Below are 57,671 nucleotides of genomic sequence, written 5' to 3' on the forward strand. Positions count from 1 at the left end.
GGTCGCCATCGCCAAATACGCCCACCGCGGCCGGGAGCGGCTGGGGATGCTGCGCGTCGTCGGCGACACGATCGCGCTGCACCGGCTGCTCTGGCCGGACGAGGTGCGCGAGCCCGCGGGGGTGGCCCCCAAGGAGAAGGTGACCGTGAAGCCGGCGGAGCTGGACCTCGCGGACACCCTGATGGAGACGCTCGGAGAGGTGGATCTGAACGATCTGCGCGACGAGTACCACGAGGCGCTGGAGGAGCTGGTGGCGGCGAAGGTGTCCGGCGCGACGCCCACCGCCGAGCCCGGTGAGCGGCCCGCGGGCGCGCAGGTGGTCGACCTGATGGCGGCGCTGAAGGAGAGCGTCCGCAGCGCGAAGGAGGCGCGGGGCGAGGGGGCCGGGGAGGGCGAGGGCGAGGGCGCATCGGAGGGTGAGGCCGAGGAGGAGGGGGAGGCGACGGTCCACGAGCTGCGCGGCCGCAAGAAGGCACCGGCGAAGAAGGCCGCGTCGGGGAAGGCCGCGTCGGGGAAGAAGGCACCCGCGGCGGAGAAGAAGACGACGGCGGCGACGAAGAGGGGCGGGACGAAGGCGGCGAAGGGGGCCGAGTCGGCGGAGGGGGGCGCGGGGAAGGCTGCCGGGAGGAAGCAGACGGGTACGAAGAAGGCTGCGGCCAAGAAGAGCGCGGCCAAGAAGACCACCGCGAAGAAGCAGACGGGCAAGCGGACCGCCTCCTGATGCGGTCCTGGCACCGCCAGGGCGTAGCGCCTGCGGCGGGCTGTCCCCTACCCGCCCCTTCCCGAACCATGGGGCTCCGCCCCCCTGGACCCCCGACGCCCTTCGGGCGTGTCCTCAAACGCCGGACGGGCTGAAACAGCCTCTCCGGCGCACGCGGAGGGTGGTCCGGGGCGGACGGGCCGGAATCAGCCCCTCCGGCGATTGAGGAGCGGGGTCCGGGGCGGAGCCCCAGTTGTGGGGAGGGGCGGGTAGGGGAACGCCCGCCGCAGGCGCGACCCGGTCAGCGGAACGCGGCCACGTGGTCCTCCACCCACTGGGCGAACGTCAGCCCGGGGCGCCCCGTGATGCGCTCCACCTCGGGCGAAACCGTCTGCGGCCGGTCCACCAACTCCGCGAAGACCCGCAGCAGCGAGTCCGCCATCTCCGGCGTGAGGAACCCGCCGACCATCCTCTCCCGCGCCGCCTCCGGCGGGATCTCCTCGTACCGGAGCGGCCGCCCGATGACCTCACCGATGATGCGCACCTGGTCGGCGAAGCTCAGCGACTCGGGCCCGGTCAGCTCCGGCGCCTTGCCGACCAGGTCGTCGGTGAGCAGGGCACGGGCGGCGACCGCGCCCATGTCGGCCTCGTGGATGAGCGCCATCTGCGCCCCGGCGTACGGGCCGTACACCACGTCCCCGGCCTTGATCTGATCCACCCACTGCATCGCGTTCGCGGCGAAGCCGCCCGGTCGGACGAACGTCCACTCCAGACCCGTGCGCTCGACCTCGTCCTCCAGCGAGCGGTGGCGGGCGCCGATCGGGTTCCGCTGCGGATCGACATCGTCCAGGACGGAGGACGAGGAGAGCATCACGATCCGGCGCACCCCGCTCTCCTTGGCCCGCTCCAGGATCTTCTCGGACCCGACCTGCCAGACCACCGCGGGGTTCAGGAACAGCGCCGTGGCGCCGTCCAGGGGCAGCTCATCGGTGCGGGCCGCCCGCACGCCCTCCGGCAGCCGGGCCGCCTCGGGGTCGCGGGTGAGCGCGAGCACCTCGGCGCCCGCGTCGGCCAGCTGCTTCACCACATGACTGCCGACGTTTCCGGTGGCTCCGGTCACCACGAACATGATCAATCTCCTTGCCTGGTATGCGATCCCTACGTAACCGCAGCCAGGCTCATCCAAACGGATGACATTGTCAAACAATTAGATGAGAGTATGGCCGGAACCCCCGGCTAGCCTGTCCGGGCCGAGGAAGAGGAGATGACGACGATGCAGGGGACGCCCAAGAGGCCCCGCCGCGCCCCCACGCCCGAGGAGCGCAAGCAGTGCCCGGAGCGCTCCCGGCGGCTGCTGCTGGAGGCAGCCATGGACGAGTTCTCCGAGAAGGGGTTCGCGGGCGCGCGCGTCCAGGACATCGCGGACCGTGCGGGCCTCAACAAGCAGCTGATCACCTACTACTTCGGCGGCAAGGAGGGCCTCTACCGGGAGCTGGGCCGTGAGTGGCTGCGGCACGAGGCGACCTTCAACGATCCCGCGGTCCCGTTCGAGGAGCTGGTCACCCGCTACCTCCGGGAGGCGTTCGACGACCCCCGCGGCATCCGGCTGGCCATCTGGCAGGGGCTGACCGGCGAGGTGGCGGACGAGCCGCGCGAGGACCTGTCCGACCTGCGGCGCCGGCAGGCGGCGGGCGAGCTGGCGGACGACCTCGACCCGGCCGCCGTGCTGCTGATGTGCTACGCCGTGGTCTCCGCACCGGCCACCATGCCGCACGCCGTCCGCCAGATCTTCGGCATCGAGCCGGACTCGCCGGAGTTCCGGGAGCGGTGGGAGGAGCAGCTGCGCCGGATCGTCCGCCACCTCGCCGCGTAACCGCACGCCCGCGCCCGCGCCCGCGCCCGCGCCCTACAAGCCTTACGCCCTACGGCCCTCCGTCTTACGCCCTCCGACCCGTCGGCCCTCCGCCCTACCGTCGGCTCACTCGGTCACCCCGTCGATCTGGAACGTCTGCACCGACTTCTCGGCGAACGGAACGCTCAGCCGCTTCCCGGCCAGCGCCGTGTCCCGGCGCGCGGTGTAGAGATCGCCGGTGCCCGAGGTCTGGGTGGACCAGCGCGGCACCAGCCCGCCGGTGCCCCCGGTGACCTGGCCGAAGCGGGACAGATCGAAGGTGAGCGTCTGCGCGGCGCCGGGGTTGACGGCGACGAGCACGAGCCGCCGCGCGCCCGGGTCGTACGCGGCGACCGCGTGGTCCGAGCCGGTCTCCAGGATCCGCATCCCGGGGCGGATGTGGCGGGTGAACTGCGCGAGCACGTAGTACTTGGTCTGCACGGCGCCGGGCTGGGCGGTGTCCGGGTCGTAGTGGATCAGCGCCCAGCCCGCGCTGGGGTCCATGACCTGCCAGTAACACCACGCGGTGGGGTGCAGCCAGCGGAAGTCCAGGCAGAGGTTGGTGGCGAGGGTGAGGCCGGTGCCGTCCTTGTCGCCGGTCTCGGAGTTCCACAGCTTCTTGCCCGCCGCGCGCACATCCGCGTACAGCAGATCGCGGCGGCCGCCCGAGCCCTGGTAGCCGTGGACGTTGACCTGGTCGACCAGGGCGCGGGTGGCGGTGTCGAACGAACTCCAGGTGGTGCGGGCCAGGTCGTAGGCGGTCTCGTCCGACGCCGAGATCCGGGTGCCGGTCAGCCCGCGCGCGTCGAGTTCGGTGCGGAGGTGGCCGAGGACGGTCCGCTGGACCGCCGCGTCGACGTGGCAGCCCTCCTGGGTGCCGTCCGCCTTCCACCACGCCGAGGAGGGCTCGTTGAACGCCTCGACGGTGGCGAAGCGGACGCCCCAGTGGTCCTGGGCGTAGCGGGCGGTGGTGGCGAGGTAGAGCGCGAACTGGCGGTAGTTCCAGGACTGGAGGTTGTTGCCGCCGTCCGCCGCGCCGGACGGGTTGTGGTTGAGACACATCCACCACATGGGCGAGTTGGAGAACAGCTCGCTGACGGCACCCCGCTGGACGGCCTTGGCCAGCGCCGCCCGCTGGACCGCGTCGGCGTTCCAGTGCCAGGCCGCGGAGGCGGGGTCCTCGCTGTTCCAGTCGTGCCAGTAGCCCTCGATCTGCTTGAACCGGGGGATGTTGGGCGAGGCCACCATGGACTCGCCGCCCACACTGGTCCAGGCGCAGCCGCCCAGGTTGTAGCGGGCGATGTTCAGCCCGAGACCGGGCAGCGACCGGCCGCCGTAGCCCACCGACTTGGTGGTGAAGAAGAGATCGGCGAAGTCGTCCCGCTGTCCGAAGAGATTGGCCCACCAGGCGAGCGAGGTGCCCCAGCCCTCCCAGGCCCCGTGGTCGGTGCCGGGGTCGACGCCGATGGTCTCGTCGGCCCAGGCGGTACCGGTCGTGAGGGCAGTGCCGAGCACGGTGGTGCCCGCCGCCGCCAGAAGCGTTCTGCGCCGCATCGTCAGTCCCCTCCGCCGCACCGGCCCCCGTCGCTTACGAAGCGTCGGGGCAGCGGCGGGCGTTGTCGAGAGGTGTGACAGCGCTTTCTACGGGCCGGCCGAGGGCCACACGGTGACGGTCCGCCCGTAATTCGGTTGCCTCCGCCCGCCCCGGTGTCCAGGATGTCCGCGACCTCACGTCCACGAACGGCTACGAGCAGGAGCGACCGATGCGCCGATTCCTCGGAACGACACAGCGCCCCCACCGGACGACCGTCTTCGAGGACCTCAGCATCCATGCCCAGCTCTCCACGGGTCTCACGGACCCTCAACATCGGTGTGCTCGCCCATGTCGACGCCGGTAAGACCAGCCTGACCGAGCGGCTGCTCTACGACGCCGGGGTGATCGACCGGCTCGGCAGCGTCGACACCGGGGACACCCAGACCGACACCGGCGAGATCGAGCGGCAGCGCGGTATCACCGTGCGGACCGCGGTCGCGTCCCTCACCGCCGGGGACACCCAGATCAACCTGATCGACACCCCCGGCCACTCCGACTTCATCGCCGAGGTCGAGCGCGCCCTCGGGGTGCTCGACGGCGCGGTGCTCGTGCTGTCCGCCGTCGAGGGCGTCCAGGCGCAGACCAGGGTGCTGATGAAGACCCTGCGGCGGCTGCGGCTCCCGGTGCTGCTCTTCGTCAACAAGATCGACCGTGCGGGCGCCCGCGACGAGGGGCTGCTCGCCGATATCCGGCGCGCCCTGGCACCGCATCTCGTCCCGCTGACGACCGTAAGGGAGTTGGGCACGCGCAACGCCCGCGCCCGGCCGCGCTCCCTGGCCGATCCGGGGGTGCGCGCCGAGGCGGCCGAGGTGCTGGCCGAGACCGATGACGCGATGCTCGCGCGAGTCGTGGACGGCCCGCTGCCCTCGGCCGAGGAGGTGGCGGCGGCGCTCGCGGCCCGTACGGCGGCCGGGCTGGTGCATCCGGTCTTCTTCGGCTCGGCGCTCAGCGGCGAGGGCGTCGGGGCGCTGGTCGAGGGGGTGGCGCGGCTGGTGCCGCCCGCGCCGGGCGGCGCGGAGCCGCGCGGCACGGTCTTCGCCGTGGAGCGCGGTGGAGGCGGCACAGGCCGCGGAAGCGGCACAGGCGGTGGGGGCGGCGGCGGCACGGGCGGCGGCAGGAGCGGCGGCCATGGTGGCCGTGGCGGCCATGGTGGCCGTACGGCCTATCTGCGGCTGTTCTCCGGCGAGGTGACGCTGCGGCAGCGGGTGACCCTGCACCGCCGCGAGCCCGGCGGCGCCCTTACCGAGCACACCGGGCAGATCACCGCCCTGGAGGTCATCGGCGACGCGGGGGCCGCGCGGGGGCCGCTGACCGCCGGGAACATCGCGAGGGTCAAGGGGCTGCCCGGGGTCCGGGTCGGCGACCGGCTCGGGCCCGTCCACGACGCCCCGTCCGACCGGCGGCACTTCGCCGCGCCCAGCCTCCAGACCCTCGTCCACGCCCGCGAGCCCGGCGCCGCCGCCGCGTCCCGGCTGCACACCGCGCTGCTCGACCTGGCCGACCAGGATCCGCTGATCCACGCGCGGGCGATGCCGGGCGGGGCCACCTCGGTGCTGCTGTACGGCGAGGTGCAAAAGGAGATCATCGCGGCCACGCTGGTCCAGGACTACGGCATCGAGGCGGACTTCGAACCGAGCCGTCCGGTGCTGGTCGAGCGCCCCTCGGGGGCCGGCGAGGCCGTCCGCGAGATCGCCCGGGTCGGCCACACCGGGCCGTGGGCGACCGTCGGGCTGCGCGTGGAGCCCACCGAGCGCGGCGCCGGGGTGGTCTTCGGCTATGAGACCGAACTGGGCGCGCTGCCCCGGGCGTTCCACAACGCGATCGAGGAGACCGTGTACGAGACGCTGTTCCACGGGCCCCGGGGGCGCTCGGTGACGGACTGCCGGGTCGTCCTCGTCCGCTCCGGGTTCATCGGCCCGCTGAGCACCGCGGGCGACTTCCGCGACCTCACCCCGGTGGTGCTCGGGGAGGCCCTGGAGCGCGCGGGGTGGCGGATCTACGAGCCGTACCACGCCTTCGAGCTGGAGCTTCCGGCCGAGGCGCTCGCCGCGGTCACCGCCCAGCTCGCCGCCGCCGAGGCGGACATCGGCGAGAGCGTGGACGGTGCCACGGGGTGGCTGCTGCGGGGCGAGCTCCCGGCCCGCAGGGTGCACGGTTTCGAGCGGATCCTGCCCCGGCTGACGCACGGCGAGGGGGTGTGGTGGTCCCGGCCGTGCGCCGACCGGCCGCTGCGCACCGGGGCGGCGGCCCCGGGCCTCGGCTCCTAGCTTCCAGCCCTGGATTCCAGCAGCTCCCTGGCTCCCAGCAGCTCCTGGCTCCTAGATCCCGGGCGGCCCCACCCGGGTGTAGACGAGGCTGTTGCTGTTGCCGCCGGGCGTGGTGACCTGTACGTTCACCGGCCCGGCGGGCCCGGATGGGGCGATGGCGGTGACCCAGATGTCGGAGACGACGGTAAAGGAGGCGGGCGTGGAGCCGAAGAGCACCGAACTGGTGGTGGTGAGACCGCTGCCGAAGAGCGTGACCGTGGTCCCGGCGTCGAGCGGCCCCTCGGTCGGCGAGAGGCTGCTGAGGACGGGCGTGGAGACATAGGTGTACGGGACGCCGTTGCTGGTGCCGCCCGGCGTCACCACCGTGATCTGCACGGTGCCGCTGCCCGGCGGCGCCACGGCCGTGATCTGCGTGGCCGACACCACCGTGAAGGACGTGGCGTTGACGGCCCCGAACCTGACCGCCGTAGCGCCGAGGAGGTTGGTGCCGGTCAGGGTGACGGTCGTACCGCCGGAGGTGGGGCCCTGGGCGGGTGCGGCGCCGGTGAGGGTGGGGACCCCGACGTAGAAGTACGTGACCCCATTGCTGGTGCCGCCCGGCCCGGTCACGGTGATCTGCACCGGCCCGGTGGCCCCCGGCGGGGCGACCGCCGTGATCTGCGTCGCCGACACCACCGTGAACGACAAGGCGGGCGTCGAGCCGAAAGTGACCGCCGTGACGCCCGTAAGGCCGCTACCGGTGAGCGTCACCGTATTCCCACCACCGACCGGCCCCTGCCCCGGCGAGACGGACGTCAACACCGGCGCCGGCACCGCCACATAGGTGTACGACACCCCATTGCTCGTCCCACCCGGCGTCGTCACAGTGACCTGCACCGTGCCACTGCCCGGCGGCGCCACCGCCGTGATCTGCGTCGCGGACATCACCGTGAAGGACGTGGCGCTGACGGCCCCGAACCTGACCGCCGTAGCACCCGTGAAGCCGCTGCCCGTCAGCGTGACGGTATTGCCGCCACCGGTCGGCCCCTGCCCCGGCGAGACGGACGTGAGCACAGGTGCCGGCACCGCCACATAGGTGTACGACACCCCATTGCTCGTCCCACCCGGCGTCGTCACGGTGACCTGCACCGTGCCACTGCCCGGCGGCGCCACCGCCGTGATCTGCGTCGCGGACATCACCGTGAAGGACGTGGCGTTGACGGCCCCGAACCTGACCGCCGTAGCACCGAGGAGGTTGGTGCCGGTCAGGGTGACGGTCGTACCGCCGGCGGCGGGACCCGTGGCGGGCGAGATGGCGGTGAGCGTGGGGGCGGCGGCATAGCCGAACGCCACCCCGTTGCTCGTCCCGGCCGGTGTCGTCACCGTGATCTGCACGGTGCCGCTGCCGGGCGGCGCCACCGCCGTGATCTGCGTGGCGGAGACCACGGTGTACGACAGTGCGAAGTTCGGGCCGAAGCGGACCGCCGTGGCCTGGGTGAAGTTGCTCCCGGTCAGCGTGACCGGGGTCCCGCCGCCGGGCGAACCGACGGCGGGGCTCACGGAACTGATCACAGGAGGGGACGCCATGGCCGTCGAGGGACCGGTGCCTGTACCTGTGGCTTGAGGGGTACTCAAGGTGGATCTCCTTCTGGCGGGTCGCCCCACGGGGTGATCAGATGCCCGGACCGGCCACGTACTGGAACTGGGTCGGGGCGGTGGCGCTGCCGGCCAGGGTGGTCACCGTGATGTCGGCGGGGCCGGGCTGCCCGTCCGCGGTGGGTGGCGAGACGGCGGACAGGCTGGTGTCGCTGATGACGGTGAACGGCGCCGCGATGCCGCCGAAGGTCACCGACTGGGTGGTGGACAGGTTGGTGCCGGTGATGGTCACCGCCGTACCGCCGGAGGGCGGGCCCGAGGTCGGCGTGAAGCCGGTGACCGTCGGGGTGGCCACATAGGTGTAGGAGAAGCCGTTGTTGCTGCCGCCCGCCGTGGTGACGGTCACCCCGACCGGCCCGGCCGCGGCCCCGGCCGGTACGGCCACGGTGATCTGGCTGTCGGAGACGACCGTCGGTGTCGCGGAGTTGGCGCCGAAGGCCACGGCGCTGGCGGTCGAAAGACCGGTTCCGGTGATGGTGACGGTGTTGCCACCGGCGAGCGGCCCGGAGGTCGTGCTCAGGGAGGACTTGAAGGGCGGGCCGACGTAGTAGAAGTTCAGCGGGTTGCTGGTGCCGCCGGGCGTGGTCACGGTCACCTGCGCCACCCCGCTGCCGGACGGCGTGGTGACCGTCACGGAGGTGGCGTTGTTGGCGGTGATGGTGGCCAGTTTGCTTCCGAAGTGCACGGCCGTGGCACCGCCGAGGTTGGTGCCGGTGATGACGACGGTCTGTCCGCCGGCGGATGACCCCTGGTTGGGTGTGATGGGCATGACGCGTTGCCTCCTGACGTGAGGGCGGGGCGTGGACGGGACCGGGCGGGCTGGACCCGCGCGCGCTCGCGGCGGTCCGGTGCGCGACCGCGGGCTTTGGGGCACCCGCCCGGTCCTCCTCGCGGTACGCCTGGCGCCCGGCTCCGGCGAGGACGCGGCGCCCCCAGCGCCGAAAGAATCGACGGGAGGTTCCACCGCACACTTTCAGTAATCCATCCGACGTAGCCCGCCACAAGAAAGGTGACGCCACGTCACCCGAATGGCCGGGCGCGCGGGACCGGCGGCGCCGCACACCGGACGCGCCGGGCCTGCCATCCCGCCCCCGTACGGCCCTGGCACGCCCCGCTCCGGCCCCGGCCCCGCCCCGATCCGGACCCGGCCCCACCCCGATCCGGACCCGGCGCCGGCCCTTTCCGGACCCGGCGCCGCCCCTCACCCGTTCCCGTGACCCATCGGACGGACGGGTCACTTCCGTACCTCCCGGGCGTATGCTCTTGCCACATGGGGGCGGAAATGGGCATTACCGCCGATGCGACCTCCAGCGGGGGCACATGGCGGGTGAGGATCCGTAGTTCGGGCGGTGACGTCCTGGGCGCCGGAATCCTCCTGGGCAGTGAGACAGTGCTGACGTGCGCCCATGTGATCCCCGACGACGGGCTCCCGGTGCCCGCCACCGAGGTGCTGGTCGAGCTGGTCGAGGTGCACGAGGCCCAGCCCGTCCCCGCGCGCGTCGCCGACGGCTGCTGGGTGCCCCAGCGCTCCGACGGCTGCGGCGATGTGGCGCTGCTGCGGCTGGGTCGGCCGCAGCCCGCCGAACACGCCGCGCCGCTCTACCGGCTGCCGCCGGTGCTCGGCCGGCCGGTGTGGATGGGCGGCTTCCCCGAGGGGCTCGACAACGGCCACTACCTGCGCGCGAAGACCGCCGGACGGGTCGGCCCCCGGGCCGAGTGGGTGGGCCTCGACCCCAAGTCGCCCCGGGACGTGGTCCGTAAGGGCTTCAGCGGCGCCGGGGTGGAGGACGAGGCGACCCGGCATGTCATCGGCATGGTCGTCAGCCGGTACGACGACCCCGTCGGCGTGCCCTCCGCCGAGCGTCTCAGCGTCTCCTACATGATCCCGGTCGAGACGATCGTGCGCCATCTGCCGGTGGTCCACCGCTGGGTGCGCGGGGACCCCGGGGTGGACCGGCCGCTGGTCTCCCCGCTGACCACCGGCGTCCAGGACGTCGGCTTCGCCCAGCGGCTCGCCCTATGGTTACGCCGGGAGCCCCTGACCGGGCGCGCGGGCATCACGGACGTGGAGACCGTGGTCATCGAGGACGACGACCACGCGCGTTACGAGGCGCTCAGCCGCGCCATCACGCTCGCCGACCGCGAGCTGTCGGGCGGCGGCCCCGACGAGGCCGTCTCGGCCGCGCCGCACGGCACCGTACCGCCGCTGGGCAGCGTGGACCTGGCCATCGACGTCACCAAGCGCACCGACACCGAGGTCGCGCTGCGGGTCGCGGACCGGATGGATCTGCGCTCGCCCGGTGACACCTCCCCGCTCAGCCGGGTCCGGGCCAACGCGGTGCCGCTCACCATCGTGGCCGTCGGCGTGGACCGCGCCCGCGACCCGGAGGCGCTGGTCGGCTTCATGAAGCTGCTCGCCGACCGGGGCAGCCGGCTGCTGCTGGTCTTCCGCGACCCCCACTCGAGCGGACTGCGGCTGGCCGAGCGGCTGTTCCGCCCCGACGCGGCCCGGATCGACGCCTGGCTGGACGAGCTCGCCGGGCGGGTGGCCCTCGCCGCCGACCGCGAGCACGAGACGGCCGAGCGCGGGGCGCGCCGCTCGCCCTCGGCGGACGCCGAGGACGCCACGGCCCTGCGGATCAATCTGACCCGGCTGCGCTCCGACCCCGAACTGCGCTCCCACCGCATCGTCGCCAAGCTGGCCGCGTTCGAGCACTCGGTGCGGGCGGTCGCCGAGCGGGCCGAGGAGACGCTGCGGGTGATCGACGCCCAGCAGCCCGCGGTCCAGGAGCTGAAGTGGCAGCTGGTGTCGTACACGGTGATGCTCGGGACCAAGGCCGAGTCCGAGCGGGCCGAGCTGATCCCGCTGCACCGCGCCGCGGTGCGGCTGCTGGCCGAGGTGCCCTGCGATCTGCCGGAGGCCCGCCGCGCGGTCGACCGGTTCGTGGCCGCCGTGCACACACCGCCGGAGGGGGAGGCGCCATGACGGGCTCGACGGATGGGACGGTCTGCAATCGCCAGGACTGCCGCGGCGAGGGCCTGGGCCGGATCAACGCCCGGGGTTTCTGCTCGGAGTGCGGCCGCAGACCCCTGCCCGCCGCCCCTCCGCCCGCTCCCCCGCCCGCCCCGCCCGCCGCCCCTCTGGCGTCCGAGTCCACCGCGACCACGGCCCGCGCCCGCCGCCGCGATGTGGCGCGGAAGTTCACGGTGCGGCCGGCGGGCGAGGGCCTGCTGGACCTGCCCCGCGTCGAACTGCCCTCGCTGCGCGACCTGGTGATGGACGATCCGCATCCGCCGTCGCGCGGCCAGACCTGCGGCTGGGAGGGGTGCGACGAGATCGTGGGCGCGCCCTACGCCGGACAGTCCGCGCTCTCCCGAGGCTACTGCCCGCGCTGCCGCCATCAGTTCGACTTCACCCCGCGGCTGAGCCCCGGCGATCTGCTGGGCGATCAGTACCGGGTGATCGGCTGCGTCGGGTACGGCGGGCTCGGCTGGGTCTATCTCGCCGAGGACACCCAGCTGGACGACCAGCCCGTGGCCATCAAGGGCCTGATCAACAACGAGGACGAGGCGGCCCTGCGGGTGGCGGTCGAGGAGCGCCGCTATCTGACCGTGCTCGACCACCCCGGCATCGTCCGGATCATCAACTACGTCACCCAGCCCGACCCCCGCGACGACGGCGCGCTGACGGGCTACATCGTGATGGAGTTCGTCGGCGGGATGACCCTCGCCCAGATCAAGGACCACATCGCGGACGCGGTGCGGCCGTACGACGGGCCGCGGCTGTTCGAGCACATCCTGGCCTACGGCTGTCTGGTGCTGCGCGCGGTGGGCTATCTGCACGGCGAGAAGCTGCTGTACTGCGATCTCAAGCCGAGCAATGTGATGCACTACGAGGACCGGGTCAAGGTGATCGACCTCGGCGCGGTGCGGCGGCTGGGCCAGCGGGACGGCGGGCCGCCGGTGATCACCGAGGCATTCGCCGCCCCCGAGGTGCTGGCCCGGGGCGCCTCCGCGCTCACCGAGCGCCATGACCTCTTCGGGGTCGGGCGGACGCTCGAGGAGCTCTCGGACAAGGCCGCCCGGCAGGCCCAGCGGCCACCGGGCCTGGGCGCCGAGTCCTACCGCCGGGTGCTGGCCCGCGCCACCGCGGCCGACCCGGACCGGCGGTTCGGGTCGGCCGCGGAGATGTCCGAGCAACTGTGGGGCGTGCTGCGGGAGATCCACTCGCTGCGGCTGAGCCGGGAGCAGCCCGAGCCGTCCACGCTCTTCGCCCCGACCTCGGCGCTGCTGGACTCCTCGCTGGGCCGGATCCCGGACCTGGAGCGCTGGCTGGACGGGGAGCCGCGCCCGCTGCTGGCGTCCGGGCTGCCCCGGCCGGAGCGGGTGCCGCTCGGGCTGCCGGTGCCGTTCCCGGACGCGGCGGATCCCGGCGCGGCGCTGCTGGGCGTCCCGACCGACAGCGGGCCGCGGCGGCTGATCGAGCAGCTGCACGCCTTCCCCCGCCCGTCCGCCGAGATCCGGCTGCGCGTCTGCCGCGCCTATCTGGAGCTGGGCGAACGGGACGCGGCGGCCGATGAGTTGGCGGCCGCCGTGGAGCTGATCGGCTCCGCCGCCCCGTACGACTGGCGGCTGTCCTGGCACCGCGCCCTGCTGCGGCTCGCGGACGGCGCGGTGGCCGACGCCCGGCGCGAGTTCGACGAGGTCTACAGCGCCCTGCCCGGGGAGTACGCGCCCAAGCTGGCGCTCGGCTACTGCGCCGAGCACCTGGGCGACCACGAGGCCGCCAAACGGTTCTACGAGGCGGTGTGGCAGCGCAACCGCTCGCAGGGCAGCGCGGCCTTCGGGCTGGCCCGGCTCCGGCTCGCGGCGGGCGACCGGGGCGGCGCGGTGGAGATCCTCGGCGGGGTGCCGAAGGTCTCCCGCCACTACGACGCCGCGCGGATCGCCATAGTGCGGGTGCTGTCGGGGCGGCTGGGCCACCCCGACGCCCTGCCGACGGCCGAGGACCTGGCGGAGGTGCGCACGCGGCTGCCGCGGCTGTATCTGGACGAGGGGCGCGAGTCGGGCCCGGCCCGGGACCGGCTGACGGCGGAGTCGCTGGAGGTGACGCTGGACTGGGCGGAGCGGCAGCCGGGGGCCGGGGAGCAGATGGGTGGGCCCGCCGGGCACGCCCGTTCACGGCGCTGGATACGGAAGGGGCGCGCCGATCCGGCGGCTGACGCGCCCCGGAGGGGAACCGAACGCCCGTCACTGGTGTATGGGGAGTGGGAGGACGAAAGCGCGCTGCGCGCCGAGCTGGAGCAGACCCTGCGCCGGCTGGCCCGGCAGGCGGACAGCCCCGAGGCGCTCGGGGCGCTGATCGACCGCGCGAATGCCATCAGGCCCATGACCCGCGTCTGACAGGGGGATCAGATGAGCGAGGACCACAGAAGGCAGTACGGACCAGGGGGCGGGGGTGCGGACGGGGGCCCGGCCCTCACCCTGCGGGTGCACCAGAACAAGTACCTGCCCGCCTCCGCGGGCCGCACCGAGATGCACGCCATCGTCAGCGTGCGGGCCCACGGCCTGGGCCCCGCGGCGGCCCGTACCGCCGCGTCGGAGGTCATCGTCATCGACTGCTCGATGTCGATGAGCTGGCCGCCGACGAAGATCGCGGCGGCGCGCCGGGCCACCGCCACCGCGGTCGGCATACTGCGCGACGGCACCCGTTTCGCGATCGTCGAGGGCACCGAACAGGCCCAGGTGGTCTATCCGTTCACCGGCGGCATGGCGGTGGCGGGGCCGGACACCAAGGCCGCCGCCGCCCGGGTGGCGGCCCGGCTGCCCGCGGCCGGGGGCACCGCGATCGGCTCCTGGCTGGATCTCGCCCGGCGGCTGCATGCGCGGCAGCCCGCCGCGATCCGGCACACCCTGCTGCTCACCGACGGCCGTAACGAACACGATCCGCCCGGCTATCTGGACCAGGTGCTGGACGCCTGTGCCCCGCACTTCACCTGTGACGCGCGCGGGATCGGCGACGGTTGGGACGCCACCGAGCTGAAGCGGATCGCGCACCGGCTGCACGGCCGGGCGGACGCGGTCCTGAAGGACTCCGCGCTGGCCGCCGAGTTCGAGGAGATGGTCTCCGCCTCGATGGCCAAGGCGCTGGCCGGGGTGCGGATCCGGATCCGCGCCCGGGCGGGCGGCCGGGTCGGCTTCGTCAAGCAGGTGCACCCCACCCGGGCGGACCTCACCGACGAGGGCGTCCGCCCCGATGAGCGCACCTGGGAGTGGACCACCAGCGCGTGGGGCGACGAGACCCGCGAGTACCAGGTGTCCGTGTTCGCCGATCCGCGGCGCGATCCGCTGGGCGAGGACGTGGAGCTGGCCGCCGTGGAGCTGGCGGTGGAGGGCGACACCGCGCTGTCGCTGCCCGAGCCGGAGTCGGTGCTGGTCCAGTGGACGGACGATGTGCTGCTGTCATCCCGTATCGACCCTCGGCTGGCCCACTACGACGCCGACTCCGAGCTGGGGCACGCGATCACCGCCGGCTGTGACGCGTACGAGGCGGGTGACCGGGAGCGGGCCCGCCGCCAGTGGGGGCGCGCCGTCCAGCTGGCCCATCAGCTGGGCAGCGAGAAGATGCTGGCCCGGCTGAGCGGGCTGGTTCACATCGTCGACGCGGCCACCGGCGAGGTGCGGATCCGCAAGCCCATCCGGCCGCTGGACCTCAACTCGGTGATCGTCGTGTCGGAGGAGAGCGCCCCCTTCGTGGGGCTGGACCGCCCGGAGCCCGCCGCGCCGCCCGCGGCGGATGTCCACTGCCCGGCCTGCGGGCGCCGGTCACCCGCCACCGCCGGGTTCTGCCAGCAGTGCAACGCTCCCTTGAGCGGCGACCCGGGCGGATCGGGTCAGGCGGGCGGCGCGTTATGAGCGCCACCCGTGCCTTTCTGGTGCGCCGGCTGATCGCCCTGCTCGTGGTCACGGCGGTGGCCGTGGCCGCGCTGCTGGCCGGGTACTACGGCGTCAGCCGCAACTCCAAGGCGGTCACCGACCGGTCCACGCCGGCGATACTGCAAGTGGCCGCCGCCATCGACGCGCTGGACGCCTCCTACGACGAGGCGGAGCGCAGCATTTCGAGCCCCACCGCGGAGTTCGAGGGGCTCAACGAGGAGTACCGCAACAAGCTGTCGACGGCCAAGCAGAGTTTGGCCCAGGTGTCCAAGAGCACCATCGGGGGCGAGTCGGCGCGTGGATCGCTGCGCACCGCCGCGGCGCTGGTGACGTCCTATGGCGACACCGTCGAGCAGGCGTACGCGACCCGCGACAACCCGACGCTCAGGGATGCCTATCTGGGGTACGCAGACTCGATACTGCGGCATAACAGCGGCATTCTCCATCGCCTGAAAGAGGTGCAGAAGCGGCAGTTCGACGTGCTCGACGACCAGACCTCGTTCGGCTGGCTGCTGGCGTTCGCCTGGTGGCTGCTGGTGCCGGGGCTGTTCCTCACGCTGGCGGCGCTGTTGGTGCACACCCAGCGCTTTCTGCGGCGCCGGTTCCGCCGACTGGTCAATCCCTGGCTGGCGGCGGCGACCGCGCTGCTCGTCGCCCTGCTGCCGCTGGCCGTCTTCACCTATCAGACCCAGGACCGGCTGGAGTCGGCCCGGACCAGCCTGACCAACTCGAAGATCGGCCGCACCGGCGGCCCCACCGCCAGAAAGGTGGCGAGGACGATGCGGAACGCGCACTGGCAAGCCGGTGCGGTCGGCTGGATACCCGTGGGCGGCGCCGTGCTGGCCGCCCTGATCGTGGTCGGTCTCCAGCCGCGCATCGACGAGTACCGGTTCCAGAGCCGATGAGCGCGGCGAAGCGGTCCGGTCAGGCCACGGCCACGGTCCTCGGGTTGTGGATGGTGCTGCTGTGTGTCGTGGGCGCTGGCGATACGAGCGGCTGGCAGTCGCGCGGCAGTGTCAGCGTGCTCGCGTCGTGGACCAGCGACGAGGGCAAGGCGTTCCGGCAACTGCTGGACACGTTCACCAGGCGCACCGGCGTCCATGTCGACTACCAGGGCACCACCGCGCTGCGCGAAGTGCTGTCTTCGGAGGTGGCCTCCGGGACCCCGCCCGATATCGCCGTGCTGCCCAGCACGGGCGAGCTGGCCGCCTACGCCCAACAGGACCAGCTGACCGCGCTGAACGGAGTGATCCCGAGCCGGGAGCGCACGGGCTACGGGAAGCTGTGGATGCCCCGGCTGAGCGCCGACGGGCCGATCTACGGCATCGCGGTCAAGGCGGATCTGAAGAGCATCGTGTGGTACGACCATGCCCACGACCGCCGCCCGGGCACACTGTCCGCCCTGGCCGCCGACGGCCGCCAGTGGTGCGTCGGCATGGGCGACGACGCGACCTCCGGCTGGCCCGGCACCGACTGGATCGAGGATCTGCTGCTCCAGCAGCAGGGCAGTGCCGTCTACCAGGACTGGGCCACCGGCGGGCTGCCGTGGACGGACCCCCGGGTGAAACGGGCCTGGCAGAGCTGGGGGTCGCTCTTCGGCAAGGACACCGCGCGCACCGCGCTCACCACCGACTTCCGCGCGGCGAGCTCGAAGCTGTTCGCCGCGGACCCGCCATGCGCGCTGGAGCACCAGGGGTCGTTCATCCGCAGCGGCTACCCCGACCCCACCAAGGCGGCGTTCGCCTTCTCCCCCGGGCTCCTCCCCGACACCGACCAGCGGTCCACCGCCCGGGAGGTGTCGGGAGACTTCGCCGCGATGTTCCGTGACACCCCGCAGGCCCAGGAGCTGATGCGCTATCTGGTCTCGGCCGACGCCCAGCGGACCTGGGGCCGGCAGACCGCCACCAAGAGGACCCACCCGTTCTTCGCCAACCGCGGCGTCCCGCTCGACGCCCAGGGCGACGACGACGTGGACCGCAGGATCGCGAAGGCCCTCCGGGGCTCGGCCCCGCTGTGCCTGGACGCCTCCGACGCCATGCCCCCGCGGATGCGGGTGGCCTTTCAGCGTGCCGCGCTGGCCTACCTCAGCGACACCAGCAAGCCGCCGGACAGGCTGCTGCGCAGCCTGGAGAGGATCCGCCAGAGCCTGCGCGACACCCGCGACCAGCCCTGGCTGTCGACGGTCTGCGGCTGATCAGGGGCGCCGCGCAATGCTGCCGCGGGGCGGGCTCAGGGAACCATCTCGTCCGGGCAGGGCGTGCCGCGCGGCAACTGGTACTTGCCCGTTATGCGGTAGACGCCGGGCCGGGGGGCGTGCAGCACCGTCCACTCGTCCTCCGGCTGACCTTCTTCCCCACCCACGATCTGCTTGGTGAGGCAGCCCTCGCGGTTGACCGGCAGCCGGTCGTCCTCCCCCTTCGGGGCCCGGACGCTGTGCCCGTCCTTGTCCACCAGGCCCAGCCACGGCGAGTACGGGATGCGGATGAGCACCGGGCCCTTGGCGCGGACCGACAGCACCAGCTGGTCGGCACCCGCGCGGCGCACCGTGGCGGGCGGGTCGGCGATCTGCGTCGGGTCCTTGACCTCGTACAGCTTCCAGTTCTCGTCCGACCAGACCTCGCGCAGATACGGCAGCTTGGTACCGAGCAGCTCGGACTCCTTCTCCGCCGCGGTGTCCGGGTCGTCCGCGGGCAGCACCACATAGTGCACCGCCCAGCGCTTGAGCCATTCGTGGTAGCTGACCGGGGTGAGGGTGTCCTCGCCGTAGAAGATCGGGTTCCGGTCCAGATCGCGCTGGCGGTTCCAGCCGCGCGCCAGATTGACGTACGGAGCGAGCGCGGAGGACTCGCGGTGGCTGCGCACCGGAACCACCTCGACCCGGCCCCGGTCGGCCTTCTCCCGCTTGAGCCGGTCGACCAGCGGCGCCAGCTCACGGGCCCAGGACGCCGAGGGGGCGGTGTGGATCACGTCGTCGGCGGTCTTGACCCCCTGCCACACCGTGACGGTCGCGAGCGCCAGCACCAGCACGGTCCAGCGGCGGCCCGCACGCGTCGTGCGCAGCTCGGCGCGCGGTGGCCTGCGCACCGCGGGCAGCGCGGCGATCAGCACCACACCGCCGAAGATCATGCCAAGCCGGGAGATATTGGTGCCGATCTGGGAGGGAATCACCCAGGTGAGCACCACTCCCAGGCAGTAGAGCCCGGCCCCGACCCGCACCGTCGACCAGGTGCGCGGCACACACATCAGCGTGGCGGCACCGGTGATGAACGGCAGGATCACCGACCCGATGCCCATCGGCTGCTCGCCGGAGAACGGGAACAGCCACGCCGACAGGCCGACCACCACGGCCGGGGTGACCCCGAGCGCGTACGCGGCGGGGCGCCGCTTGGTCAGCCACAGCCCGGCGGCCACGACGCCCACGAAGAGACCGGCCACCGGACTGGACATGGTCGCCAGCGCCGACAGCACGGCGGCCAGGACGAACCGACCGGTCTTGTGGTGCCAGTGCCGGGAGCGCCACCGCCGGGGCCAGGCGAAGATCACGGCGATGGCCGCGAGCCCGAACATCGCGCCGAGCCCGAAGGTCACCCGGCCCGAGATGGCGTTGCAGGTCAGCGCGAACGCGCCGTACATGGCGGGCCACATCGGCCGCCGCACGGCACGGCTGCGCACCAGCAGCAGCGCGAGCAGCCCGGCGGACAGCGTCCCCGCGACCATCATCGTCGAGCGGACCCCGAGGACCGCCATCAGATATGGCGAGATGACGCTGTACGAGACGGGATGCATCCCGCCGTACCAGGCCAGGTTGTACGCCAGGTCCGGGTGCTGGAGGGCGAACTCCGCCCAGGCGTCCTGCGCGGCGAGGTCACCGCCGCTGTTCGCGAGCAGCGCCACCCACACCAGATGCAGCAGCGCGGCGGCGGCCAGGGCGGCCACAACCGGATGGCGCAGGGCCGCCGTCCGGGCGCGCTGGAGCAGCCCGCCCGAAGCGGCCTGGCGGCTCTCGCGCTCCGCCTCCGCTTCCGCCGGGCCGGTCGGCTCGGCCGGCCAGCGCTGTGTGGGTACGCGTATTCGTGCGGCGGTGCTCTCCTCCGAGCCCCCGCCTTCATCGGCCCGTGTCGGATCCACGGTGGTCACTGCGGCTCTCCCCGTCTTCCCCCGAGGTCTGCCCCATCGTCCTCAACCCCGCGCCGGGTCACTCCGGTTCCGCGGTGGGTCCAGGCCGGGGACCCACCGACGCTAGCACGCTCGGGCGGCCCCGATCCGGCTCGGGCCCCGGCGGCGTTTCGCGCCGGGGCCGCTTCCTCTCGTCCCCTCTATCCCACTTCCCCGCGGGTCAGCCGATACGGGTCAGTTTCGCGCCGAACGACGGCTCGGACAGATCATTCTGAAGGGCCACCGGCGCCTTGAGCTGTCCGGGGCCCGTGCCCACGGTCACCTCGCCGACGACCGTGCCCGCCTTGGCCGAGTGCGGCACCTTCTTACCGCCGTCGCCGATCTTGATGTCGACCGTCAGACCGGACCAGCCGACCGCCTTCAGATCCTTGGTGGCGACGACCGGCGTGGTGCCGCCGAGGCCGTCGTCGACCTGGCCGACGACATCGCCCTTCTTGATGACGGTGGCCGAGGTGAGGGCGTCCTGCGCGGCGGTGATCAGCTTGTAGCTGTTGGTCTGGGCGAGCTGGAGGCTGGCGTCCAGCGTGGTGGTCGCGCGCTGCTCGAGCACCACACCGAGGATCCGCTGCTTCTTGCCGTCGATCGTCCGCACGGCGCCCCACATCAGCGCACCGCCGGCCGGGGTGGACGAACCGGTCTTGATACCGATCACACCCGGCTTCACCAGCAGATTGTTGTTGTTGTAGATGCGGTCGTCGAGACCCGGGATATCGGTGTTGGGCGTGGCCACGACCGCCCGGAAGGCGTCGGACTGCATCGCCGCCTTCGCCAGCTTCAGCTGGTCGGCCGCGGTGGACTTGGTGGACTCCTTCAGACCGCTGGGGTCGGTGTAGGTGGTGTGCTTCATCCCCAGGCTCTCGGCCGCGTCGTTCATCTTCTTCACGAACGCGTCGAGCGATCCGGCGTCCCAGCGGGCGAGCAGCCGGGCGATGTTGTTGCTGGAGTTGATCAGCAGCAGCTGGAGCAGCTGGTGCTGGGTGAAGCTCTGCCCCTCCTTGACCTCCGCCCGCGACTCGTCGGCGGACTTCGCCTCCTCGGCCGCCTGCGCGTCAATCTTGATCTTCGGACCCTCCGCATCGCCCTTCAGCGGATGGTCCTTGAGCACCACATAGGCCGTCATGACCTTGGTGACGCTCGCGATCGGCACGGGCTTCTGCTCGCCGGAGGTGCCCAGGCTGCCGACGCCCTCGACCTCGGCGGCCGACTGGCCCTGGTCGGGCCACGGCATGGAGAGCGCGCCGCCGCCGAAGCGGTAGGAGTCGTCCGAGGTGAGCTTCAGCGACGGATCCGGCAGCGGCCGCAGCGCCTGGACGACGCCCAGGATGATCACCAGCAGCACGGCCAGCGGCGTCCAGATCTTGACCCGGCGGACCGCCGTCCGCAGCGGGGTCTCGGGCTTGGGCGGCGTGTTGGTCAGCTGCGCCAGCAGATCGAGCGGGGCCGGCTGCTTGCCGTCCGGGGTCAGCGGCGGCAGCGGCTGCTGCTTGGTCCGCTCGGCCTCGGGGACCGCGGCGGGCGGGGCGGCCGGGGCCTTCGGCGCGGCGGGCGGGGCCGCGGGCCTCGGCGGGGCCGGGTCGTCGGGGGACCGCAGCGGGACGAACTTGCTGGTCCGCTCGTTGTCCGACTCGCCGACGGGCTTCTTGCCGGACGTCTTCGCGTCGGACGCCTTGTCGGCGGTCTTGCCGTCGGACGCCTCGTCGGTCGTCTTGCCCCCGGCGGTCTTGCTGCCGGCCGGGGGGCTGACCGCCTTGAAGGCGGTGGTCGGCTGGTCGACGCCCTTCTTGTCGCCCTTACCGCCCTCACCGCCCTTACCGGGCTTCTCCGGGAGCACGCCGAAGGCGGCCGTCGGACGGTCGATCGGCTTGTCGGGGGCGTCGTCGTCCGCGTCGGACGCGGCGGCCTTCGCGTCGGACGCGACGGCCTTACCGGACTCGCCCTTGGGCTCGTCCGCCTTGGCCTCGTCCTTCTTCTCGGACTCGTCCTTCTGGGGCTCGCCCTTCCCGGACTCGTCCTTCTTGTCCTTGCCCTCGGCGTCCGCCTTGGGCTTCACCGTACGGAAGACGGCCGTCCGCTGATCCACCGACGGCTTCGACGGCTCGTCACCGTCCCCGTCCACCCCGGCCTCGGACGCACGCTCAACCTCCGCGTCCGCGTCCGCCTTGGGCTTCACCGTACGGAAGACGGCCGTCCGCTGATCCACCGACGGCTTCGACGGCTCGTCACCGTCCCCGTCCGCTTCGGCTTCGGCTTCGGCTTCGGACGCACGCTCAACCTTCGCGTCGGCGTCCGCGTCATCAGAGTCATCGGCGCCATGGGAGTCACCGGCGCCGTCCGCACCGTCCTCAGCCGCTCCCGCCTCAGCCGCTCCTGCCTCAGCCGCTTCCGCCTCCGGCTCCGCCTTCACCTCCGACGCCCCGGAACCTTCACCCTGTTCACCATCGCGAACACCAGAAACCTTCGCATCGCCCCGGTCGACCGCCGGCGCCTCTGGTTCCGCTTCCGCCTCCGCTTCGGCCTTCGCCTGGGAGGTCACCCCGGGCTCGCCAGAAGCCGAATCCGGCTCCCCGGAACCCGACCGGAGGTCGTCGGACACGACGGCGACCGCCGTCGAGCCCTGGCCCGCCTCCGCTTCGCGCGAGATCGCGAGCCTCGGATCGCTCTCTCCCCTAGCCGTCTCCCCCGACGACTTCTGCTGATCCGACCTGCCGGGGGACTCGCCCGCCACCGATGCCTCCTCGATATGTGTCGCGGGACGCCCTACGCCCCATGGCGTCACGTCCCGCAGCCCAACCTCTACCAGTGTCCTGTGTGTCCGGCACGCGATCGCGCAGCGCCACAGCCGGAGAGCGTCTTCAGGTGCCCGCCCACCTGCTAGACGAGAACGACATACCTACTGGTTCCCACCCAAACCCCCCAGGCACTCTCGACAGACCAATGTGAGAGGGGTCACCCTGTCATTCATCCACGCGGGGAGGCATGGATGGGCAGGAGCCGCAGAACAATTCCGGAGGAGCTTCTGCTGCTCGCTTTGGACCCGACCACGGGTACCACGGCGCAGCCGCAGTCGCTTGACCTCGGTCTTGCCGGGGCACAGCTAGTAGAGCTGGCCCTGGCCGGACGGATAGCCCCTGACGGGGATCGTATCGCCGTGGTGCTGCCACGGCCGACCGGAGATCCGACTCTGGACTCCGCGCTGGAGCTGCTGCGCCGACGCGGCAGCCCGGTGCGCGCGGTCCACTGGATCGGCGGGCCCCGGCTGGGGCTGCGCCAGACGTACCTCACGCACCTGGAGCGCTGCGGCATGGTGCATGCCGTCGCGGGCCAGATGTGTGGCGTACTGCCGACGACGCGCTACCAGGCGACGGACACGGCGATCAGCCGGGAGATCAGGGCCCGGCTGGACAGCGCGATCCGCACCGGCGTACCGCCGGACCCGCGGACCGCCGCGCTCGCCGCCCTGGCCCACGCGGTCGGGCTCGGCAAGCACCTGTATCCCGGGAACGAGGGGCGTTCCTCGCGCTCCAGGCTCCGGGATCTGATCCGGCACGACCCGATGGGCGGTCTCGTGGCGCACGCCGTGATGGACGTGCAGAACGGTGTCGCGGCGCAGCCACGGCGCGCACCGGCCGCGGGTCCGGGCCGACAGCCGGGGGCACGCGCCGCGGCGGAGCCCGCGGCCGGCGTTCCGGCCCAGCCGTCCCGTCGCGGGAGCATGGCCCGCGTCGGAGCGCGCTGAGGCCCCTTCGGGGCGCCATCGCACCACCACGCACCACCCAGCCCGTCGAACGCACCAGCAGCCCGTCAGCGGGGCGGCGGACACCGCTCCCGGCACCGTCCGGGGCGGAGCGCCACCGTCCGGCTCCGAGCAGCACCGAGCACCACTGACGCTCCACCGACCGCACCGCAGTCCCCACTGACCCGGTTCGGGAGCCGCTGAAGCGCGCGGGGTGGTGGGACGGCCGTTTTGGACGACCGGCCGTCCCACCGCCCCGCGCGCGCGTTCGCCCACCGTTGTGCGGCCGCCCTTGTGCGGCCATTTCCCAGCGCGGCCCCGTCCGGTAGTGGCAGGCTGCTGAGCAGCATAAATCAGCAGTACGAAGCCGGAGGTGCACGTCCCGTGACATCGAACGTCGGCCCCACTGTCCGGCGACGCCGGTTGGGCCAGGAACTGCGCAGGCTCCGCCAGGAGAAGGGCATGACGGCGGAGGAGGTGGCTGAGGAGCTGATGGTCTCCCAGTCGAAGATCAGCCGACTGGAGAACGGGCGCCGCAGCATCAGCCAGCGCGATGTGCGCGACCTTTGCCGCACCTACAAGGTGGAGGACAAGGCGCTGGTCGATTCCCTGATGCAAATGGCGAAGGAGTCGCGCCAACAGGGGTGGTGGAACGCCTTCGGCGATGTGCCGTACAGCGTCTACATCGGCTTCGAGACGGACGCGGCGTCGCTGCGGGTCTACGAACCCCAGGTGCTGCCGGGCCTCTTGCAGACCCCGGAGTACGCGGAGGCGGTGATCAGCGGCGCCCTGCCGGAGGCCCCGCAGGACCAGATCGCCCAGCGGGTCCAGGTCCGGCTCAGGCGCCAGGAGCGGATCACCGATCCGCTGGCCCCGCTGCGGCTGTGGGCGGTCGTGGACGAGGCGGCGATGCGGCGGGTGGTCGGCAACTCCAAGATCATGAGCGATCAGCTGGACTATCTGGTCCGGATGAGCCACGAGCCCCATGTGACGGTGCAGGCGCTGCCCTTCGACATGGGGTCGCACCCGGGGATGAGCGGGCAGTTCACCATCCTGGAGTTCTCGGACGAGTCCGACACCAGCGTCGTCTATCTCGAGGGCGTGACCAGCGACCTGTATCTGGAGAAGCTCAGCGATGTGCAGAGCTACAGCATGATGTACGAGCATCTGCGGGCCCAGGCGCTGAACGCGGATCAGAGCCGCCAGTTCATCACCGAGATGGCGCAGGAGCACGCCCGCCGGCACCAGGAGGAGAGCGAGGCGGCTCCGGCGGACTGAGGAGGGACGGAAACGCTCCGGCGCGAACGGCGAAGGGCGGAGGCTACACCTCCGCGCCTCGCCGCGGAAGGGGCCACGGGAATATGCCATCCGGTCGAGTGAATGGCCCGCTTTCCGGACGATGTTGCCGAGTAACGTCGGTGACGCCTCCAATCGGGGGTGCGTCTCATCTACACAATGCATCGGAGCAATCGTGTCCATTCAGCAGGGAAAGACGAGCATGTGGGTGAAATCCTCGTACTCGGCCGGAAACGGCGCTTGCGTGGAAATCTCCTCCCCGGTCATCAGCGAGATCGCCGTGCGCGACTCCAAGGACCCCCAGGGACCGACGCTCAGCTTCGCCCCCGCATCGTGGTCGGCCTTTGTGTCCGACGTCAGCCGAGGCGCCTTCGACCTCGACTGATCTCCGCAGCACCCGGCCGCGGTAGCGCGGTCGGCGGCGCGGAGCGCCAAGCCCGCACCCGAGCCCTCTCGACCGGTCGCCGTCCCTGCCGAGAGGGCTCTTGCCGTTTCCGGCGTATTCCCGCATCGCCGGTTCAGCGGACATCGCCGGTTCAGCGGAGTTCCGCCACGTATTGGTCCGTACCGGGAATCGTCGGAATGAACGGCGCCATGAATTCCACCCGGCCGAGACCGGCATCGGCCACTTCGCCGTCCAGACCGGTGAAACAGGGGTCCCAGCACTCCCGGGGATCGGACTCCAGGAACCAGAGCAGGGTCAGCCGGGTGTCGACCCCCTCGACCTGCTTCACATACGACATCCGGTCCGAGGGCAGCGGGGTCGGCCGGAAGACCGTCACCATCGCGGCGGGTGAGCCCGCGAGCCGGCGCGGCAGATGTCTGGATCGGAGCCACGCGAGCAGTTCCTCCCGCTGCTCCGGGCCCTCGCTCTCGATCACCTCCAGTGCCAGCCCGGCGTAGGGGTGGTCCAGCGCGTGGTGGTCACGCGGCCCGGCCGCCCCGTCCCGGTAGACGGTGGCCTCGTGGTCCTGGAAGGCCGTGAAGACATGCGTACGGTCCTGGTAGACCCGCCCGTCCCGCAACAGCCGCTTGTTGATGCCGACCGTCCACCGCATGTGGTCCGCGTAGCGCCCCTCGGTGAGCCAGTAGACGGAGAGGTAGCAGCCGGCGGTCACCGGCTGGGCGATCGCCGACTTCTCGGGGTAGCGCAGCAGCTGGAGCTCACGGGTGGCGACCCAGCGGCGGCCCGCGTAGATCCACGGCATGGCCATCGCGCCCGCGATGAAGTGGTCGTCCTCGTACCAGCGGTTGTAGGCGTACTCATGGCCAGGATGCGGCTCGACCAGGGTGATCAGGGCATGGCCAGGGCGCACCCCGTACGGGCCGACGGAGGCCAGTTCCGCGTACGCGTCGCTCGTCATGTCCCTCAGGTGTAGCTGACGTGACGTCAGTTGGGGAGGGGTGCGCACGAATCAAGTGCGCGGAATCGGACGGCGAAAACGGGGCCGATGACGCTCTGGTCATCTCACGGCCGTGCCCCTAATCTGACGCGACGCCAGACACGGGAGGGACCGCCATGTCAGGGACCGCCATGCCGCTGGAGGGCAAGACCGTCGTCGTCTCCGGGGTCGGACCCGGACTGGGGGCCCGGGTGGTGGCCGCCTGCGTCCGGGACGGGGCGCGGGTGGCGCTGGGGGCACGGACCGAGGAACGGCTGCCGAAGGTGGCGGAGGAGGTCGATCCGGGCGGTGAGCGCACCGCCTGGCGGCCCACCGACATCGCGGACGAGGCGCAGTGCGAGGCCCTCGCCGCGCTCGCCCTCGACCGCTTCGGCCGGATCGACGCCGTGGTCCATGTCGCCGCGCTGGACAGCCACTTCGGCGGGCTGGCGGACGCCGACTTCGCGTCCTGGGCCCGGGTGGTGGACATCAATCTGTTCGGGACGCTCCGGATGACCCGCGCCTGTCTGCCCGCGCTGAAGCGGGACGGCGGATCGGTCGTGCTGATCGGCACCCAGTCGTCCTCCGCCGCCCCCACCGAGCTGCGCCAGACCGCCTACGCCGCCTCCAAGGGCGCGCTGACCTCCGCCATGTACGCGCTCGCGCGTGAGCTTGGTCCGCACCGAATACGGGTCAACACCGTGCAGCCCGGCTGGATGTGGGGGCCGCCGGTGCAGGCGTATGTGACCTTCACCGCGCAGACCGAGGGCGTGGGCGAGGCCGAGGTGCTGAGCCGGCTCACCGACCGGATGGCCCTGCCGGAGCTGGCGACGGACGGGGATGTGGCGGAGGCCGCGGCATTCCTGGCCTCCGACCGGGCCCGGGCGATCACCGGACAGTCGCTGCTGGTGAACGCCGGTGAACTGATGCGTTAGCGCTACTCCTGTCCGGCCTTTCGGGATCCCGCTCCCGTGCGACCCAGCGATCGGTGGGCGTGCGTCTGACGAAGTGCCCGCTCATCGTGGGCGTACAGACATGCGAACGACAACGCCCCGTCAGGTCAAGAAAGAGTAAATTCGTTCCTCTTTCTGATCTGCGTTCACATTCGTGACCTCTAGAACCCTTGACCGGTCGCCCGAACGAGCGGTTCAATCCCGGAAGTACCCCGCTCCCGCTCGGGGGAACCGCCCATGACGAACGTCGCGGCGAAGTGCGCTCCCGTTCATATGGCGGACCCCTGGGAGGGGACATGAACAGTCTCGACTGGGTTGTACTGATCGGCTACTTCGGTGTCATGGTCGGCATCGGCCTCTGGTCACACAAGCGTGTGGACAACGTCAGTGACTTCTTCACCGCGGGCGGCAAGATGCCGTGGTGGCTGTCCGGGATCTCGCACCACATGTCCGGCTACAGCGCGGTGATGTTCACGGGATACGCGGCCATCGCCTACCAATACGGCATCACCTCCTATGTCACCTGGTCCTTCCCCATCGCCATCGGCATCGCGATCGGCGCCAATCTCTTCGCGCCGCGCCTGAACCGGGTGCGCAGCAAGCTCAGGGTGGCCTCGCCGCTCGAATATCTGAAGAACCGCTACAACCTGCCCACACAGCAGGCGCTGGCCTGGTCCGGGGTGCTGTTGAAGATCGTGGACGTGGGCGCCAAGTGGGCGGCCATCGCCACCCTGCTCTCCATCTTCACCGGCGTCTCGCTCAACCAGGGCATCCTGATCACGGGCGCGGTCACCGCCGTCTACTGCACCGTCGGCGGGCTGTGGGCCGACGCGCTCACCGAACTCGGCCAGTTCATCATCCAGTTCGTGGCGGGCATCTCGATGCTGATCGCCGTACTCCACGAGCTGGACGGCTTCTCCACCTTCTGGACCGTCTGGGACGACCTCCCGGACAGCCACCACCAGCCGACCGTCGGCCCGTACACCCTGGTCTTCCTGCTCGCGTACCTCTTCATCAAGACCTTCGAGTACAACGGCGGCATGTGGAACCAGGCGCAGCGCTACATGGCGACCGACAGCGCCCACTCCGCCAAGCGCTCGGCCCGGCTGTCGGCCATCCTGTGGTTCGTCTGGCCGCTGGTGCTGTTCTTCCCGATGTGGGTCGCGCCGCTGATCATCAAGACGGACAAGCCCGCCGACTCGTACGCCGAGATGGCCGAACACCTGCTGCCGCACGGTCTGCTGGGCCTGGTGATCGTCGGCTTCTTCTCGCACACCATGGCGATGTGCTCCTCGGACGCCAACGCGATCGCGGCCGTGGTGACCCGGGACATCATGCCCGCCGTCTTCAAGTCGGTACGGGAATGGTCCTCCCGCACCGGGCTGCTCGCGGCCCGCTACACCACGCTGCTCTTCCTCGCCCTGTCGATGGCCATCGCCACCCAGGTCAACTCGGACTTCTTCGGGGACATCATCACCGTCGTGATCAAGTGGGTCGCCGGGCTCATGGGACCGATCGCGATCCCGCTGATGCTCGGCATGCTGGCCACCTTCCGCAAGTCGGGTCCGACGGCGGCGCTGGTCAGCTGGGCGATGGGGCTGATCGCCTTCTACCTGGTCAACTACCCGATCAACGACGCGATCGACGGCGGTGTGAACCTGGAGTACCAGATCTCCGTCCCGCTCGCGGTCTCGCTCGTGCTCTTCATCGTCGTCGGCTACATCAAGCCGGAGGACACCCCGGAGCGCGATGCCATCCTCGCCTCGCTCAACTCGGATGACGACGGGCCGGGTTCCGCGAGTGCCGCGCTGCCGGTGCCGGAGCAGGGCGACGCGGACGACCGCAAGTCGGTCGCGGGCGCCACGGACTGACGCCTTCCGCGCGGCGGCCATGACCCGGGCCGCCGGTCACCACCCAGTGCGGGGTGACCGGCGGCCCGGGTCTGTGCCGTCTATCGAGGCGCGCGGGCCGTCAGGTCGCACTGCATGAGCTGGGTGTCGATCCAGCGTCCGTGCTTGTGGCCGACCCCGGCCAGCAGACCCGCCGGGCGGAAGCCGAAGCGCCGGTGCAGGGCGGCCGAGGCACCGCTGCCGGAGTCGGCGATGACCGCGACGACCTGCCGTACGCCCGCCTCGGCACAGCGGGTGAGCAGGGTGTCGAGCAGCGCGGCCCCGAGCCCCGCGCCGGTCCGCCCGGGGGCGAGGTAGATGGCGTCCTCGGCGGTGTGGCGGTACGCGGGCTTGGGACGCCAGGGCCCGGCGTAGGCGTATCCGACGACCGTAAGGCCGCCGTATTCGGGGGCCGTACGGCCGTCGTCCCCGGAGGCCGTAAGGCCGTCGTCGACCTCGGCGACCAGGAACGGCAGGCCCCGGTCGGTCAGCTCCGCCAGCCGCCGCGCCCAGTCCTCGACGGTGGGCGGGGTCTCCTCGAAGGTGACGACGGTCTCGGCGACGTAGTGACCGTAGATCGCGGCGATGGCGGCCAGGTCGGCGTGGGTGGCGTCACGTATGACGGCGGCGGAGGCAGGCACCGGCCCACCTTACGGCCGGCCGTTCCGGCGGGACGGAAGTGGAACGCGGGGCCGGGGCGGCGGTGAGGTGATCATGCCTGTCCAGGCAACCTTTTGCTCATCTGCGGTTCGCATCCGGAACGTACTATGGTCGGCCGTCGGAGCCCGCCTGCCATCGACCGCACCAATCGCACCAACCGCACCGACCGCACCACCCGGACCCGACTCGCCCCGCCCCACCGAGCCGCCGTCCTCCGGGACCTCTGGAGCCCCCGTGACCGCCACCCAGACGATCACCGACTCCCGGATCCACCGGGCCCGCGCCCTCGTACTGCGCCGACCGGTCCTGTGCGCGGCGGTCTTCTGCCTGCTCTCCTTCACCGGGTTCTGGATCGCGCAGCGGGCCGCCCAGGTGTCGATGGTCGATCTGCTGGTCTATCGCGCCGAGGGATGGACCGTACGCAATGCGATGGATCTGTACGACATGCGGGCGACTGAGCACAATCTCCCCAATACCTATCCGCCGTTCGCGGCCCTGCTCTTCACCCCGCTGACCGTGATGAGCACGGGCGTCCTGCGGACCTTCGGGACGGCGGTCAATCTCGTCCTGATGGTCGCCGTGGCCCATCTGTCGCTGCGGCTGATCGGACTGCCCGCGCGGGTGCCGCGACCGGCCGCCGTCCTGGCCCTGGCCGCCGTCGGGGTGTGGTGCGAGCCGGTGTGGACGACGTTGCGCTACGGGCAGATCAATCTGCTGGTCACGGCGCTGGTGCTATGGGATCTGACCCGCCGGTCGGGCCACCGCTGGGCGGGGGTCGGGACGGGCATCGCCACCGGTATCAAGCTCACCCCGGGGCTCTTCGTGGTCTTCCTGGGGCTCGCCGGACTCTTCCTCGGCCTGCGGCGGCTGCGGGCGGCCACGGCGACCCGCAGGCGCACCGGGCCCGGAAGCGGTCCGCCGTCACGGCGCTTCCTCAACGACCACCTGCGGCGCGCGGCCGTCGCGACCGCCGCCTTCGTCCTTACGGTCGCGTTCTCGGCCCTGGCGCTGCCGCATGACTCCCGGCGCTTCTGGACCGAGGTCGTCTTCGCCACCGACCGCCCCGGCGATGTCGAGGGCGCGGGCAACCAGAACCTCAAGGGCGCCCTCGCGCGCGTGCTGCACACCCCCGACCCGGGCATGTGGTGGCTCGCGGCGGCCGCGGTGGTCGGCTGTGTGGGCCTGGCCACGGCGGTGGCCGCTCAGCTGACCGACGACAGCCGCCTGCCCAACGCCCGCGCCTGGGCCGCCCTGACCTGCGCGGTGACCGCCCTCATGGTCAGCCCGGTCTCCTGGTCGCACCACTGGGTGTGGGCCGTCCCGATGGTGCTGCTGCTCGCGGTGGAGGCGGTGCGGCGGCGCACGGCGGGCTGGACGGCCTGGACGGTGGTGACCGGGCTGCTCTTCTGCTCCTTCATGGTCTGGTACGCGCCCCACAGCCGGCCGGCCCGGGTGGAGCTCCACCAGAACCCCGCCCAGATGCTGCTGACCGCCGTCTATCCGCTGATCGGCGTCGCCTTCCTGGGCGTGGCCGCGTATCTGACCGCGCGCGCCGTAAGGCGTCCATGGCGTCCATGGGAGGGGATCGGGACCCTGGGGCGGCAGCGGACCACCGCCGGTGCGGGCGCGGAGCGGACCTACGCGCGCGGGTAGCGGGTGAGCCAGGCCGGGGAGGAGCTGCCGGGGCCGTGCAGGGCCGGGCCCTGGGTCATCTCCATGGCGAAGTCGTCGGCCAGTTCCAGGATCGTGCCGCGCCCCTCGACCTCCGCCAGCCAGGCCGGCGGCAGCGCCGTCTCGCCGTGCAGCGCGCCCAGCAGATTGCCGCAGATGGCCGCCGTGGAGTCGCTGTCCCCGCCGTGGTTGACCGCGAGCAGCAGTCCGTGGCGGACGTCCTCGGCGACCAGGGCGCAGTACAGACCCATCGCCAGCGCCTCCTCACCGGTCCAGCCCTCACCGAGCGAGGCGACGCGGTCGGGGGTCGGCAGACCCTGCCGTACGGCGCCGAGGGCGTGCCGCAGCGCGTGGGTGGTCTCCTCGTGGCCGGGGCGGGCGGCCAGATGGGCGAGGGCGCGCTGGACGGCTCCGTCCAGCGCCTCGCCGCGCGCCAGGCCGTGCACGATGAGGGCGAAGGCACCGGCCGAGAGATAGCCGGTGGGGTGGCCATGGGTCTGGGCCGCGCACTCGATGGCCAGCTGGAAGACCAGCTGCGGTTCCCAGCCCACCAGCAGTCCGAAGGGCGCGGAGCGCATCACGGCGCCGCATCCCTTGGAGTCCGGGTTCTTGGGCCGCTCCAGGGTGCCCATGGTCTCGTCGGCGAGCCCGGTGATACAGGCCCGGCCCGGGGACCGCTGGGCGTACAGCCACTCCTCGCGGGCCAGCCAGCCGGCGTCCTTACGGCGCTCATCGGGGCCCCAGTCGCGCTGGGTCGAGTACCAGCGGCGGTGGGCGGAGTGGATGTCGGTGGGCGGGTGCCAGGCCCCGGTGTCGCGGCGCACCTGCGCCCGTATCAGTCCATCCACCGTGAACAGCGTCATCTGGGTGTCGTCGGTGACCCGTCCGCGGCCGCCATAGGCGGGCAGGAAGTCCGTCACGCCCTCGGGTCCGTGTGCCGCCCTGATCTCGTCCAGGGAGGCGAACTCCACGGCCGCCCCCAGCGCGTCCCCGATGGCCCCGCCGAGCAGACAGCCGCGCACCCGGCTGCGGAAGTCCTGCTGTTCGGCGCGGCCCCATACGCCGGTCGCTGCGCTGGCGGTTGCGGTCACGACCTATGCCTCTTTTCTTCGCTGCGTGAATGGCCCTGAACTGTCTTTGAACTGTAATGGACACCTAATGATCGCCTCTTGGCCGCCGCGGATTGTGAAGGCGTCATCACGGAGAAGACGGCGGAGTGTCGCATTCCGAGAATGCGAATTCCCGCACCGAATGTCGGCCGCGTACCGAAAGCCCTTATCCGAGCGGTGCCCGGCCGTGGTCCAGACTCGCCCGGAGCTCGGCGAGCGGGGCGCGGAGGGCGGCGAGCAGGGCGGGGTCGGCCCCGGGGCACCGGGCGAGGTCGTCCAGGGCGCGTATGACGTCGTCGACGATCTCCCAGTACGGCCGGGTGGCGGTCAGCTCCGCGATCAAGCGCTCCGCCCCGGCCCCGTCCCCGAGGGCGGCCCTGCTGGCGATCGGGGCGGCCACCCGGGCCTGAGGGTCCCACTGGTCGGCCTGCTCCTCCAGAAGCGCCTCGAAGGCGATCCACCGCTCTCGTGCCTCGGGGAGACCTGCCGTGCGGCTCACCAGCATCGCGTACTCGAAGGCGACGTCGAGATCCTGGCCGTCCAGGGCCGTCGCCCGCTCGATGTCCGTCGCGGCCTCGGCGTACCGGCCCGCCAGGCGGTGGCACCTGGCCCTGGCCTCCAGCGCCTGCACATAGTCGGGGTCGAGCCCGAGCGCCCGGTCCAGATCGGCGAGGGCCGTCGCGTCCTCACCAAGGCGCAGCCGCAGGAAGCCCCGGGGCGCAAACACCCATGCCTCGTCGGGAGCGGCGGAGACGGCGGTGTCGAAGTCCGCCCGGGCTTCGCCGAGCCGGCCGATGTGCTGATACGTCTCCCCTCGACGGATCAGCGCGAGCACATACGACGGCTCGATCTCGATGGCCCGGCCGAAGTCCGCCAGCGCCTCCTGGAAGCGGTCCGTCATCCGGTACGCCTCACCGCGCTCGGCGAACACGACCTGCTCACCGGGGTGGGACACCAGGATCCGGTCGGCCGCGTCGATGGCCTCCGCGTAACGCTCAAGGCCGCGGAGGGCTTGAACACGCCCGAACGCGACGTAGTCGGCCCCGAGTTCGATGGCCCGGTCGTAGTCCGCGAGTGCCTCCTCGTACCGCTCCATAAAACGGTAGGTCTTGGCCCGCTCCGCGTAGACCCAGGCCCATTCGGGGGCGATCTCCACCGCCCGTCCGAAATCCGTCAGCGCTTTCTCGTAGTCCTCCATGGCGTGGTGCACCTGCGCGCGGGTCCCCACGGTCCACGCGCTCTCGTGCAGGTCGAAGGCGCGATCGAGGTCGGCGAGGCTTTCCTCGTACCGTCCGAGCAGGCGATACGCCTCGCCACGCCGGGCGAGCGGCCAGGGAAAGTCGGGATCCAGTGCCATGGCGCGGTCGAAGCTCTCCAGCGCCTGCTCGTAGAGCTCCCTGTCGAGGTGCACACTCCCGCGGGCCGCAAGGGCGCGAACGCAGTCGGCGTCCAGCTCCAGCGCCCGCTCCGCGTCCGCCAGCGCCCCCTCCAGTTCGTTCAGGTCCGCGCGGACCATGCCGCGGATCCCGAGCGCCATGGCCACGGCCCTGTCGTCCGACCCGACCTCGTCCAGCAGCCGCGTCATGTTGTCGACGAGGTCGCTCCTCGTGGACTCCGCGAGAAGCCGGTCACCCCAGGCGGCCACGGACGCGCTGCCGGAATCCTGGCCCGCCTCCACGAGCATCTGCCGCCAGCGGTGCTCCCAGGACGCCGACGCGTAGTCGATATACGCGCACACATAGGCGCGCAGTTCCTCGCGCAGGGCCTCCTCGGGTGTCGCGCACAGCCGGTGGTACGCCTCCTCGAGCCGATAGTCCAGCCACCGCTCGTGCTCCCACCTCTCGTCCCCCTCCAGCGTCTCCTCGATCTCCCGCTGCCATCCCGCGAGGGCATCGGCCAGCCGGAGGTGGCGGGCGCGCCACGCCTGCGGGGACTGGTTGCGCTGGAGTCGCAGCATGGCCGTGCGGACCACCTGGTGGTAGCGGCAGCGGCCGGAGCCGTCGCCCACGAACGGGAGCGAGCGGAGCCAGCCGTAGAGCTCGGCCGCCTCCTCGCCCACCGCGGCCGCGAAGACGTCCTCGTCCAGGCGCCGGGGCAGGGCCGCGGCCAGGGCGACCGAGCGGTGGGTCTCGTCGCTCACCCACTTCAGGAAGCGCTCCACGGCGGTGCCGGAGGGGTCGCCCACGGCCTCGGGGGTGGTGGGCCGCGCCTCGGCCAGCATGGACACCAGCACCGGCAGCCCTCCGGTGAGCCGGAGGACGACCTCGATCACCTGCTCGTCGGCCACGCCCTTGGCGGTCAGGAGCTGCCGGGCCTCCGCCTCCGTGAACGGGACCAGGGGGAGGTCCACCACGAGGTCGGCGTAGTCGGCCCAGCAGCGCGGGGCGAGGGTGCCCTGTCCGGCCAGCGTCACCACCGCGTTGGCCGGGAGCGAGCCGTAGCGGCCCTCGAACATCACATCGCGCAGCCACAGGTCGAGCAGCGGCCCGGTGCGCTCATAGGTGTCGAAGAACCACACCACCCAGGGCACGGACCCGGCCGCCTCGCCCACGTCCTTGAGGAACGCGGGGGTGAGCGCGTCCAGGGGCGATATCACCAGGTCGACGTCGTCATGGCTGCGGAGGCGGGCGCTGAGCTTGGCCCGGGCGCGGTCGGCGGCCTGGGCGACCCGGTCCGGTTCCGCCGCCCCGGCGAACGCCCCGACGCCCGGCACCATGCCGAGCCCGATGAGGCCCGCCCGGGCGGCGAACGCGCTCGACGCCGACGGCTGGGGGCCGCCCGCCGCCTCCTCCGAAGGCGGCGGCACAGGCTGCTGCGCCGCCGAATCGGCCTCGTGGCGCCGCTGTCGGTAGGTCGCCAGCAGCTTGTCGAAGGACTTCAGCGGATGGCCCTGCTCGGCGAACTGGGCGCTGATGGCCGCCATCACCTCGGGGACGCTGTTCACCGACTCGTCCACGGAGGCGGTGAGCGCCCGGTGCTCCCGTGCGGTGTTCTCCAGCTGCCGCAGCAGCGTCGTCTTGCCCACCCCGGCGTCGCCGCGCACATGGAACAGGAAGTGGTGCGCGGCGTCCTCGGGCGGTACGGCGAAGTTCTCCCGGAACGCGGCCATCTCCTGCCGCCGCCCCACGAACCGGCGCCGCCGCTGGATCAGCTCGCGCATCGTCGGACGCCGTTCTGCCATGGGTCCCCCTTCGCCCTGCTCCCCATGGCAGCGTATCCGCGCGGCGCGCCCGCGAACCCTGAGCCGGACCCGGTCCGACCGTGGGCCCGGCTCAGTCCCCCAGCACCGGAAGCAGCTCCGGCAGATGGCCGTCCGAGGCGAGGGCGGCGGCCTGGCGGTCCTCGGGGACGGGGCCGTACGTGGTGGAGCGGGCGCGGGCCGGGCGGCCGGCCAGTTCGGCGATGGCCACCAGGTCCTGGATGGAGCGGTAGGAGCCGTAGGAGGAGCCCGCCATACGGGAGATGGTCTCCTCCATAAGGGTGCCGCCCAGGTCGTTGGCGCCGGAGCGGAGCATCTCGGCGGCGCCCTCCGTGCCCAGCTTCACCCAGCTGGTCTGGATGTTGGGGATATGGGGGTGGAGCAGGATCCGCGCCATGGCCGTGACGGCGCGGTTGTCGCGGGTGGTGGGGCCGGGGCGGGCGATACCGGCGAGGTAGACGGGGGCGTTGGTGTGGATGAAGGGGAGGGTGACGAACTCGGTGAAGCCGCCCGTCTCCTGCTGGATCTCGGCGAGCAGCCGCAGATGGGCCAGCCAGTGGCGGGGCTGGTCCACATGGCCGTACATCATCGTGGACGAGGACCGGATGCCCAGCTCATGCGCCGTCTTGATGACCTCGACCCAGGTGGCCGTCGGCAGCTTGCCCTTGGTGAGGACCCAGCGCACCTCGTCGTCCAGGATCTCGGCGGCCGTGCCGGGGATGGTGTCCAGGCCCGCCTCGCGCGCCGCCGTCAGCCATTCGCGGATGGACATGCCCGTACGGGTCGCGCCGTTGACGACCTCCATCGGGGAGAAGGCGTGGACATGCATCCCGGGCACGCGCTCCTTGACGGCCCGTGCGATGTCGAAGTACGCGGTGCCGGGCAGATCCGGGTGGATGCCGCCCTGCATGCAGACCTCCACCGCGCCCACGTCCCACGCCTGCTGGGCGCGGTCGGCGACCTGGTTCAGGGAGAGGGTGTAGGCGTCGGCGTCGGTGCGGCGCTGGGCGAAGGCGCAGAAGCGGCAGCCGGTGTAGCAGACATTGGTGAAGTTGATGTTCCTGGTGACGATATAGGTGACGTCGTCGCCCACGGTCGCCCGGCGCAGATCGTCGGCGATGCGGCACAGGGCGTCCAGCGCCGGGCCCTCGGCGTGGAGCAGGGCCAGCGCCTCGGGGTCGGTCAGCCGGGTCGGGTCGTCAGCGGCCTGGGCCAGCGCGGCCTTGACGTCGGCGTCGATGCGGGAGGGGACCATCCCGGGGGCGGCGGCCTCGCGCAGCGCCTCCCAGTCGCCGTAGACCTCGTCGAAGTCCTCACGGCGGTCACCGGTGCGGCCCTCGGTGTCGATGGCGCGGTGCAGATCGGTGCGGCCCGAGGCGCTGAACGCCTCGTCAGGCTCCTGCCAGGGCAGCCCGGTGGGGATCGCGTCCTCGCGGGCCAGGCCGGTCTCGGGGTCGGCGAGGGCGGTCACATGCGGCAGCAGCCGGGGGTCCAGCCAGGGCTCACCCCGCCGTACGTACTCGGGGTAGACCGCGAGCCGTTCGCGCAGCCGGAAGCCGGCGGCCGCGGAGCGCTCGGCCAACTCGTCCACCTGGGGCCAGGGGCGCTCGGGGTTGACGTGGTCCGGGGTGAGCGGCGAGACGCCGCCCCAGTCGTCGATACCGGCCCCGATGAGCTGCTCGTACTCGGCGTCCACCAGGTTCGGCGGCGCCTGGATGCAGGCGGACGGGCCCAGGATGTGGCGGGCGACGGCGACGGTGGCCACCAAGTCGTCCAGCTCCGCGTCCGGCATTCCGCGCATGGCGGTGTCCGGCTTGGCGCGGAAGTTCTGGACGATGACTTCCTGGATGCCGTGGTACGAGCGGGAGACGCGGCGCAGCGCGAACAGCGACTCGGCCCGCTCCTCGTGGTTCTCGCCGATGCCGATCAGCAGCCCGCTGGTGAACGGGACGGAGCTGCGGCCCGCGTCCTCCAGGACGCGCAGCCGCACCGCCGGTTCCTTGTCCGGGGAGCCGTAGTGCGGGCCGCCGGGCTCGCTCCACAGCCGCTCGGCGGTGGTCTCCAGCATCATGCCCATGGAGGGGGCGACCGGCTTGAGCCGCTGGAAGTCGGTCCAGGTCATCGCGCCGGGGTTGAGGTGGGGCAGCAGGCCCGTCTCCTCCAGGATGCGGATGGCCATGGCCCGTACGTACGCGATGGTGTCGTCGTACCCCTCGGCCTCCAGCCATTCGCGCGCCTCGGGCCAGCGGTCCTCGGGGCGGTCGCCGAGGGTGATCAGCGCTTCCTTGCAGCCCATTTCGGCGCCCCGGCGGGCGATGGCCAGGACCTCGTCGGGCGACATGAACATCCCGTGCCCCGCGCGGCGCAGCTTGCCGGGGACGGTCGCGAAGGTGCAGTAGTGACACTTGTCCCGGCACAGCCGGGTGAGCGGGATGAAGACGCTGCGCGAGTAGGTGATGACCCCGGGGCGCCCGGCCGCCTCCAGGCCCGCGTCGCGGACCCGGGCGGCGGAGGCCATCAGCTCCCGCAGGTCGTCACCGCGCGCCTGGAGCAGCACCGCCGCCTCGGCGGTGTCCAGCGCCACGCCGTCGCGGGCGCGCTTGAGCGCACGGCGCATCGCGTTGGCTGTGGGGGCGGCGGAGCCAGTCGGGGCACCCGGTTCGTTTCCCTGCGCGCTCGTGGTCATCCTCCGAGCATACGAGCGGTGTGTGACACCGCCAGACGGCCCGGGCCTGCGGTTTTGTGGGTCTGATCACGGCGGTCGCGGGCCGCGGGCGGGAATACGGCGCGGTGCGACATGCGGGCCGCGCCCACCGGGCGCCGACGGCCGCCGCCCGGACCGGACTTGGCGGGGCACGGATCGCCGGGCGGGGAAGGCGGGGCCGGGGCGGGGCCGTCCGTTCCCTCTCGGCCATGGAGTTATCCACAGGGCTTTCCGCGCGTGTCACCCACGCGTACAACGGTGTCACGCGGGTGTCGGACGGCACTCTCGACTCTGGGGGGCACCTCATGCAGCGACGCGATGTACTCAGGCTCTCCGCGCTTGCGGGCGCGGCGGGTGTGCTGACACTCGATCCCATGACCTTCACCCAGGCCGACGCGGCGGGCACGGCCGACGGTCCTGAGCAGACCAAGACCCTCAGCGGCCATCTGCCCACCGGCGCGCCCGACTTCGTCTACGTACCGGTCGAGGTACCGCGCGGAGTGCGCGAGATCGCCGTGTCGTATTCGTACGACAAGCCGGCCGTCCCGGCCGGCACGCAGGGCAACGCCTGCGACATCGGGATCTTCGACGAGCGCGGCACGGAGCTGGGCGGCCGCGGCTTCCGCGGCTGGTCCGGCGGGGCCCGTACGGAGTTCGCCATCAGCGCCGAGGAGGCCACCCCCGGCTATCTGGCGGGGCCGGTCAGGGCGGGCACCTGGCATGTGGTGCTGGGGCCGTACACGGTCGCCCCGCAGGGCCTGGACTACAAGGTCACCGTGACGCTGCGGTACGGCGCGCCCGGCACCGCCCGCAAGCCGGTGTACCCGCCGCAGCGGGCGAAGGGCCGGGGCCGCGCCTGGTACCGGGGCGACTCTCATCTGCACACCGTGTACTCGGACGGCAAGCGCACCCCGGCCGAGCTGGTCGCCGCCGCCCGCGCCGCGGGGCTGGACTTCATCACCACCACCGAGCACAACACCACGTCGGCGCATGCCGCGTTCGAGGGTCTGTGGGGCGATGACCTGCTGATCCTCACCGGTGAGGAGATCACCACGCGCAACGGCCATGTGGTCGCCCTCGGCACCGACCCCGGCGTCTTCATCGACTGGCGCTACCGCGCCCGGGACAACCGCTTCGGCCAGTTCGCCCGCAAGGTCCGGCAGGCCGGCGGCCTGGTGATCCCGGCCCATCCGCACGGCACCTGTGTCGGCTGCAACTGGAAGTTCGGCTTCAACGAGGCCGACGCGGTCGAGGTGTGGAACGCGGACTTCACCCCCGACGACGAGATCACGATCTCCGAGTGGGACAACACGCTGGTGGCCGCCGCCCGTGGCGACGGCCGCTGGCTGCCCGCCGTCGGCCACAGCGACGCCCACCGCGAGCCCCAGGTCGTCGGCCTGCCCCAGACGGTGGTGCTCGCCGACGACCTCTCCCGCACCGCCCTCCAGGAGGGCATCCGGGCCGGCCGCAGCTGGATCGCGGAGTCCTCCAAGATCGACCTCACCTTCGAGGCGGTCGGTGGCCGCGGCAAGCACGCCGGAATCGGCGAGCGCCTGAAGGTCGGTGGCGCGGAGGAGATCACGGTCCGGTTGAAGGTCTCCGGCGTGGGCCCCGGCTGCTCGGTGCGGTTCATCACCGACCAGGGCCAGCTCTACGGAACGCCGGTCCCCGCCTCCGGCGAGCTCACCGCCGAATGGCGCACGACGGCGTCCTACGCGGCGTACGTCCGCGCCGAGGTCCGCCATGCCCCGGCGGACGGCGGGGCATCGGGCATACCGGGCCCGATGGCCGCGATGACGAACCCGATCTGGCTGGGCGAGCGCTGACGGCTTCCCGACCGGGCGGCGCGGCGGGCGGCGTCAGAGGCGGCAGCTGATCTCCATGCCGTCCTCGATGGGGAAGCTGACGTTCTGGTAGCCGTTCGCCGGGTCGCGCACGTAGTCGAGGTAAGGCCGCATGGGGCCCTCCAACTGGTCAATGTCGTCGGCCACGACGAGGGCGCCGGGCCGCAGGCTCGGTTCGAGCATCCGCAGCACGGGCAGGCACAGGTCCTTCCAGCCGTCGAGCAGGACCAGCTCCAGGGGCCCCTCGAGGCCGGCGAGGGTCTCCCGGGCGTCCCCCTCCAGCACGGTGATCAGGTCGTCGAGACCGGTCTCGGTGAAGGTGCGGCGGGCCGCGGCGATCTTCTCCTTGCTCATCTCCGTGGTGATGACGCGCCCGGTGCCGTTGTCCCGCACCGCGGCGGCCAGATGGAGCGTGGAGATCCCGTAGGACATCCCGAACTCGACCACCGTGGCCGGGCGGATGGCCCGCACCAGGTTGTAGAGCAGCTTCCCGCCATCGGCGGAGATCGGCATGTAGATCCCGGCCGCGGCGTCGGCGAGTTCTTGCGGGGCCATTTCCAGCGCGCCGGGCGGCAGCTGCGCCTGGGCGGTGTCGTCCTGCTCGGCCAGCTTGAACATGCGGCTGATGGCGGTCTCGACCCGGGGGTCGGCAAGGGTGTGAGTGAGTGGCATGGGCTCTAGAGTAGACGCTACGTTGCGTCTCGTCTAGCGGATATGGGGCTGCCCCGGTCCACGAACGGGGCCGTGTGTCCTGTCAGTTGGCGCGGCGGGCCGCGCGGACGCGGCGGCCGCCGTCGACCACCAGGTCCGTGCCGGTGATCCAGGACGCCTCGTCCGAGACCAGCCAGCGGACCGCGCGCGCCACGTCCTCCGGTTCGCCGATGCGGGCCAGCGGGAGCGTCGCGGCGATCTCCCGTTCGCCGGGCTCCCAGACGAAGCGGGCCATCTCGGTGCGGACCAGGCCCGGGGAGACGGCGTTGACGCGGACGGCGGGGGCCAGTTCTCCGGCGAGCTGGCGGGTGAGGCGGAGGAGGGCGGTCTTGGTGGTGCCGTAGGCGCCGACGTCCGGGCCGACGCCGTGGGTGCCCTCGGTGCAGATGTTGACGACCGCCCCGCCGTGGTCGCGCATCCAGCCCCGCCAGGCCGCCTGGGTCAGCCGCAGCGGGGCCTCCACATTGGCCGTGAAGGCCGTGCGCCAGGCGAGCGGGTCCACGGCCATCAGCGGGCCGAGCGGGGCGTTGGTGGCCGCGTTGTTGACCAGGATGTCGAGGCGGCCGAACTCGGTCAGGGCGCGGGCCACGGCCGCCTCCGGGTGGGCCGGGTCGGCCACGTCCCCCGGGCAGCCGATGGCGCGCGGGCCGAGGCGGCGTACGGCGTCGGCCAGCCCCTTCGGATCCCGCGCCGTGACGCACACCGCCGCGCCGTCCGCCGTCAGCGCCTCCGCCACGGCGAGCCCGATACCCCGTGAACCACCGGTGACCAGGGCGGCCCGGCCGGTGAGGGAGCCCAGTCCGGTGGGTCCGGCGGGTCCGGCGGGTCCGGTGGGTCCGGCGGAGGCGGTGGGGCCGGTGGGTCCGGCGGAAGCAGTGGGGCCGGTGGGTCTGGCGGAAGCGGTGGGGCCGGTGGGTCCAGCGGAAGCGGTGGGGCCGGCGGAGGCGGTGGGGCCGGCGGAGGCGGTGGGGCCGGACCCGACCCTCTCAGGCCCGCCGGACCCGACCCCCTCCGGCCCGCCGGGCCCGACCCCCTCCGGCCCGCCGGGCCCGGCCACCGTGCGCGTCACCAGCTCAGCCCCTCGTGCTCACCGTCTCCGTGTCACGGCCCGAGCGGAGCACCTTCCCCGGCACCGCGCCGGTGATCTCGTCGTCCCGGATGGTCTCCGTGCCGCCCACCCGGACGCTCACCATGCCCGTCGCGCGCGAGTCCAGCCGGGGGCTCTCGCCGGGCAGGTCGTGGACCAGCCGCGCCTGGCCCGCGTCGATCCGGTCGGGGTCGAAGAGGACCAGGTCGGCGTGGTAGCCCTCGGCGATCCGGCCGCGCTCGCGGAGCCCGAGCAGCCGCGCCGGATCGTCCGTCAGCATCCGTACCGCCTGCTCCAGGCCGACCAGCTTCCGTCCGCGCAGACAGTCGCCGATGAAGCGGGTGGTGTACGGGGCGCCGCACATCCGGTCCAGATGGGCCCCGGCGTCGGAGCCGCCGAGCATGACGTCCTCGTGCTCCCAGGTCTGCCGGCGCAACTCCCAGCTGGCCGGGTCGTTGTCGGTCGGCATCGGCCACAGCACCGTACGCATCTCGTCCGCCGCGCAGATCTCCACCAGGCAGTGGAACGCCTCCTGTCCGCGCTCGGCGGCGATGTCGCGGACGACGCGCCCGGTCAGCCCGGCGTTGGCCTCGCTGTAGGTGTCGCCGATGACATACCGGCCGAAGTGGGTGAGCCGCCGGAAGACCCCGGCCTCGGGGCTGCCTGCGCGGCGCAGCATCTCCTCCCGCACGGCCGGTTCACGGAGCTTGGCGATCCGTTCCGGAATGGGCAGCCCCAGGATGTCACCCCAGCCCGGGATGAGGTTGAGCGCGCAGAAGGTGCCGAGCGACATGTTCATGGGGGTGAGGATCGGCATGGTGAGGGCGACGATCCTGCCGCCCGCCTTACGGGCGCGTTCGCTGGCCTGGAGCTGGCGCGGCACCCGCTCGGGGACGGCCGCGTCGATGGTCAGCACGTTCCAGTTGAGCGGGCGCCCGGCGGCCGCGCTCATGTCCACCAGCAGTTCGATCTCCTCGTCGGCGAACTGGTCGAGACAGCCCGCCACGATCGCCTCGATCTGCGTCCCCTCGTGGTCGCCGACGGCCCGGGAGAGCGCCAGGAGTTCCCCGGGCCGGGCGTGCCGGGAGGCGACCGGCTGTCCGTCCCCGTCCGAGTGGGTCGAGGACTGGGTGGTGGACAGCCCCCACGCCCCCGCGTCCATCGCCTCGTGGAAGAGCCGCAGCATCTCCTCCAACTGCGCGGGGCTGGGCTGTCCGCCGATCGCGTCCTCGCCCATCACATGGCGGCGCAGTGCGCAGTGCCCCACCATGAAGCCCGCGTTGACGGCGATCCGGCCCTCCAGCGCGTCCAGGTACTCGCCGAAGCCGTGCCAGTTCCAGGGCGCGCCCTGCTCCAGCGCCACCAGCGACATGCCCTCGACCCGGCTCATCATCCGCCGGGTGTAGTCGGCGTCGCCGGGCCGGTCGGGGTTGAGCGGTGCGAGGGTGAAGCCGCAGTTGCCGCCGGCCACGGTGGTCACGCCGTGGTTCATGGACGGGGTCGCGTACGGATCCCAGAACAGCTGGGCGTCGTAGTGGGTGTGCGGGTCGACGAACCCCGGCGCGAGGACGAGCCCGGTGGCGTCCTCGGTGGACCGGGCCGGTTCGGTGACGGCCCCGGGCTCGGCGACGGCCACGATCCGGCCGTCCCGGATGCCGACATCGGCGACGTACGAGGGCGCGCCGGTGCCGTCCGCCACGGTGGCGCCCTTGATCAGGTGGTCGAGCACGGGTTCAGGTCCCTTCTCGCGGCTGCGGCCGGCGTCTGCGGCCAGTGGGTGACGGCCTGCGCGGCTACTGGATGACGGCCTGCGCGACGACTGGATGACGGCCTGCGCGGCTACTGGGTGACGGCCTGGCGGAAGCGGGTCGTGCGGTGCACCGGATCGGTGTCGATCTTCGGGATGACGTGCTCGCCGATGAGCTTGATCGTGTTCATCGTGTCCTCGTAGCCGATCCCGATCGGCAGCCCGAACGACAGCTGGTCGGCCCCCGCCTGCTCCCACCGCTTGCACTGGCGGAAGACCTCGTCCGGGTCACCGCAGATCATCAGCTCCTCGGCGATGAGGAGTTCGATGATCTCCTCGGTGTACTCCGGCAGCAGTTCGGGCCACTGCGGGATGCCGTCCGGGCGGGGGAAGGTGTCGTGGTAGCGGAAGAGCAGCGACTGGAGGTAGTTGAGCCCGCCGCCGAGCGCGACCTCGACGGCCTTGGCGTGGGTCTCGGCGCAGATCGCGGTCGAGGTGACCATCACGTTGTCGTTGACGAAGCCGCCGACCGGCTCGGCCTCCTTGACCGCGTTCTTGTAGGAGTCGAGGACCCACTCCATGTCGGAGACCTTCTGGATGGAGAAGCCGAGCACGCCGAGGCCCTTCTTGCCCGCCATCGCGTACGAGGGCGGCGATCCGGCCGCGTACCACATCGCCGGGTGGGCGGCCCCGTACGGCTTGGGCAGCACCTTGCGCGGCGGCAGCGTCCAGTGCTTGCCGGTGAAGCCCTGGTACTCGTCCTGCAACCACATCTTGGGGAACTCGGCGATCGTCTCTTCCCAGATCTCCTTGGTGGCGTTCATATCGGTCACGCCCGGCAGGAAGCCCAGGATCTCGTGGCTGCCCGCGCCCCGGCCGGAGCCGAACTCGAACCGGCCGCCGGAGAGGTGGTCGAGCATCGCGACCTTCTCGGCGACCTTCACGGGGTGGTTGACCTGCGGCAGCGGGTTGAAGATGCCGGAGCCGAGGTGGATGCGCTCGGTGGCGTGGGCGAGATAGCCGAGGAAGACGTCGTTCGCGGAGAGGTGGGAGTACTCGTCCAGGAAGTGGTGCTCGGAGGCCCATACGTACTTGAAGCCCGACCGGTCGGCCTGGATGACGTACTCGGTCTCCTCGACGAGCGCGTGATGCTCGGCCTCGGGGTCGGTTCGGCGTCGGCTTTCGGGGACGTAGCCCTGCACAAAGAGTCCGAATTCCATGGAGGTTCACCGCCTCAGACGAACGTCGATCTGACGGAGCGTCAGATTTTGATTGACTCTGGCACCGCGGGCACGGACCGTCAAGGGCCGTGGAGGGGCGGGCGGGGCCGGAGGGCTTACGGGGTGTTGCGGCGGGCCCTCCCCGTCCCCGCCCCTTCCCGCTACCAGGGGCTCCGGGGGGCGAGGACCCGGCCGCCGACGCGGCGGGCGGCGGATGGCCGGGCGGGCGCCCGCGCACATCCGGGTCGCCCACGCGGAGTCCCGGGTTCGCCCCGCCCCTGCCCCGGGGGGCGAGTCGACCGTCGCCGTCATCGGCCGACCGGCCGGGGGCTGGGGCGGAGCCCCCACACGCCGCTGCCCGAAGCCGCACCATGCGTCGGGCGTCCGCTAGAACACCGAGACGCCCGTCAACCAGCCGCCGTCGACGACGAACGGCTGGCCGGTGACGTACGAGGAGTCCTCCGAGGACAGGAAGAGCGCCAGCCGCGCCACCTCCTCCGGGCGGCCGATCCGGCCCAGCGGGACCAGCTTGCGGTAGAGCTCGTCCACCGCCGCCGTCGCCTCCGTGGTGTCGGCCTCCGGGTCGAGCTGGGCCGGGTTGGTCATGGGGGTGTCGACCGCGCCCGGGCACATCGCGTTGACCCGGATGCCCTTGTCCGCGAGCTCCATCGCGGCCACCCGCGTCATCCCCACCACCGCCGCCTTCGTCGCGGCGTACGCGGTGAGGAGGGGCATACCGGACAGGGCGACATACGAGGCCGTGTTCACGATCGTCCCGCCGCCCGCCGCCGCCAGCTCCGGCGCGACCGTCCGCATCCCCAGGAACGTGCCGACCTGGTTGACCTGGACCACCTCCAGGTACTCGGCCAGCGGGGTGCCGACCAGCTCGTTGAAGCGGAGTATCCCGGCGTTGTTGACCAGGCCGTCCACCGAGCCGAAGACGTCCTTCGCGGCGGCGACGGCGGCGGTCCAGTCGTCCTCGCGGCCCACGTCCAGATGGACGAAGCGGGCGCACTCGCCCAGCTCCTTGGCCAGTGCCTCGCCCGGCTCATCCAGTACGTCGCCGAGGACCACCCGCGCGCCCTCGGCCGCGAACAGCCGCGCCTCCTGCTCACCCTGCCCGCGCGCCGCCCCGGTGATGATGACGACCCGCCCGTCCAGCTTGCCCATTCCGATCTCCCTAGTCATCCCTGGTCATCGAGGTGCGGAGCGACATCGGCGGCGAAGGCCGCCATCTGGTCGATCAGTTCGGTGTGGTCCCGGCAGCGGAATCGCACCTGGATCTGGTCCACCCCCATCGCGGCGTAGGCGCGCAGGCTCTCGGCCAGCCGCTCCGGCGCGCCGGTGAGGGTCCGGCGCCCCACGTCCCAGCCGGGCTCGCCCACGTACAGGGGCTCGGTGATCGCGCCGATCTCGGCGGGCTCGTCACAGCCACGATCGTGTTGGGCCGCTTCCTTCCGCAGCTCGCGCAGCCGGGCGATCTGGCCCGGCAGCCGGTCGCGCGGATCGCCCTGCGGCAGCCAGCCGTCACCCCGGACCGCCGCCCGGCGCACCGCCGCGGGCGAGGAGCCGCCGATCCAGAGCGGGGGCCGCGGCGCCTGGACGGGGCGCGGGGCCTGCCCGAGGCCGCTGAACGCGAACCGCTCGCCGCGGAAGTCGGGGAACTCCTCCGGCCCCAGCGCCGCCTTCAGCGCGTCGACCGTCTCGTCCAGCAACGCCCCGCGCCGGGCGAAGTCCACCCCGAGCGCCTCGAACTCCTCCCGGACGTGCCCGGCCCCGACCCCGAGGATCAGCCGGCCGCCGGAGAGGTGGTCGAGCGTGGCGTACTGCTTGGCGGTCAGCAGCGGATGGCGCAGCGCGGCGACCGCCACATGGCTGAGCAGCCGCACCCGCTCGGTGGCCGCGGCGAGCCAGCCGAGGGTGGCCACCGGGTCGTACCAGACGGTGCCCATGGCCGCGGCCAGCCGCCGCGGGATCGCGACGTGGTCGCAGACGGCGAGGTACGCGAAGCCGAGCCGGTCGGCGGCGCGGGCGACCTCGAGCAGCTCGGCCGGGCCCGCCCCGGCCTCCCACGGCTCGGCGTAGAGGGTGGACTGCGACTGGATCGGCAACTGCATGCCGTAGCTCAACCGGTCCCGGGGCAGGACGCGCATGCCGGGCCTCCTTGTCGGTGGACCGTCATCGTCGTAGCCGACGTCGGACATGGTCGTATCTGACGTCGGGCATGGTCGTACCTGACGTCGGACATAGTCGTATCTGACGGTCCATCAGACAAGGGGTACGGCAGTCTCGTCCCGCCGCGCGACGCTTTGCTAGCGTACGGACGTTCGGACCTCGGGGCCCACGCCCGCCTCCCCGCCCAGGGGCCACCACGGGACACAGGCAAGGAGGCACAGCAAGGGGGCACGGCAGGGGCACACAGAGGGGCACGTGATGATCGAGACGGTCTTCCGCTGCGAGGATCTGCCCAGAGCGGATCGGTTCGACTTCTGGCGCGAGCAGATGGCACGGCTCATGGCGCCGATGGAGATGACCAGCGACCACACCCGGGACTTCCGGGGCGAGGTGCGCATCCTCGAGTTCGGCGCCGCCTCCGTCTGGCCCACGAAGTTCCGCGAGATGGACTTCCGGCGGACGCCCAAGCTCATCCGGCAGTCCGACCCCGAGCTGTACCACTTCTCGTTCATCCAGGAGGGAAACCTCCAGGTCTCCCAGTCCCGCCAGGAAACCGCGCACCACGCACAGGGCCTCTATGTCGTCGACACCTCACGGCCCTTCGACTGCCTGGCCTTCGGCGGCCCTCCGGCGGGCGTGGGACTGGAGATCCCCAAGGCCCTGATCCCGGTCCCCCACGACCGGATCGACCGACTGCTCGCCCGGCCCATCCCGGCGCGCGACGGGGTGGGCGCCCTGCTCACCGGGTTCCTCACCCGGCTCGCGGCGGACCGCTCCTTACGCCCCTCCGACGGGCCGCGCCTGGGAACCGTGCTGATCGACCTGGCGGCGGCGCTGCTCGCCCAGGCCGTCGAGGCCGACGACGCGCTGCCGCCCGAGACCCACCGGCACACCCTGACCCTGCGGGTGCAGAACTTCATCCTGCGGAACCTGTCCGACCCGGAGCTGTCCCCGGCCACCATCGCCGCCGCGCACCACATCTCCGTCGGCTATCTGCACCGCCTCTTCCGGGCCCGCGACACCACGGTCTCCGCGTGGATCCGGCAACAGCGGCTGGACCGCGTACGGCGCGACCTCACCGACCCCGGCCTGCTCACGGTCCGCATCCATGAACTCGCCGCCCGCCGGGGCTTCGCCCACCCCGCCGTCTTCAGCCGCGCCTTCCGCGCCGCGTACGGGATGCCGCCCAGCGACTACCGCCATCTGGCGCTCGTGTCCCGCGCGCCGGGCGCTACCCCGCGACGCCCGGTGCGCAGGGACACCCGGCCCTCCGCGCCGCCCACGGCCCCTGTCACGTCGTAGGGGTGGGTGACGGCGTGGGGTGGCGGGGAGGGCCGATATGCCCCACAGCCTGCCGGACGGCCCTGGGGTTGTCATTGACCGGCAGTGACCGCTTTCTTGCTCCTGCGTGACCAGGGCCGTACAGGGACCGGCGCCGCTACGTGACCAGGGCGGCGCCGGTCCTCCACGACCAGGACGGCGCCGGGACCGACACCCGTCCGCGGCCGAGGCGACGGCGCCGGGGCCGACACCCGCCCGCGGCCAAGGCGCCGGGACCGACACCCGCCCACGGCCAAGGCCACGGTGCCGGGGCCGCACCCGCCCACGGCCGAGGCGACGGCGCCGGACCCGGCCCGCTAGACCCCGGGCGCCCCCGCCCACAGCCCGTCCGCCGTGAGCCCCAGCAGCTCGATCGCGTTGCCGCGCACGATCCGGTCCACGACATCCGGCGCCAGATGCCCCATCTGCGCCTCGCCGACCTCCCGTGACTTGGGCCAGGTGGAGTCCGAGTGCGGATAGTCCGTCTCGTACAGCACATTGCCGACCCCGATGGCGTCGAGGTTGCGCAGTCCGAAGGCGTCGTCGAAGAAGCAGCCGTAGACATGCTCGGCGAACAGCTCGGACGGCGGGCGCAGCACCTTGTCGGCCACTCCGCCCCAGCCCCGGTTCTCCTCCCACACCACATCGGCGCGCTCGAGGATGTAGGGGATCCAGCCGATCTGACCCTCCGCGTACATCACCTTGAGGTTCGGGAAGCGCTCGAACTTCCCGCTCATCAGCCAGTCGACCATCGAGAAGCAGCAGTTGGCGAAGGTGATCGTGGAGCCGACCGCGGGGGGCGCGTCCGCCGAGGTCGACGGCATCCTCGAGGAGGAGCCGATGTGCATCGCGACGACCGTGCCGGTCTCGTCGCACGCGGCCAGGAGCGGGTCCCAGTCGTCGGTGTGGATCGAGGGCAGCCCGAGGTTCGGCGGGATCTCCGAGAAGCAGACGGCCCGCACCCCGCGCGCCGCGTTCCGCCGCACCTCGGCGGCGGCCAGCTCGGCGTCCCACAGCGGGATGATGATCAGCGGGATCAGCCGGCCCCGGGCCTCGGGGCCGCACCACTCCTCCACCATCCAGTCGTTGTACGCCCGGACTCCGAGCAGCCCAAGCTCGCGGTCGGCGGCCTCGGTGAAGGTCTGCCCGCAGAAGCGGGGGAAGGTCGGGAAGCAGAGCGCGGACTGGACGTGGTTGACGTCCATGTCCGCGAGCCGGTCCGGCACCGAGAAGGAGCCGGGCCGCATCTGCTCGTAGGTGATGGCCTCCAGCTTGACCTCGTCCCGGTCGTAGCCGACGGCGGTGTCGAGGCGGGTCAGCGGCCGGTGCAGCTCCTCGTACACCCACCAGTCCGCGAGCGGCCCGTCGTCCCCGGGCGCACCCATCTTCGGGGCGAACTTGCCGCCGATGAAGGTCATCTCCTTGAGCGGCGCCCGGACGATGCGCGGCCCGCTGTCGCGGTACTTCGACGGGAGCCGGTCCCGCCAGACGTGAGGGGGCTCAACCGTGTGGTCGTCCACCGAGATTATCTTCGGGAAGCTCTCCATGACTGCACGGTAGCGCCGATCTGACGGATCGTCAGCTACGTCAACGCCTCCAGGGATGTTCGATGGATGCCCCGGACACGTCGCACTCTTTACTGACGTACCAGCCACAGGCACGGCAGACTGGCCGTACAGCGAGGAAGCACGTGCGGGGGGCACCATGGCCGGCGACGAGCGCCTGGGGCGGCAGGAAGGTTCCACCGGTTCCGGACCGGACCGGTGCCGGCACGGTGAAGAGGCGAGCCTGGCCCTCGGCGAGGACCCGGACTCCGCCCCCGGCCGGACCCGGCTCGAACTGGAGTTGGAGAGCGGCTATCGCGCCAATGTCGTCCGCGAGCTGCGGCCGCACGCCCCCCTGCGGCCCGCCACCGCGCTGTCCCGGCCCAGCGCATCCAACCTCCCGCGACGCCCCCTGGCCGACACCACCGTCGTGCGCCCCGCACAGCTGCCCGCGGCGGTGGCGGACTTCACCGGCCGCGAGGACCTCGTACGGAAGCTGAACGAACGGCTCGCGGTCTCCGCCGACCGGTCGGCCGCTATCGCGATCGCCGGTGTCGGCGGCATCGGCAAGACCGCCCTGGCCGTTCATCTCGCGCACACCGCCCGCCACCGCTTCCCCGACGGCCAGCTCTACGTCGACCTCGGCGGTTCCGGCCCCTCCCCCGCCGACCCCGAGACCGTGCTCGGCGCCTTCCTGCGCTCGCTTGGCACCTCCGACGCCGCCATTCCGGACGGCATCGAGGAGCGCGCCGCGCTCTACCGCGCGTGTCTCGAGGACCGCCGCATCCTCGTCCTCCTGGACAACGCCTGCGACGCCGCTCAGGTCCGGCCGCTGCTCCCCGGCGACGGCGCACCCGACTGCGTCACACTGATCACCAGTCGCACCCATATGTCCGACCTGGGCCACGCCCACCCGGTCGACCTGGACGCGATGAGCCCGCCGGAGGCGTTCGACCTCTTCGCGCAGATCGTGGGCCAGGAGCGGGCGACCGTGGAACGTGCCGAGGTCATGGACGTGGTGGCGTCCTGCTCCTACCTCCCGCTCGCGATCCGCATAGCGGCCTCCCGGCTCGCCTCCCGCCGCACCTGGACCGTCTCCGTTCTCGCCCGCAAACTCGCCGACGAGCGCCGGCGGCTGGACGAGCTGCGGGCCGGGGATCTGGCTGTCAAGGCGACCTTCGAACTCGGCTACGGACAGCTCGACCCGGCTCAGGCCCGCGCCTTCCGGCTGCTGGGCCTGGCCGGCGGTCCGGACATCTCGCTGCCGGCCGCGGGCGCGGTACTCGGCCTCGACGTCGCGGAGACCGGCCGGCTTCTCACCTCCCTCGTGGACATCTCGCTGCTGGAGTCCGCCGTACCGGGGCGCTACCGCTTCCATGACCTCGTGCGGCTCTACGCACGCGCGTGCGCGGAGCGGGAGTGGCGGGCGGCGGCGGAGCGCGAGGAGGCGCTGTCCCGGTTGCTGGACTTCTACCTGGCGACGGCGGCGCGGGTGTACGCCCTGGAGCGGCCCGGGGACCGCATGGTCGAGCACCTGGAGCCCACCGGCCATCCCGGACTGCTCTTCGAGACCTCGAAGGCCGCCCTGGACTGGCTCTTCGCGGAAGCCGACTGTCTGCTCGCCTGTGTGCCCAAATGCACCGGGGAGAGCACCCGCCGCCGCACCGGGGACCTGCTGCTGGGCGCGCTGGACCTCGCCGAGTCCGGTGCCCGGCCGCGGCAGTACGAGACGGTGGCGCAGACGGTCTGCGACGCCGCCCACACCGCCGGGGATTCCCGCACCGAGGCCCGCGCCCGCTCGGCACTGGGCCATCTGTACAGCTTCACGGGCCGGTACGGCCCCGCCGAGCGGGAGCTACGCCGCGCCCTGGAGCTGGACGGCGACGATCCGGTGGTCGCCAGCCGCGCCTCCAACCAGCTCGGCATCGTGGCCAACGGGCTGGGGCGGCACGAAGAAGCCGAGAGGTACCTCGGACAGGCGCTCGAGGCGTTCCGCGCCGATGCCAACGAGGCGGGTGAGGCGAGCGCCCTGGCCAATCTCTCCCGGCTGCACGTGAGCCGGGGGCGCATTCGGACCGGTGTGGAACTGGCCGAGCAGGGACTCGCCATCTACCGCAGGCTCGGCGCCCCCCTGCGGCTCGCCAACGGGATGTACACCGTCGGCATCGCGCTGACGCGCGCCCACCGGCTGGAGGAGGCGTCCGGCCACCTCACCGAGGCGCTCGATCTCTTTCGCGAAGCCCGTCAGCCGCTCTGGGAAGGCATGGCACATTTCCGGCTGGCCGAAATGCATCTGGCCGCGCAGCGCCCCTCGGAAGCGGTGGCACACGCCGAACAGTCCCTGGCCCTGGGCGGTCTCGGCGGCGAATGGCGGCGCTTCTCCTTTCTCACCGTTCTGGCGAAGGCCCTGATGGCAGCCGGGCAGCGAACCCGGGCCCAGGACTGCTGGAGGCAGGCACAGGTCCTCCGGGAACGGCTGGGCTCACCCGAGCCCGAGGAGGTACGGCAACTGCTGTCCACATCGGCGCCGGATCTCTCCGCGGCCACGGATCCGTATCCCGGCCATCGCCACGCATACGGAGTCGGCCCCCCGATGACCGAAAGCGACCCCTGGACCTGACGACGCGTCGGCATTCCAAGGGCTGTGAAGTGTGGCAGGCCTTGTGGAGAGGTCCGGCCCCTACTGACGTGAGGGGTATCGGCAAGGCAAACTGGCCCGTGCAACTGGGAGCAGAGGCAGGGGGAGACCATGGCCGGCGAGATGGAGCGGGCACAGGAGCAGCCCTTGCGCTTCACCGTGCTCGGACCGGTACGGGCCTGGCGGGGCGAGGAACAGGTGAACACCGGATCACCACAGCAAAGAGCCCTGCTCACCGCTCTCTTGCTGCGCGGTGGGCGCACCGCCACCGCGCCCGAGCTCATCGACGCCCTGTGGGGGGACGACCCCCCGGACGCCGCCATCGCGGCGCTGCGCACCTACGCCTCCCGGCTGCGCAAGGCATTCACCCCTCAATCGGACGTGCTGGTCAGCGAGTCGGGTGGCTACGCGGTCCAGGTGGGCCTCGGGGCCCTGGACACCGACGTGGCCGAGCGTCTGGTGGCGGAGGCGGAGAAGGCACGGCACTCGGGCGACCGGCCGCGGGCCCATGAGCTCATCGGCCAGGCGCTGGGCCTCTGGGACGGTGAGGCCCTGGCCGGAGTGCCGGGGCCCTACGCCATGACACAGCGCGTCCGGCTGTCGGAGTGGCATCTCGTCCTCACCGAGACCAGGCTCGATCTCGATCTGGAGCTGGGCCACCACACCGAGGTGGTCTCCGAACTCACCGCCCTCACCGCCGCCCATCCGCTGCGGGAGCGGCTGCGCGAACTGCTGATGCTGGCTCTCTACCGCAGCGGCCGCCAGGCCGAGGCGCTGGCCGTGTACAACGACACCCGGCGGCTGCTCGCCGAGGATCTCGGCGTGGACCCCTGCCCGGAACTCTCCGAGCTGCATCAGCGCATCCTCCAGGCGGATGCCGAGCTGGCCGCCCCGGTGGACGACCGCGCTCAGACGGGGCCCAACTTCGTACGACCGGCCCAGCTTCCCGCGACGGTGGCCGACTTCACCGGCCGTGTCGCCTTCGTCGACGAGCTGAGCGACCAGCTCGCCACCGCCGAGGGGCGTGTCATGGCCGTGTCAGCCGTGGCCGGAATCGGGGGTGTCGGCAAGACGACGCTCGCCGTACACGTCGCCCACACGGCCCGCCATCAATTCCCCGACGGCCAGCTCTACGTCGACCTTCAGGGCGCGGGCCCGGTACCGGCGGAGCCCAACGCGATACTGGGCGCCTTCCTGCGCGCCCTCGGCACCCCGGACAACGCGATCCCCGAGGGCGTCCAGGAGCGTGCCGCGCTCTACCGCTCGATGCTGGACGGCCGCCGGGTGCTCACGCTGCTCGACAACGCACGCGACGCCGCACAGGTGCGGCCGCTGCTGCCCGGTACGGAGGGCTGCGCCGCGCTGATCACCAGCCGGACCCGGATGGTCGACCTCGAGGGCGCCCACCTGGTCGACCTCGACGTGATGAGCCCGGAGGAGGCCCTCGCCCTCTTCACTCGGATAGTGGGCGAGGAGCGTGTCGTCAGCGAGCGCGACGCGGCCATGGACGTGGTGGCGGCGTGCGGCTTCCTCCCGCTGGCCATCCGGATCGCGGCCTCCCGGCTGGCCTCGCGCCGCACCTGGACCGTCTCCACGCTGGCGCACAAGCTCGCCAACCAGCGCCGACGGCTGGATGAGCTGCGGGCGGGCGACCTGGCCGTGCGGGCCACCTTCGAATTGGGCTACGGCCAGTTGGAGCCGTCACAGGCCCGGGCGTTCCGGCTGCTGGGGCTCGCGGACGGCCCCGACATCTCGCTCGCCGCGGCGGCCGTCGTCCTGGACATGGACACATTCGACACCGAGGAACTCCTGGAGTCCCTGGTCGACGCCTCCCTGCTGGAGTCCGCGGCCCCCGGCCGCTACCGCTACCACGACCTCGTACGTCTCTACGCGCGTGACTGCGCGGAGCGGCACCAGTCGGCCGCGGACCGCGAGGCGGCGCTCTCGCGGCTGCTGGACTTCTACCTCGCCACGGCCGCACGGGTGTACGCCATGGAGCGGCCCGGCGACCGCCTGGGCGAGCACCTGGCCCCCGCCGGCCACCCCGGCCTGGTCTTCCCGCATCAGGACGCCGCTCTGGACTGGCTGTTCAGCGAGGCGGACTGCCTGCTGGCCTGCGCCCAGCAGGCCGCCCCGGGCAGCACCCTGGGCCGGGCGGCGGATCTGCTGCTCGCCGCGATGGACCTCGCCGAGTCCGGTGCCAACGCCCCCCGCTACGAGGCCGTTGCCCGTGTCGTCAGCGAAACGGCACGCACGGTCGGCGACACCCGGGCCGAAGGGCGGGCCCGTACCTGCCTCGCCAAGGTGCGCAACCTCACCGGTCGGCTCGAGGAGGCCGACGCGGAGGCGGAACGCGCCCTGGCCCTGGGCTCCGCGGTCAAGGACCATGTCGCGATGGGACGCGCTCTCACCGAGCGCGGCATCATCGCGCATCTCAGCCGCACCCGCTGGGATGACGCGGAGCGGCACTTCCTCCGCGCCATCGACGCCTACCGGGCCGTGGACGACCAGCCTGGAGAGGCTAGCGCGCTGTGCAACCTCTCCCGTGCGTATGTGGAGATGGGCCGCATCGACAGCGCCGTGGACCTGGCCCGGCAGGGCGTGCGGATCTACGGGAGCCTGGGGCGCACCCTGCGCCTGGCCAACGGTAAGTACGCGCTCGGTATCGCCCTGACCGGGGCGGGGAGCCTCACGCAAGCGCTCGAGCAGCTCACCGAGGCCCTCGGCCTGTTCCGTGAGCACCGCCAGCCGCTCTGGGAGGGCATGACCCACCAGCGGCTGGCCGAGGCGCACCTGTCGATCGGGCGCCCCGCGGAGGCCGCCACCCACGCCGAACAGGCCCTCGCCCTGCGGGGCATCGGGGGCGAGTGGCGCCGGGCCATCGTGCTGACTCTGCTCGGCAGGGCGCTGCTGGCGCTCGGCCAGAACGAGCGCGCGGACGCCTGCTGGCGTGAGGCGCTGTCAATTCACCAGCGACTGGGGACACCTGAGGCGGATGACGTCCGCGGGCTTCTGGCCCCCGCGACCGCCGCATAACGGCGCGGCTCGCCGACCGTTCATCAATCGTTTATCGCCGTCCGGGAGTCTTAGCAGTGGTCGACCCGTCCCCGCGGGGGGCAGACGGGTCGGTTGCGAGGTCACACCGTAAGGTGGACGGCCCTTTTGAGACACCCGTCCGGCGACCCACGGGGGAGTCGCCGGGCGGGTGCCAACGGCCTATACCGACCAAAGCATCCGATGGAGTTGATTGTGACAAGCACGGACAAGAAACCCGAGTCCGACGTCTACCGGCCACTGGAGGCCGACCCGGCGCCCTTCACCACTCAGGGCGAGGGCCACACCCCGGCACCTCCACAGGTGTCCACCCAGGGGGAGGGCCACACGCCCGCACCGCCGCAGCTGAGCACCATGGGTGAGGGTCACACGCCCGCACCGCCGCAGCTGAGCCCCGCGGGCGAGGGCCACACGCCCGCGCCGTCGGAGCTGAGCACCATGGGTGAGGGCCACACCCCGGCACCGCCGCAGCTGAGCGCCGAAGGCGAGGGCCACACACCTTCGGCACCCCAGTAGGAGCACACGAAAGCGTCGCTCATTTCCATGAGGTAACACCGCGGGGCCGATGTCGATGACGCGGAGGGGACGTCATCGACATCGGCCCCTTTGCGCGGGCCACCTCCCGGACGAGCGACCCCGCGCCCCCGCCGCACCACCGGGCGCACCCCCTTTCCGCCAAGCTTCGACCAGTTCCGGCCAGATGGCCGAACACATGTACCCCTCATTGTTAATTTGCAGTACAAAACAGATAATCACCCCCCGTAACGGAGGAACCGGAATGACTCGTGCCACAAAGGGCATTGCGACCTTGATTATCGCCATAGGTGCGGCGGTCGGAGCCACAAGCCAGACAGCCGCATTCGCGTCTGCAAGCGATAGTCACACCCCCATCGTCGGTGTGGACAGTGGTGAATACGCCACAGCTGCCGCTCCGGGCCCGCAGGGCGAGGGTCATGCCCCCACCAGCCCGCAGTAGGCGTCACGAGATCCTCGTGAGCACCAAGGGGGGCCGGGCGATTCCGCCCGGCCCCCCTTGCGCTGCCCCGCGGGGGACACGTACCGGAGTGCCCCTCAGCGATCGCGCCCCGGACACAGGCTGACCACATCGCACTGGAGGATCACCTCGTAGGGGCCACCCTGGGTCTCCGCGCCCTTGGCATGGCCGACGTCCGGCAGGAACCGCCATTGCGAGGGCTTGGCATGCCGGGTCCCGCTGGCCTTCTCCACGCGGATCTGAAGCGTGCGGGCTTCGGGGTCGTTCGTCTCGACCAGTACCTCGTCCGCGTCCAGCGGGAAGTGGTCGTGCAGCAGGCACAGGCCAAAACGGTCGAGGTTGCCGTGTTTCTCCAACACCGCGATGAGGTCCCGGACGAACTCCGCGTCCCGCGGGCCCAGCCCTTCGGCTTCCTCGAACCGGGGAAGTGCAGGCCGTTGCTGGGTCGCATTTTTACCGGCCATAAGCCCACTCCTATGGTCAACGGATCAGCTTATGCACTCTTAAAAGATCGTAAGCGCCCCCGTGGGGTGCCGCAATTCAGAGCTTTCCGCTCACCATGCGGCCAACTGATGGGATCTGTGCCCATCATTGCGCGTCCACACCGGGCCTGTGGCTTCCGGATGAGTAGGTATGCGCACTGTAGGTCAATCATGCGTGGGTAGCGGAGCGAACGTATGGCGGCAAACCGGTGGCGGCGCTGGCTCGGGCTGTTGGTCATGGTGGCGGGGTGGTGTGCGGTATGCGCCACGGAGGCCCACGGAGCCGGGCGTGACGTATGTGACACGGCGCAAGCCGGCAAGTTGCAGGCTCGTTCCGTGCTGCGGTTCTCCCATCATGGGCAGACATTCGTCCAGGCCCAGGCGGATACGGACGTGACCGTGCGAGGTGAAGGGCAGCTGGCGAACTGGCTGCCGCTCGGCGAGAAGTCCAAGCGGTATCGACAGGCGATGCACTGCCTTCTGCGTCGGGAGAAGAATTCAATGCCCAAAGCCAAGCCCTTTTGGAAGGGCGAGTGGCGCCTCCACAGTCCGGAGGTGACGACTGGGCGGAAGCACGGGGTTACGGTCCACTACAAGGCATTCACCTTGATCACTCAGACTGGTAGGACCCAGGTCGGACCGTGGCGAATCAACGCAAGGAAGCCGCACAGCCAATGGCGGGTCACTTTTCAGCCGGAAATCCTGAGCAAGGTGCTGGCGACCGCCCACTGGAAGCAGGTGAAAGTCCAGCTCGATGGACTTGAGGCAAGCGACGTGGATGCCAAAGCCGCGTATCTGGGAAAGGACACGTGGGCGTGGACCAAACCCTCTGGCGTACGGGTCGATGTCTTCCCACCCTGGCACGCCGCCTTTGCATTGGACAATCGAGGAGGGTCCACCCTCAGCACACTGGGCATCGTCTTGTGGTGGTTCTGCGGCTCGGCGGCATTGGCGCTCGCGGTACTTCGGTCCGCTCCACGTTCGCCTTCTGCGCCGGAGCCGCCCGGCCGGTTTCGGCCGTGGCCCCCATGGCGGGCCCCTGACGTCAGTGAGGGTTCCA

At 71.9% G+C, this 57,671-nt stretch carries 38 protein-coding genes and 1 pseudogene (2 of these 39 only partly in view); 20 read left to right on the plus strand and 19 right to left on the minus strand.

Annotated features, from left to right (window positions below):
- Positions 1-721 carry the 3' portion of a non-homologous end joining protein Ku gene (ku, locus tag ABD329_RS14085; RefSeq protein ID WP_344316408.1) on the plus strand. It extends 404 nt beyond the left edge of the window, so only the last 721 of its 1,125 coding nucleotides appear in the window; the start codon falls outside the window, past its left edge; its stop codon occupies positions 719-721.
- Positions 722-1,001: 280 nt separating this feature from the next.
- On the opposite strand, the gene ABD329_RS14090 is transcribed toward ku, so the two are convergent.
- Positions 1,002-1,829, minus strand: coding sequence for an NAD(P)H-binding protein (locus tag ABD329_RS14090; RefSeq protein WP_198280231.1), 828 nt, complete (start codon positions 1,827-1,829; stop codon positions 1,002-1,004).
- A 135-nt stretch (positions 1,830-1,964) separates the two neighbouring features.
- Between ABD329_RS14090 and ABD329_RS14095 the strand changes: the two genes are divergently transcribed.
- Positions 1,965-2,573, plus strand: coding sequence for a TetR/AcrR family transcriptional regulator (locus tag ABD329_RS14095; RefSeq protein ID WP_246618908.1), 609 nt, complete (start codon positions 1,965-1,967; stop codon positions 2,571-2,573).
- A 105-nt stretch (positions 2,574-2,678) separates the two neighbouring features.
- Here the strand turns inward: ABD329_RS14095 and ABD329_RS14100 are convergent, their stop codons facing one another.
- On the minus strand, positions 2,679-4,145 hold the full coding sequence (locus tag ABD329_RS14100; RefSeq protein ID WP_198280230.1) for a glycoside hydrolase: 1,467 nt from the start codon (positions 4,143-4,145) through the stop codon (positions 2,679-2,681).
- Positions 4,146-4,421: 276 nt separating this feature from the next.
- On the opposite strand from ABD329_RS14100, the gene ABD329_RS14105 reads away from it, so the two are divergent.
- Entirely contained in the window at positions 4,422-6,452 is a 2,031-nt protein-coding gene (locus tag ABD329_RS14105; RefSeq protein WP_198280229.1) for a GTP-binding protein, read from the plus strand.
- Positions 6,453-6,503: 51 nt separating this feature from the next.
- Here the strand turns inward: ABD329_RS14105 and ABD329_RS14110 are convergent, their stop codons facing one another.
- Both ABD329_RS14110 and ABD329_RS14115 read right to left on the minus strand, forming a co-directional pair.
- A complete protein-coding gene (locus ABD329_RS14110; RefSeq protein ID WP_425574328.1) occupies positions 6,504-8,096 on the minus strand; it encodes an IPT/TIG domain-containing protein in 1,593 nt (530 codons plus the stop codon).
- Between the two features lie 7 nt (positions 8,097-8,103).
- Complete coding sequence (locus ABD329_RS14115; RefSeq protein ID WP_198280227.1) at positions 8,104-8,856, minus strand: IPT/TIG domain-containing protein; 753 nt, start codon at positions 8,854-8,856, stop codon at positions 8,104-8,106.
- A gap of 501 nt (positions 8,857-9,357) precedes the next feature.
- Here ABD329_RS14115 and ABD329_RS14120 point away from each other — a divergent pair.
- Genes ABD329_RS14120 through ABD329_RS14140 form a run of 5 tightly spaced genes read left to right on the plus strand, consistent with a single transcriptional unit; the run spans position 9,358 to position 17,217 of the window.
- A complete protein-coding gene (locus ABD329_RS14120; protein WP_246619222.1) occupies positions 9,358-11,073 on the plus strand; it encodes a S1 family peptidase in 1,716 nt (571 codons plus the stop codon).
- Positions 11,070-13,490 (plus strand): serine/threonine-protein kinase, encoded by a 2,421-nt coding sequence (locus ABD329_RS14125; RefSeq protein WP_344316409.1) that lies wholly within the window; start codon positions 11,070-11,072, stop codon positions 13,488-13,490. Before ABD329_RS14120 ends, ABD329_RS14125 begins: the two co-directional genes overlap by 4 nt.
- 12 nt (positions 13,491-13,502) lie before the next feature.
- On the plus strand, positions 13,503-15,002 hold the full coding sequence (locus tag ABD329_RS14130) for a VWA domain-containing protein (protein WP_198279853.1): 1,500 nt from the start codon (positions 13,503-13,505) through the stop codon (positions 15,000-15,002).
- On the plus strand, positions 14,999-15,928 hold the full coding sequence (locus ABD329_RS14135; protein WP_198279854.1) for a hypothetical protein: 930 nt from the start codon (positions 14,999-15,001) through the stop codon (positions 15,926-15,928). Before ABD329_RS14130 ends, ABD329_RS14135 begins: the two co-directional genes overlap by 4 nt.
- Positions 15,925-17,217, plus strand: coding sequence for an ABC transporter substrate-binding protein (locus ABD329_RS14140; protein WP_198279855.1), 1,293 nt, complete (start codon positions 15,925-15,927; stop codon positions 17,215-17,217). The genes ABD329_RS14135 and ABD329_RS14140 overlap by 4 nt, the downstream gene beginning before the upstream one ends.
- 35 nt (positions 17,218-17,252) lie before the next feature.
- On the opposite strand, the gene ABD329_RS14145 is transcribed toward ABD329_RS14140, so the two are convergent.
- Complete coding sequence (locus ABD329_RS14145; RefSeq protein ID WP_198279856.1) at positions 17,253-19,160, minus strand: MFS transporter; 1,908 nt, start codon at positions 19,158-19,160, stop codon at positions 17,253-17,255.
- Positions 19,161-19,359: 199 nt separating this feature from the next.
- Positions 19,360-21,924 carry a D-alanyl-D-alanine carboxypeptidase family protein gene (locus ABD329_RS14150; protein WP_344316411.1) on the minus strand — a complete coding sequence of 855 codons (2,565 nt, stop codon included), beginning with the start codon at positions 21,922-21,924 and terminating at the stop codon, positions 19,360-19,362.
- 255 nt (positions 21,925-22,179) lie between these two features.
- Between ABD329_RS14150 and ABD329_RS14155 the strand changes: the two genes are divergently transcribed.
- The 3 genes from ABD329_RS14155 (at position 22,180) to ABD329_RS14165 (ending at position 24,613) form a co-directional block, all read left to right on the plus strand.
- Positions 22,180-22,935: a GOLPH3/VPS74 family protein gene (locus ABD329_RS14155; protein ID WP_037947984.1), complete on the plus strand. Its 756-nt coding sequence runs from the start codon at positions 22,180-22,182 to the stop codon at positions 22,933-22,935.
- Between the two features lie 381 nt (positions 22,936-23,316).
- The gene (locus ABD329_RS14160) at positions 23,317-24,210 is read left to right on the plus strand and encodes a helix-turn-helix domain-containing protein (RefSeq protein WP_044571409.1); all 894 of its coding nucleotides are present in this window, start codon (positions 23,317-23,319) and stop codon (positions 24,208-24,210) included.
- A gap of 193 nt (positions 24,211-24,403) precedes the next feature.
- Positions 24,404-24,613 carry a DUF397 domain-containing protein gene (locus ABD329_RS14165; protein WP_037947978.1) on the plus strand — a complete coding sequence of 70 codons (210 nt, stop codon included), beginning with the start codon at positions 24,404-24,406 and terminating at the stop codon, positions 24,611-24,613.
- A 151-nt stretch (positions 24,614-24,764) separates the two neighbouring features.
- Here the strand turns inward: ABD329_RS14165 and ABD329_RS14170 are convergent, their stop codons facing one another.
- Positions 24,765-25,592: a hypothetical protein gene (locus ABD329_RS14170; RefSeq protein WP_198277237.1), complete on the minus strand. Its 828-nt coding sequence runs from the start codon at positions 25,590-25,592 to the stop codon at positions 24,765-24,767.
- 170 nt (positions 25,593-25,762) lie between these two features.
- On the opposite strand from ABD329_RS14170, the gene ABD329_RS14175 reads away from it, so the two are divergent.
- Together ABD329_RS14175 and ABD329_RS14180 are read left to right on the plus strand one after the other, a co-directional pair.
- Complete coding sequence (locus ABD329_RS14175) at positions 25,763-26,545, plus strand: SDR family oxidoreductase (protein ID WP_198277246.1); 783 nt, start codon at positions 25,763-25,765, stop codon at positions 26,543-26,545.
- A gap of 314 nt (positions 26,546-26,859) precedes the next feature.
- Positions 26,860-28,434: a sodium:solute symporter family protein gene (locus ABD329_RS14180; RefSeq protein ID WP_198277238.1), complete on the plus strand. Its 1,575-nt coding sequence runs from the start codon at positions 26,860-26,862 to the stop codon at positions 28,432-28,434.
- Between the two features lie 80 nt (positions 28,435-28,514).
- Here ABD329_RS14180 and ABD329_RS14185 read toward each other — a convergent pair whose 3' ends face one another.
- On the minus strand, positions 28,515-29,093 hold the full coding sequence (locus ABD329_RS14185) for a GNAT family N-acetyltransferase (protein ID WP_198277239.1): 579 nt from the start codon (positions 29,091-29,093) through the stop codon (positions 28,515-28,517).
- A 253-nt stretch (positions 29,094-29,346) separates the two neighbouring features.
- Between ABD329_RS14185 and ABD329_RS14190 the strand changes: the two genes are divergently transcribed.
- Positions 29,347-30,765 (plus strand): glycosyltransferase 87 family protein, encoded by a 1,419-nt coding sequence (locus tag ABD329_RS14190; RefSeq protein WP_198277240.1) that lies wholly within the window; start codon positions 29,347-29,349, stop codon positions 30,763-30,765.
- Here the strand turns inward: ABD329_RS14190 and ABD329_RS14195 are convergent.
- The 3 genes from ABD329_RS14195 to ABD329_RS14205 all read right to left on the minus strand — a co-directional run bounded on the left by ABD329_RS14195 (position 30,750) and on the right by ABD329_RS14205 (position 37,777).
- Positions 30,750-31,874, minus strand: a complete 1,125-nt coding sequence (locus tag ABD329_RS14195; protein WP_198277241.1) for an ADP-ribosylglycohydrolase family protein — start codon at positions 31,872-31,874, stop codon at positions 30,750-30,752. The two genes, ABD329_RS14190 and ABD329_RS14195, sit on opposite strands and share 16 nt — an antisense overlap.
- A gap of 184 nt (positions 31,875-32,058) precedes the next feature.
- Positions 32,059-35,073: a tetratricopeptide repeat protein gene (locus ABD329_RS14200; protein ID WP_198277242.1), complete on the minus strand. Its 3,015-nt coding sequence runs from the start codon at positions 35,071-35,073 to the stop codon at positions 32,059-32,061.
- Positions 35,074-35,164: 91 nt separating this feature from the next.
- Positions 35,165-37,777, minus strand: coding sequence for a bifunctional FO biosynthesis protein CofGH (locus ABD329_RS14205; RefSeq protein WP_198277243.1), 2,613 nt, complete (start codon positions 37,775-37,777; stop codon positions 35,165-35,167).
- 323 nt (positions 37,778-38,100) lie between these two features.
- On the opposite strand from ABD329_RS14205, the gene ABD329_RS14210 reads away from it, so the two are divergent.
- A complete protein-coding gene (locus ABD329_RS14210; protein WP_198277244.1) occupies positions 38,101-39,621 on the plus strand; it encodes a CehA/McbA family metallohydrolase in 1,521 nt (506 codons plus the stop codon).
- A gap of 33 nt (positions 39,622-39,654) precedes the next feature.
- On the opposite strand, the gene ABD329_RS14215 is transcribed toward ABD329_RS14210, so the two are convergent.
- The 6 genes from ABD329_RS14215 to ABD329_RS14240 all read right to left on the minus strand — a co-directional run bounded on the left by ABD329_RS14215 (position 39,655) and on the right by ABD329_RS14240 (position 46,557).
- Positions 39,655-40,311 carry an O-methyltransferase gene (locus tag ABD329_RS14215; protein ID WP_198277245.1) on the minus strand — a complete coding sequence of 219 codons (657 nt, stop codon included), beginning with the start codon at positions 40,309-40,311 and terminating at the stop codon, positions 39,655-39,657.
- An 82-nt stretch (positions 40,312-40,393) separates the two neighbouring features.
- Positions 40,394-41,086 (minus strand): SDR family oxidoreductase, encoded by a 693-nt coding sequence (locus ABD329_RS14220; protein WP_425574329.1) that lies wholly within the window; start codon positions 41,084-41,086, stop codon positions 40,394-40,396.
- A 337-nt stretch (positions 41,087-41,423) separates the two neighbouring features.
- Entirely contained in the window at positions 41,424-43,166 is a 1,743-nt protein-coding gene (locus ABD329_RS14225) for an N-acyl-D-amino-acid deacylase family protein (RefSeq protein ID WP_198281956.1), read from the minus strand.
- A 110-nt stretch (positions 43,167-43,276) separates the two neighbouring features.
- Positions 43,277-44,404 carry an LLM class flavin-dependent oxidoreductase gene (locus ABD329_RS14230; RefSeq protein WP_198281955.1) on the minus strand — a complete coding sequence of 376 codons (1,128 nt, stop codon included), beginning with the start codon at positions 44,402-44,404 and terminating at the stop codon, positions 43,277-43,279.
- Between the two features lie 387 nt (positions 44,405-44,791).
- The gene (locus ABD329_RS14235) at positions 44,792-45,574 is read right to left on the minus strand and encodes an SDR family NAD(P)-dependent oxidoreductase (protein ID WP_198281886.1); all 783 of its coding nucleotides are present in this window, start codon (positions 45,572-45,574) and stop codon (positions 44,792-44,794) included.
- Positions 45,575-45,588: 14 nt separating this feature from the next.
- Positions 45,589-46,557, minus strand: coding sequence for an LLM class F420-dependent oxidoreductase (locus ABD329_RS14240; protein ID WP_198281884.1), 969 nt, complete (start codon positions 46,555-46,557; stop codon positions 45,589-45,591).
- A gap of 280 nt (positions 46,558-46,837) precedes the next feature.
- Between ABD329_RS14240 and ABD329_RS14245 the strand changes: the two genes are divergently transcribed.
- On the plus strand, positions 46,838-47,881 hold the full coding sequence (locus ABD329_RS14245) for an AraC family transcriptional regulator (RefSeq protein WP_198281885.1): 1,044 nt from the start codon (positions 46,838-46,840) through the stop codon (positions 47,879-47,881).
- Between the two features lie 335 nt (positions 47,882-48,216).
- On the opposite strand, the gene ABD329_RS14250 is transcribed toward ABD329_RS14245, so the two are convergent.
- On the minus strand, positions 48,217-49,446 hold the full coding sequence (locus ABD329_RS14250) for an amidohydrolase family protein (RefSeq protein ID WP_198278939.1): 1,230 nt from the start codon (positions 49,444-49,446) through the stop codon (positions 48,217-48,219).
- 157 nt (positions 49,447-49,603) lie between these two features.
- On the opposite strand from ABD329_RS14250, the gene ABD329_RS14255 reads away from it, so the two are divergent.
- The 3 genes and pseudogenes from ABD329_RS14255 to ABD329_RS14265 all read left to right on the plus strand — a co-directional run bounded on the left by ABD329_RS14255 (position 49,604) and on the right by ABD329_RS14265 (position 55,651).
- Positions 49,604-52,063 carry an ATP-binding protein gene (locus tag ABD329_RS14255; RefSeq protein WP_198278940.1) on the plus strand — a complete coding sequence of 820 codons (2,460 nt, stop codon included), beginning with the start codon at positions 49,604-49,606 and terminating at the stop codon, positions 52,061-52,063.
- Positions 52,064-52,156: 93 nt separating this feature from the next.
- Positions 52,157-55,117: pseudogene (gene afsR / locus ABD329_RS14260) on the plus strand (SARP-family global regulator AfsR); the annotation flags it as partial.
- 213 nt (positions 55,118-55,330) lie between these two features.
- Positions 55,331-55,651, plus strand: a complete 321-nt coding sequence (locus ABD329_RS14265; RefSeq protein WP_198278942.1) for a hypothetical protein — start codon at positions 55,331-55,333, stop codon at positions 55,649-55,651.
- A 555-nt stretch (positions 55,652-56,206) separates the two neighbouring features.
- Here ABD329_RS14265 and ABD329_RS14270 read toward each other — a convergent pair.
- Positions 56,207-56,593, minus strand: a complete 387-nt coding sequence (locus ABD329_RS14270) for a hypothetical protein (protein WP_198278943.1) — start codon at positions 56,591-56,593, stop codon at positions 56,207-56,209.
- A 255-nt stretch (positions 56,594-56,848) separates the two neighbouring features.
- On the opposite strand from ABD329_RS14270, the gene ABD329_RS14275 reads away from it, so the two are divergent.
- Positions 56,849-57,671, plus strand: the 5' end (the start) of a protein-coding gene (locus tag ABD329_RS14275) for a DUF6185 family protein (protein WP_281404671.1). It continues 1,769 nt past the right edge of the window; 823 of the gene's 2,592 nt are visible here — the first part of the coding sequence; it begins with the start codon at positions 56,849-56,851; its stop codon lies beyond the right edge, outside the window.

Origin of the sequence: Streptomyces javensis (genome assembly GCF_039525925.1) — a bacterium.
GTDB lineage: Bacteria > Actinomycetota > Actinomycetes > Streptomycetales > Streptomycetaceae > Streptomyces > Streptomyces asiaticus.

Coding starts and splice junctions, on each gene's coding strand:
- ABD329_RS14140 (WP_198279855.1), top strand. CDS start 15,925: ATGAGCGCGGCGAAGCGGTCCGGTCAGGCCACGGCCACGGTCCTCGGG.
- ABD329_RS14255 (WP_198278940.1), top strand. CDS start 49,604: ATGGCCGGCGACGAGCGCCTGGGGCGGCAGGAAGGTTCCACCGGTTCC.
- ABD329_RS14240 (WP_198281884.1), bottom strand. CDS start 46,557: ATGCGCGTCCTGCCCCGGGACCGGTTGAGCTACGGCATGCAGTTGCCG.
- ABD329_RS14095 (WP_246618908.1), top strand. CDS start 1,965: ATGACGACGATGCAGGGGACGCCCAAGAGGCCCCGCCGCGCCCCCACG.
- ABD329_RS14115 (WP_198280227.1), bottom strand. CDS start 8,856: ATGCCCATCACACCCAACCAGGGGTCATCCGCCGGCGGACAGACCGTC.
- ABD329_RS14215 (WP_198277245.1), bottom strand. CDS start 40,311: ATGCCACTCACTCACACCCTTGCCGACCCCCGGGTCGAGACCGCCATC.
- ABD329_RS14180 (WP_198277238.1), top strand. CDS start 26,860: ATGAACAGTCTCGACTGGGTTGTACTGATCGGCTACTTCGGTGTCATG.
- ABD329_RS14200 (WP_198277242.1), bottom strand. CDS start 35,073: ATGGCAGAACGGCGTCCGACGATGCGCGAGCTGATCCAGCGGCGGCGC.
- ABD329_RS14230 (WP_198281955.1), bottom strand. CDS start 44,404: ATGGAATTCGGACTCTTTGTGCAGGGCTACGTCCCCGAAAGCCGACGC.
- ABD329_RS14100 (WP_198280230.1), bottom strand. CDS start 4,145: ATGCGGCGCAGAACGCTTCTGGCGGCGGCGGGCACCACCGTGCTCGGC.
- ABD329_RS14135 (WP_198279854.1), top strand. CDS start 14,999: ATGAGCGCCACCCGTGCCTTTCTGGTGCGCCGGCTGATCGCCCTGCTC.
- ABD329_RS14210 (WP_198277244.1), top strand. CDS start 38,101: ATGCAGCGACGCGATGTACTCAGGCTCTCCGCGCTTGCGGGCGCGGCG.
- ABD329_RS14155 (WP_037947984.1), top strand. CDS start 22,180: ATGGGCAGGAGCCGCAGAACAATTCCGGAGGAGCTTCTGCTGCTCGCT.
- ABD329_RS14245 (WP_198281885.1), top strand. CDS start 46,838: ATGATCGAGACGGTCTTCCGCTGCGAGGATCTGCCCAGAGCGGATCGG.
- ABD329_RS14250 (WP_198278939.1), bottom strand. CDS start 49,446: ATGGAGAGCTTCCCGAAGATAATCTCGGTGGACGACCACACGGTTGAG.
- ABD329_RS14175 (WP_198277246.1), top strand. CDS start 25,763: ATGCCGCTGGAGGGCAAGACCGTCGTCGTCTCCGGGGTCGGACCCGGA.
- ABD329_RS14205 (WP_198277243.1), bottom strand. CDS start 37,777: ATGACCACGAGCGCGCAGGGAAACGAACCGGGTGCCCCGACTGGCTCC.
- ABD329_RS14235 (WP_198281886.1), bottom strand. CDS start 45,574: ATGGGCAAGCTGGACGGGCGGGTCGTCATCATCACCGGGGCGGCGCGC.
- ABD329_RS14125 (WP_344316409.1), top strand. CDS start 11,070: ATGACGGGCTCGACGGATGGGACGGTCTGCAATCGCCAGGACTGCCGC.
- ABD329_RS14120 (WP_246619222.1), top strand. CDS start 9,358: ATGGGGGCGGAAATGGGCATTACCGCCGATGCGACCTCCAGCGGGGGC.
- ABD329_RS14170 (WP_198277237.1), bottom strand. CDS start 25,592: ATGACGAGCGACGCGTACGCGGAACTGGCCTCCGTCGGCCCGTACGGG.
- ABD329_RS14090 (WP_198280231.1), bottom strand. CDS start 1,829: ATGTTCGTGGTGACCGGAGCCACCGGAAACGTCGGCAGTCATGTGGTG.
- ABD329_RS14105 (WP_198280229.1), top strand. CDS start 4,422: ATGCCCAGCTCTCCACGGGTCTCACGGACCCTCAACATCGGTGTGCTC.
- ABD329_RS14270 (WP_198278943.1), bottom strand. CDS start 56,593: ATGGCCGGTAAAAATGCGACCCAGCAACGGCCTGCACTTCCCCGGTTC.
- ABD329_RS14130 (WP_198279853.1), top strand. CDS start 13,503: ATGAGCGAGGACCACAGAAGGCAGTACGGACCAGGGGGCGGGGGTGCG.